This window comes from Aetokthonos hydrillicola CCALA 1050, assembly GCF_017591665.1.
In the GTDB taxonomy this organism is placed as follows: domain Bacteria; phylum Cyanobacteriota; class Cyanobacteriia; order Cyanobacteriales; family Nostocaceae; genus Aetokthonos; species Aetokthonos hydrillicola.
In genome coordinates this window covers 1-57,671 of sequence record NZ_JAAKGC010000048.1, presented here as the reverse complement: position 1 = coordinate 57,671, position 57,671 = coordinate 1, and the positions used below count along the sequence as shown (strand labels likewise).

The 57,671-nt window shown below is 40.9% G+C and carries 53 protein-coding genes (1 of these 53 running past the window's edge); 20 read left to right on the top strand and 33 right to left on the bottom strand.

Annotated features, from left to right (window positions below; genetic code table 11):
* Nucleotides 1–58, bottom strand: partial view of a type II toxin-antitoxin system VapC family toxin gene (locus tag G4P69_RS22190; RefSeq protein WP_208344652.1) — the 5' end (the start) only. It extends 347 nt beyond the left edge of the window; 58 of the gene's 405 nt are visible here — the first part of the coding sequence; the start codon lies at nt 56–58; the stop codon falls past the left edge of the window.
* Nucleotides 59–60: 2 nt separating this feature from the next.
* Nucleotides 61–276, bottom strand: coding sequence for a hypothetical protein (locus G4P69_RS22185; RefSeq protein ID WP_208344645.1), 216 nt, complete (start codon nt 274–276; stop codon nt 61–63).
* Between the two features lie 398 nt (nt 277–674).
* On the opposite strand from G4P69_RS22185, the gene G4P69_RS22180 reads away from it, so the two are divergent.
* The gene (locus G4P69_RS22180; RefSeq protein ID WP_208344646.1) at nt 675–1,838 is read left to right on the top strand and encodes an LLM class flavin-dependent oxidoreductase; all 1,164 of its coding nucleotides are present in this window, start codon (nt 675–677) and stop codon (nt 1,836–1,838) included.
* On the opposite strand, the gene G4P69_RS22175 is transcribed toward G4P69_RS22180, so the two are convergent.
* Together G4P69_RS22175 and G4P69_RS22170 are read right to left on the bottom strand one after the other, a co-directional pair.
* Entirely contained in the window at nt 1,807–2,292 is a 486-nt protein-coding gene (locus tag G4P69_RS22175) for a hypothetical protein (protein ID WP_208344647.1), read from the bottom strand. The two genes, G4P69_RS22180 and G4P69_RS22175, sit on opposite strands and share 32 nt — an antisense overlap.
* Nucleotides 2,293–2,700: 408 nt before the next feature.
* Nucleotides 2,701–2,910, bottom strand: a complete 210-nt coding sequence (locus G4P69_RS22170; protein WP_208344648.1) for a TOBE domain-containing protein — start codon at nt 2,908–2,910, stop codon at nt 2,701–2,703.
* A 234-nt stretch (nt 2,911–3,144) separates the two neighbouring features.
* On the opposite strand from G4P69_RS22170, the gene G4P69_RS22165 reads away from it, so the two are divergent.
* Complete coding sequence (locus G4P69_RS22165; protein ID WP_208344649.1) at nt 3,145–3,783, top strand: class I SAM-dependent methyltransferase; 639 nt, start codon at nt 3,145–3,147, stop codon at nt 3,781–3,783.
* 23 nt (nt 3,784–3,806) lie between these two features.
* On the opposite strand, the gene G4P69_RS22160 is transcribed toward G4P69_RS22165, so the two are convergent.
* Nucleotides 3,807–4,469 (bottom strand): DUF4142 domain-containing protein, encoded by a 663-nt coding sequence (locus G4P69_RS22160; RefSeq protein WP_243902621.1) that lies wholly within the window; start codon nt 4,467–4,469, stop codon nt 3,807–3,809.
* A 1,082-nt stretch (nt 4,470–5,551) separates the two neighbouring features.
* Here G4P69_RS22160 and G4P69_RS22155 point away from each other — a divergent pair.
* Nucleotides 5,552–5,923, top strand: a complete 372-nt coding sequence (locus tag G4P69_RS22155; RefSeq protein ID WP_208344650.1) for a hypothetical protein — start codon at nt 5,552–5,554, stop codon at nt 5,921–5,923.
* 69 nt (nt 5,924–5,992) lie between these two features.
* On the opposite strand, the gene G4P69_RS22150 is transcribed toward G4P69_RS22155, so the two are convergent.
* The 3 genes from G4P69_RS22150 to G4P69_RS22140 form a co-directional block, all read right to left on the bottom strand.
* Complete coding sequence (locus G4P69_RS22150) at nt 5,993–7,063, bottom strand: WD40 repeat domain-containing protein (RefSeq protein ID WP_243902622.1); 1,071 nt, start codon at nt 7,061–7,063, stop codon at nt 5,993–5,995.
* Between the two features lie 116 nt (nt 7,064–7,179).
* Nucleotides 7,180–7,476: a hypothetical protein gene (locus G4P69_RS22145; RefSeq protein WP_208344651.1), complete on the bottom strand. Its 297-nt coding sequence runs from the start codon at nt 7,474–7,476 to the stop codon at nt 7,180–7,182.
* 156 nt (nt 7,477–7,632) lie between these two features.
* Nucleotides 7,633–9,129, bottom strand: a complete 1,497-nt coding sequence (locus tag G4P69_RS22140) for a glycosyl hydrolase family 57 (protein WP_208351251.1) — start codon at nt 9,127–9,129, stop codon at nt 7,633–7,635.
* A 320-nt stretch (nt 9,130–9,449) separates the two neighbouring features.
* Here G4P69_RS22140 and G4P69_RS22135 point away from each other — a divergent pair, with 320 nt between their 5' ends.
* Both G4P69_RS22135 and G4P69_RS22130 read left to right on the top strand, forming a co-directional pair.
* Entirely contained in the window at nt 9,450–10,595 is a 1,146-nt protein-coding gene (locus G4P69_RS22135; RefSeq protein WP_243903015.1) for an alanine--glyoxylate aminotransferase family protein, read from the top strand.
* 24 nt (nt 10,596–10,619) lie between these two features.
* Nucleotides 10,620–10,982, top strand: a complete 363-nt coding sequence (locus G4P69_RS22130) for a Spx/MgsR family RNA polymerase-binding regulatory protein (RefSeq protein ID WP_208351248.1) — start codon at nt 10,620–10,622, stop codon at nt 10,980–10,982.
* On the opposite strand, the gene G4P69_RS22125 is transcribed toward G4P69_RS22130, so the two are convergent.
* Nucleotides 10,948–11,301 (bottom strand): phenylpyruvate tautomerase MIF-related protein, encoded by a 354-nt coding sequence (locus G4P69_RS22125; RefSeq protein WP_208351242.1) that lies wholly within the window; start codon nt 11,299–11,301, stop codon nt 10,948–10,950. The two genes, G4P69_RS22130 and G4P69_RS22125, sit on opposite strands and share 35 nt — an antisense overlap.
* A gap of 60 nt (nt 11,302–11,361) precedes the next feature.
* Here G4P69_RS22125 and G4P69_RS22120 point away from each other — a divergent pair, with 60 nt between their 5' ends.
* Complete coding sequence (locus G4P69_RS22120) at nt 11,362–12,597, top strand: MFS transporter (protein WP_208345853.1); 1,236 nt, start codon at nt 11,362–11,364, stop codon at nt 12,595–12,597.
* A gap of 572 nt (nt 12,598–13,169) precedes the next feature.
* The gene (locus G4P69_RS22115; protein WP_310834451.1) at nt 13,170–14,630 is read left to right on the top strand and encodes an RNA-guided endonuclease InsQ/TnpB family protein; all 1,461 of its coding nucleotides are present in this window, start codon (nt 13,170–13,172) and stop codon (nt 14,628–14,630) included.
* Here G4P69_RS22115 and G4P69_RS22110 read toward each other — a convergent pair.
* On the bottom strand, nt 14,556–14,930 hold the full coding sequence (locus tag G4P69_RS22110) for a hypothetical protein (RefSeq protein WP_208346538.1): 375 nt from the start codon (nt 14,928–14,930) through the stop codon (nt 14,556–14,558). The two genes, G4P69_RS22115 and G4P69_RS22110, sit on opposite strands and share 75 nt — an antisense overlap.
* Before the next feature lie 76 nt (nt 14,931–15,006).
* Between G4P69_RS22110 and G4P69_RS22105 the strand changes: the two genes are divergently transcribed.
* The gene (locus G4P69_RS22105; protein WP_208351239.1) at nt 15,007–15,735 is read left to right on the top strand and encodes a Uma2 family endonuclease; all 729 of its coding nucleotides are present in this window, start codon (nt 15,007–15,009) and stop codon (nt 15,733–15,735) included.
* Between the two features lie 98 nt (nt 15,736–15,833).
* Here the strand turns inward: G4P69_RS22105 and G4P69_RS22100 are convergent, their stop codons facing one another.
* From G4P69_RS22100 to G4P69_RS22090, 3 genes are all read right to left on the bottom strand, one after another.
* Complete coding sequence (locus tag G4P69_RS22100; RefSeq protein WP_208351236.1) at nt 15,834–17,045, bottom strand: type II secretion system F family protein; 1,212 nt, start codon at nt 17,043–17,045, stop codon at nt 15,834–15,836.
* A 147-nt stretch (nt 17,046–17,192) separates the two neighbouring features.
* On the bottom strand, nt 17,193–18,320 hold the full coding sequence (locus tag G4P69_RS22095; RefSeq protein WP_208351233.1) for a type IV pilus twitching motility protein PilT: 1,128 nt from the start codon (nt 18,318–18,320) through the stop codon (nt 17,193–17,195).
* 45 nt (nt 18,321–18,365) lie between these two features.
* Nucleotides 18,366–20,378 (bottom strand): GspE/PulE family protein, encoded by a 2,013-nt coding sequence (locus tag G4P69_RS22090; protein ID WP_208351230.1) that lies wholly within the window; start codon nt 20,376–20,378, stop codon nt 18,366–18,368.
* Nucleotides 20,379–21,011: 633 nt separating this feature from the next.
* Between G4P69_RS22090 and grpE the strand changes: the two genes are divergently transcribed.
* The 5 genes from grpE to rsgA all read left to right on the top strand — a co-directional run bounded on the left by grpE (nt 21,012) and on the right by rsgA (nt 27,018).
* The gene (gene grpE / locus G4P69_RS22085; protein ID WP_208351211.1) at nt 21,012–21,761 is read left to right on the top strand and encodes a nucleotide exchange factor GrpE; all 750 of its coding nucleotides are present in this window, start codon (nt 21,012–21,014) and stop codon (nt 21,759–21,761) included.
* A 386-nt stretch (nt 21,762–22,147) separates the two neighbouring features.
* Complete coding sequence (dnaK, locus tag G4P69_RS22080; RefSeq protein ID WP_208351208.1) at nt 22,148–24,109, top strand: molecular chaperone DnaK; 1,962 nt, start codon at nt 22,148–22,150, stop codon at nt 24,107–24,109.
* Between the two features lie 463 nt (nt 24,110–24,572).
* The gene (dnaJ, locus tag G4P69_RS22075) at nt 24,573–25,703 is read left to right on the top strand and encodes a molecular chaperone DnaJ (RefSeq protein ID WP_208351203.1); all 1,131 of its coding nucleotides are present in this window, start codon (nt 24,573–24,575) and stop codon (nt 25,701–25,703) included.
* The gene (locus tag G4P69_RS22070; protein ID WP_208351192.1) at nt 25,700–25,951 is read left to right on the top strand and encodes a sulfurtransferase TusA family protein; all 252 of its coding nucleotides are present in this window, start codon (nt 25,700–25,702) and stop codon (nt 25,949–25,951) included. The genes dnaJ and G4P69_RS22070 overlap by 4 nt, the downstream gene beginning before the upstream one ends.
* A complete protein-coding gene (rsgA, locus tag G4P69_RS22065; protein WP_208351190.1) occupies nt 25,951–27,018 on the top strand; it encodes a small ribosomal subunit biogenesis GTPase RsgA in 1,068 nt (355 codons plus the stop codon). The genes G4P69_RS22070 and rsgA overlap by 1 nt, the downstream gene beginning before the upstream one ends.
* Nucleotides 27,019–27,157: 139 nt before the next feature.
* Here the strand turns inward: rsgA and G4P69_RS22060 are convergent, their stop codons facing one another.
* From G4P69_RS22060 to G4P69_RS22015, 10 genes are all read right to left on the bottom strand, one after another.
* Nucleotides 27,158–27,538, bottom strand: a complete 381-nt coding sequence (locus tag G4P69_RS22060) for an aspartyl protease (protein WP_208351188.1) — start codon at nt 27,536–27,538, stop codon at nt 27,158–27,160.
* A complete protein-coding gene (locus G4P69_RS22055) occupies nt 27,529–27,987 on the bottom strand; it encodes a hypothetical protein (RefSeq protein WP_243903014.1) in 459 nt (152 codons plus the stop codon). Before G4P69_RS22055 ends, G4P69_RS22060 begins: the two co-directional genes overlap by 10 nt.
* Before the next feature lie 580 nt (nt 27,988–28,567).
* A complete protein-coding gene (locus G4P69_RS22050) occupies nt 28,568–29,170 on the bottom strand; it encodes a hypothetical protein (RefSeq protein ID WP_208351187.1) in 603 nt (200 codons plus the stop codon).
* A gap of 599 nt (nt 29,171–29,769) precedes the next feature.
* On the bottom strand, nt 29,770–30,105 hold the full coding sequence (locus tag G4P69_RS22045; protein WP_208346392.1) for a XisI protein: 336 nt from the start codon (nt 30,103–30,105) through the stop codon (nt 29,770–29,772).
* 230 nt (nt 30,106–30,335) lie between these two features.
* Nucleotides 30,336–30,749, bottom strand: a complete 414-nt coding sequence (locus G4P69_RS22040; RefSeq protein ID WP_243903013.1) for a type II toxin-antitoxin system VapC family toxin — start codon at nt 30,747–30,749, stop codon at nt 30,336–30,338.
* Nucleotides 30,749–31,054 (bottom strand): type II toxin-antitoxin system HicB family antitoxin, encoded by a 306-nt coding sequence (locus tag G4P69_RS22035; RefSeq protein WP_208345978.1) that lies wholly within the window; start codon nt 31,052–31,054, stop codon nt 30,749–30,751. The genes G4P69_RS22040 and G4P69_RS22035 overlap by 1 nt, the downstream gene beginning before the upstream one ends.
* 143 nt (nt 31,055–31,197) lie before the next feature.
* Nucleotides 31,198–31,563 carry a WD40 repeat domain-containing protein gene (locus G4P69_RS22030; RefSeq protein WP_243902761.1) on the bottom strand — a complete coding sequence of 122 codons (366 nt, stop codon included), beginning with the start codon at nt 31,561–31,563 and terminating at the stop codon, nt 31,198–31,200.
* A 253-nt stretch (nt 31,564–31,816) separates the two neighbouring features.
* Nucleotides 31,817–35,299: an nSTAND1 domain-containing NTPase gene (locus G4P69_RS22025; RefSeq protein WP_208351173.1), complete on the bottom strand. Its 3,483-nt coding sequence runs from the start codon at nt 35,297–35,299 to the stop codon at nt 31,817–31,819.
* A 118-nt stretch (nt 35,300–35,417) separates the two neighbouring features.
* Nucleotides 35,418–36,353, bottom strand: coding sequence for a DUF1822 family protein (locus tag G4P69_RS22020; RefSeq protein WP_208351172.1), 936 nt, complete (start codon nt 36,351–36,353; stop codon nt 35,418–35,420).
* Nucleotides 36,354–36,399: 46 nt separating this feature from the next.
* Nucleotides 36,400–37,086, bottom strand: a complete 687-nt coding sequence (locus G4P69_RS22015; protein WP_208351170.1) for a sigma-70 family RNA polymerase sigma factor — start codon at nt 37,084–37,086, stop codon at nt 36,400–36,402.
* A gap of 1,020 nt (nt 37,087–38,106) precedes the next feature.
* Here G4P69_RS22015 and ileS point away from each other — a divergent pair.
* Nucleotides 38,107–40,962 carry an isoleucine--tRNA ligase gene (gene ileS, locus G4P69_RS22010; protein WP_208351169.1) on the top strand — a complete coding sequence of 952 codons (2,856 nt, stop codon included), beginning with the start codon at nt 38,107–38,109 and terminating at the stop codon, nt 40,960–40,962.
* 185 nt (nt 40,963–41,147) lie between these two features.
* Here ileS and G4P69_RS22005 read toward each other — a convergent pair whose 3' ends face one another.
* A complete protein-coding gene (locus G4P69_RS22005) occupies nt 41,148–42,032 on the bottom strand; it encodes a ParA family protein (protein WP_208345564.1) in 885 nt (294 codons plus the stop codon).
* 301 nt (nt 42,033–42,333) lie between these two features.
* Between G4P69_RS22005 and G4P69_RS22000 the strand changes: the two genes are divergently transcribed.
* Nucleotides 42,334–43,014, top strand: a complete 681-nt coding sequence (locus tag G4P69_RS22000) for a peptidoglycan-binding protein (protein WP_208345563.1) — start codon at nt 42,334–42,336, stop codon at nt 43,012–43,014.
* Between the two features lie 356 nt (nt 43,015–43,370).
* Here the strand turns inward: G4P69_RS22000 and G4P69_RS21995 are convergent, their stop codons facing one another.
* Both G4P69_RS21995 and G4P69_RS21990 read right to left on the bottom strand, forming a co-directional pair.
* Nucleotides 43,371–43,652, bottom strand: coding sequence for a hypothetical protein (locus G4P69_RS21995; protein ID WP_208345556.1), 282 nt, complete (start codon nt 43,650–43,652; stop codon nt 43,371–43,373).
* A 193-nt stretch (nt 43,653–43,845) separates the two neighbouring features.
* Entirely contained in the window at nt 43,846–44,364 is a 519-nt protein-coding gene (locus G4P69_RS21990; protein WP_208351162.1) for an SET domain-containing protein, read from the bottom strand.
* Between the two features lie 2,231 nt (nt 44,365–46,595).
* Here G4P69_RS21990 and G4P69_RS21985 point away from each other — a divergent pair.
* Entirely contained in the window at nt 46,596–47,357 is a 762-nt protein-coding gene (locus G4P69_RS21985; RefSeq protein WP_208346349.1) for a hypothetical protein, read from the top strand.
* A gap of 33 nt (nt 47,358–47,390) precedes the next feature.
* Complete coding sequence (locus G4P69_RS21980) at nt 47,391–48,761, top strand: hypothetical protein (protein WP_243903012.1); 1,371 nt, start codon at nt 47,391–47,393, stop codon at nt 48,759–48,761.
* A 157-nt stretch (nt 48,762–48,918) separates the two neighbouring features.
* On the opposite strand, the gene G4P69_RS21975 is transcribed toward G4P69_RS21980, so the two are convergent.
* Nucleotides 48,919–49,428 carry a hypothetical protein gene (locus G4P69_RS21975; protein ID WP_208351160.1) on the bottom strand — a complete coding sequence of 170 codons (510 nt, stop codon included), beginning with the start codon at nt 49,426–49,428 and terminating at the stop codon, nt 48,919–48,921.
* Nucleotides 49,429–49,834: 406 nt separating this feature from the next.
* On the opposite strand from G4P69_RS21975, the gene G4P69_RS21970 reads away from it, so the two are divergent.
* Nucleotides 49,835–50,233: a hypothetical protein gene (locus tag G4P69_RS21970; RefSeq protein ID WP_310834455.1), complete on the top strand. Its 399-nt coding sequence runs from the start codon at nt 49,835–49,837 to the stop codon at nt 50,231–50,233.
* Between the two features lie 137 nt (nt 50,234–50,370).
* Here G4P69_RS21970 and kdpC read toward each other — a convergent pair whose 3' ends face one another.
* The 4 genes from kdpC to G4P69_RS21950 form a co-directional block, all read right to left on the bottom strand.
* A complete protein-coding gene (gene kdpC / locus G4P69_RS21965) occupies nt 50,371–50,976 on the bottom strand; it encodes a K(+)-transporting ATPase subunit C (RefSeq protein ID WP_208351154.1) in 606 nt (201 codons plus the stop codon).
* A 7-nt stretch (nt 50,977–50,983) separates the two neighbouring features.
* Nucleotides 50,984–53,086: a potassium-transporting ATPase subunit KdpB gene (gene kdpB, locus G4P69_RS21960; protein WP_208351145.1), complete on the bottom strand. Its 2,103-nt coding sequence runs from the start codon at nt 53,084–53,086 to the stop codon at nt 50,984–50,986.
* 200 nt (nt 53,087–53,286) lie between these two features.
* A complete protein-coding gene (kdpA, locus tag G4P69_RS21955) occupies nt 53,287–54,990 on the bottom strand; it encodes a potassium-transporting ATPase subunit KdpA (protein ID WP_208351136.1) in 1,704 nt (567 codons plus the stop codon).
* 161 nt (nt 54,991–55,151) lie between these two features.
* Nucleotides 55,152–55,301 (bottom strand): hypothetical protein, encoded by a 150-nt coding sequence (locus G4P69_RS21950; protein WP_208351133.1) that lies wholly within the window; start codon nt 55,299–55,301, stop codon nt 55,152–55,154.
* Nucleotides 55,302–55,355: 54 nt separating this feature from the next.
* Here G4P69_RS21950 and G4P69_RS21945 point away from each other — a divergent pair, with 54 nt between their 5' ends.
* Together G4P69_RS21945 and G4P69_RS21940 are read left to right on the top strand one after the other, a co-directional pair.
* Nucleotides 55,356–55,913, top strand: a complete 558-nt coding sequence (locus tag G4P69_RS21945) for a hypothetical protein (protein WP_208351131.1) — start codon at nt 55,356–55,358, stop codon at nt 55,911–55,913.
* A gap of 119 nt (nt 55,914–56,032) precedes the next feature.
* The gene (locus G4P69_RS21940) at nt 56,033–56,230 is read left to right on the top strand and encodes a hypothetical protein (protein ID WP_243903011.1); all 198 of its coding nucleotides are present in this window, start codon (nt 56,033–56,035) and stop codon (nt 56,228–56,230) included.
* Between the two features lie 167 nt (nt 56,231–56,397).
* On the opposite strand, the gene G4P69_RS21935 is transcribed toward G4P69_RS21940, so the two are convergent.
* Together G4P69_RS21935 and G4P69_RS21930 are read right to left on the bottom strand one after the other, a co-directional pair.
* Complete coding sequence (locus G4P69_RS21935) at nt 56,398–57,021, bottom strand: cytochrome c oxidase subunit 3 (RefSeq protein WP_208351128.1); 624 nt, start codon at nt 57,019–57,021, stop codon at nt 56,398–56,400.
* 118 nt (nt 57,022–57,139) lie between these two features.
* A partial coding sequence (locus G4P69_RS21930) for a cbb3-type cytochrome c oxidase subunit I (RefSeq protein WP_208351125.1) occupies nt 57,140–57,671 on the bottom strand: 532 nt, incomplete at its 5' end.

Sequence of the window (57,671 nt, the reverse complement as noted above, 5' to 3'; positions counted from 1 at the left end):
TGTTTTCTTCTCCTTTAACAAAATCACTAATCACGCAAGTATCGAGTAAATAACCCATCATTAAAACTCGACTTCTTTCGGTGGGAGGAGTTCATCCCGGTAAGATTCAAAAATTATACTTTCTGCTATACCTTGATGTTGCATAATAATTTCCGACCAAGTGGCTGGTTTGGTTTCTAAGAAAGTTACAAAAACTCGGCTTTCAATAATGTCAATTGGTGTTTCGGCAAGTTCAATTTTGCCGTTTTTATAAATTCCTTCAATTGTTCTTAGCATTTTTGTTCTCTGGCGGATGTAACGCGCTTTTAAGAGGTACAAAAACTATTATGGCAGACTCAGCTGATAATGATACCCAAACCGATCTCAAATTCCTTGAGATTTTTGCGAATACTTATTCTTATTTTTTACATTCACCTACTTCTCGCGCCTAACTACAGAATTGCACAAGTTCATGACGAAATAAAAATTAAGTCTTTTGTTCGTAGCAACGCACCACCACAAATTTAAGCTGCGTTACCGCTTTGCTTTGTCTATTAGAAAAAGTAGTAGACCGTCACACCCTAGGTCAAAGTAGATAGTTACGTGCTTTGTAACGATTGTATAGAAGCTGAGCCCAAGTCCAACATAGCAAGTACAATACTATGCTACCTCACTTAAACTCAGCTCATTAATCAATGCTTACCGAACCGATAAAATCTGTTGTAACACGAACGCCTGAACGCTTAGTTGAAATAGGTTGGTTTGACGACCTCTGCGGAGGAGATACACAATATCTAGGTGTATTGGATCACTCTCGCCGCAGCAACTACGATCACTGTCGCAATATTATGCTAACTGCTGAGCAAAAGGGGTTTGGTAATATATTGCTACCAACCTCATACCTTGTGGGACAAGAAGTCATTCCCTTTGCCGCAGCTATGGCACCACAAACCACAAGCATCAACATGCTAACCGCTGTGCGAACAGGCGAAATCTTTCCGATCATGCTAGCACGTCATATTGCTACACTCGACCATATTCTCAAAGGGCGGTTAACTATTAACATTATTAATTCCGCTTTACCGGGTATGGACGAAAGCCCTGAATTACGCTACAAACGATGCTCGGAAACAATAGAAATCCTCAAACAAGCCTGGATGCACGAAAGCATCGATTTTGAAGGCGAAATTTATCAAGTAAAACTTACTAGCACTGATCCAGTCAAGCCATACCAGCAAAATGGTGGACCATTGCTATACTTTGGTGGGATTTCTTCTGGTTCAAAACAAGTGTGTGCTAAATACTGTGATGTGTTCTTAATGTGGCCAGAACCGGAAGAAAGTATCTACGCAACCATGCAGGATATGAGCGATCGCGCAGCCGAATATAACCGCCAGATTGATTTTGGTTTACGTGTTCATGTGATTGTTCGGGAAACTGAAGACGAAGCCCGTACTTATGCTCAGAAAATTATGTCCAAATTTGATCCAGAACGCTTCAACCTCAAACAGCGCACACAAGATCACCAATCTCTGGGTGTCTTGCGGCAAGATGAGTTCCGAGCCAAATCCACGGATGATTATTTGGAGCCATTTCTGTGGGGTGGTATTGGTCGAGCGCGCTCAGGTTGTGGAGCAGCATTAGTAGGTACACCAGACCAAATTTTGTGGAAGATGAATCGTTACATGGACATGGGCATTCGGGCATTTATCTTATCAGGTTATCCTCTGATTGAAGAGTGTGAGTTATTTGGTAAGTACGTTTTACCACATCTGCCAACGGTTAAATTATCAGTGCTACAGGGACGTACACCCCAAGATTTGCCAACTACGCCGCTAACGACAGCAGTGCTGCGCTAGGACGTTGTCGCGCGCTTTTTTCTAAAATATTAGCTAGTTGATGTAGATTGATTTCACGCAGCGATACACATAAGCGATCAAGCTCTCGTGGAGATTTCCATGATTTGGGAACTTCGATGCCTTCCATTTGAGCAGCAGTGATTTGCTTTTGTTGATATTCAGCAGTAAAATGACTCCAGTCATTAACGGGGTAAGCGGTTTCCATAATGTCTTGTGGGTCTAGCTTAGACGCACGACAGTAGAGGATAAAAAGAGCTATTACACAAGTGTTTGTCGTTCCATCACAGACTTGCCCTAACTGAAAAGGTCTAGGTGATGGTGTTTTTTGGAGCAGCTGTCCTGCCAAAAACATCTTTTGAAGAATACCGTATTCGGTTTTCCATGTTTCGATCCGCATTGAGGCGTTGTTAGCGTATTCGTTAAATTCTTCAAGACTAAGTAATTTATACTCCATAAAAACTCCTCTTATAAATCTCAGATTTTTTATCCCAATTGCTCCAGAAGTTGAAGAGGTATAATTTCATGAATCTCTTTCAGTTCTGGGATATTTCCTTCACTGAGATTAATGTAGGCTATTTCTTAAAAAATTACAGTCCATAAAAGGTCAGACAAAGACACCTTTTTTTATAAAAAATAGTTTGTTGGGTCGTATTTAGTCAGTCAGAAAAAGTAAGATTATTTTGTCCTCATTCATGACTTGCCGAAAAAGTGTGCTGGGTGTGGTGTGTAGGGTGTGGGGTGTAGGACATTCATTTCATGGAACCCGTTCGTAGGGTAGTTCTATTCCGGTTCAATTCGGATTTCCCCTACACCCTACCCCCTACACCCTGTGACTATGGAGCTATAGCCTGTGGGCTTGGGTTCAATCAACCGCGACCATTACATCTGTTGCTTTAACAACAGCGTAAGCTTGTTTCCCTTCTTTCAGTCCTAGCTTTTCAGCAGATGATTTTGTGATAATTGCAACGACTTCTACTCCAGGCGCTATTTCTAACACTACCTCTGTATTAACTGCTCCTTCTACAATATGTTTTACCGTACCCTTCAAGGAATTACGAGCGCTAACTTCCATTTTCTATTTACCCTGTTTTATTTGATGAACAGTACATGTGTTAATAAAATGACCTGTTCATCCTAGCTCAACTGTAGTCTTTTGTTGACTTTTTAATATTTTTTTATACTTTTTTCTAAATAGTATTTCTATCACGTAAAAACTATATAGCAGCGGCATTTTAATATATGATTACTATACTCCTTAATGCAAATATTTATTACACACAGTTAGAAGTAAAAACTTACTTATTTTATGCCCGAGTCAGAAAATCCAGTTTTCAAGCGTGACTTTTGTGCTTACTATGATGCTGTTACTGGTCGCCCACCACGCGACACCCTACTTGCTGCTTTAGCTAGTGTTGATTCTGAACCTTCTACTAACGAAATACGCTTTGCGGTAGATCTTGGGTGTGGAGAAGGACGAGATACCGTAGAATTGTTGCATCGGGGTTGGCGGGTTTTAGCTATTGATAGTAACCCAGAGGCGATTCATCGCTTGCTCAGTCGTCCAGATATTAACCTGCAGCTTTTAGACACTCAAATTATTCGCTTTGAGGAAGTTATATTACCAGAATCAGTAAATTTAATAAATTCTAGCTTCGCTTTACCATTTTGTCCACCGGAGCATTTCCCAAGTTTATGGGAAAAGGTTGTTATATCTCTTCGTGTTGGTGGTCGTTTTTGTGGTCAATTATTTGGCGATCGCGACTCTTGGGCAATTCAAACTTCTATGAATCACCATAGTCGCACACAAATTGAAATGTTACTTCAACCTTTTGAAATTGAAATGTTGAATGAAGAAGAGCATCCCGGAAAAACAGCACTAGGCGACGAGAAATACTGGCATATTTTTCACATTGTTGCTCGAAAAAAACCCTACACTTTAGTGTAGGGTATAGTGGTATCTCTACTACCTTATTGAAGTTGCGCTACGTTTTTCTGAGCCATCTGTAGGTGTTCAGCCACAATTGGCGAGATCTTGTTTGCAAAGGCTTGTAAATCTGGATCTTGTCCTTGTTTAATATATTTTTGGTACTCAGCTTCAGTCTTAGTATGAGCTTGGATCTGTCCTTGCATGTATGCTCTATTGAACTGACTACCAGAAGTATTCTTCAAACCAGTCACTAAAGCTTGGTTATCTGCACCAACGCCTTTCGGTAAAGTGAATCCTTTCCGCTCTGCTATTTGCTTTAACTGGTTCGACGAATTTGTATGATCGCGAATCATTTCCTGAGCAAAGTTCCTCACAGTCTTATCTTGAGACTTTTGAAGCGCGAGTTTACTTATCTGAATCTCGGTATTGTCACTTTGTGCTGCTTTTGTCATGAATTCTTTGTCTAAAGCACTCAGTGAAGAAGAACCAGAATTGGTAGTGTTAGGAGCGGAGGTAGTACCAGAAGAGGGTTCACTCATTGTTCCTGGTGTATTCTGAGCAAGAATAGACTGTGTCGAACTGTCAGAGAAACTCGATCTGAAGTCTGCTTGCGCCAGTTTGGGAAAACCAATTAAAGCGCTGATACTAGCAACTCCCAGAAAGCTACCAGCAAGTTTTTTGATCAACCTTTTTTGATAGAGCATATTTCTTAATCCCTAACTTGATTTCAGTCTTTGTAAAGATGGAGATGGTTTGAATTGCCGTGGACTCATATAGGTGAATGTGCTTGTTGGAGTGAGCATACACAAGGGCTGAAGGAGATTTGGCGTAAGGAACGTTTTAAAAATCGAGCAGGTTGTATGGACGCTTTTGTTATTAGTACGTGATAGCGTCAATTCTTCGACGGCATCAACATTTGATCGGGCGATCTTACTAGTTACTTCTACCAATTCTCAATAATCAGACTGTGCGCTTCTAGTCTGTCATCGTCTGTAGACAATTTTCTTTGAAATTGTATCAATTAAGGCAGAACTGACCTTTGAACTCCCTTATACAAAGATAAGCGTCACAGTTTGCTCAAACTTCTACCCTAGGAATAACCTCTGTTACACCTCGAGAGAGACTTTGTTTTGAACTAGAGGCTAATCCTGTAGTAGGTGCTGTGCAGCTAAATAATATTTTTGCGGAGAAAAATTGCTAATGGAATCTATTAGCAAGAAACTGCAAATAATTGTCAATTAATAATATTTTGTGCAGGATAATTTTCTTCCCTAAAAGTATAATTGAAGTCATTTTTTTATTAAGTTATGTTTATTATGGGTTTATCTGGAAATCTAGAGATTAAAGTGTGAGGTATTGTTTTTCAGAGAGTGGATATCATGTTGGTGCAATTGTCTCTTCAGTTTATGTTCAGCAAGACAAATACAGCTAATTTTTGAGTTTGATAAACTTGCTTTGAATGCAGATTCGGGATTTGCCAACAGGGAGTTTGTCTATAATAATGCAATTTGTGCAGAGTTTTAGACAAAGCAATTCATAGATTTAAGGCTGAAAAGTACTTTGCTTGTTATGATGAAACACCGGATTTTTTTTGGAAATAACGAAAAATCCACTTTCATAATTAAGTGAGTCGCCGCGTTAAAACAAATGTATGTTCAGTTTTACAGATACCTTATAACGATTCATATATAAGGTTTTTAGAACTTACATTTCATGACATAGGGTCGTTTTTGGAACGCTAGTTTACTTATGGCAATTAAAATTTCCTAGGAGAAATAAAGAGAAAATGAGAAGCTATTTTGTACGTGATAACGATGATGTGCGTCCACTCCAACCTACATCAGCAGATATTGTTCTGCGTCAGAGATTAGAGTCTTCTATTAGTAAATTGTTTTATGAGCGTAGCGATCGCCGCATTCAAAATTTGTTGTCAAGCTGTAGATGGTATGTAAGAACTCATGCGACTGCTTTAACATTGGTCATAGAATGTCCAGATCAAGCGACTAATTGGCGTGTCTTACAACAAATCGTGCCAATGGCGTCGTTGCTCAACTCAATCATCACTAGTGCCAAAATTCGGGTTTGCCCTCCCAACAATCAGGGATTCCCATTTGAAATGAGAGTAGATGAATTATCAGTGTATCAAGAGCGAGCGTAGATCAGTGAACAGTAAACAGTTATCAGTTATCAAGGCGTTTGGTGCGGTAATGACTGATAACTGAACCATCTATTGGTTGAACCAAATATTAATTCTTTGGTCAAAACCCCCAGTGGCTAGTATTTGTCCATTAGGACTAAAGGCTACAGTTCTCACCCAATCAGAATGTCCGTAAAGCGATTTGACTAACTCGCCTGTAGTCAGATTCCATAGTTTAACACCATCTTTACCACCACTAGCAAGGGTCAAACCATTGGGGTTAACAGCTATAGAGTTTACCCAATTATTGTGTCCCACCAAAGTGCGAACTAATTCCCCAGTATAGACATTCCACAGTTTAATAGTATGATCGTGGCTAGCACTCACTAATGTTTGCCCATCTGGAGTAAAAGCTATGCTGGTTACAGTAGTAGAATGTGCTGGAATTGTGGTGATTAATTTTCCTGCTTTTAAATCCCATAGCTTAACAACGCCGCTATCGTCACCACTTGCCAGAGTCTGACCATCAGGACTAATAGCTACTGTATTAATGAAGTTATCGTAACGTACTAGATTAGCAAGTGGCCGCTGTTGTATCAAATCCCAAAGACGAATTCCGTCTAAAGCACCACTAACAAGCACTTTGCTATCTGGAGTTATAGCTATTGATAGTACATTGCTTGTATGTGCTACAAACGAGCGGGTAAATCTATTGGTTCTGAGATTCCAAAGATTTATTGTATCGTCGTCACTACAGCTAACTAAGGTTTGACCATCTGGCGAAATTGCCAAAGATTCTACGGCTGTTTTTTGCGCTCTATTAATAATCCCAGATCTCTTGCCAGTTGCCATATTCCACAGGCGAATGACACCATCATTCTCTGAGCCGCCACTAACAAGTACTCTGCTATCTGGACTAAAGGCTAAGGATTTAATAGTGCCTATATGATCTTGCAAGATGTAAACCAGTTGTGGGTTGAAAAAACCCTTGATAGGAGATGGAGCGATTGGTATTGTAAATTTCTTGGTATCGGCAGGATTGGCAGAAGGTGTTTGTAGCACGGTCGCGATCGCAACTGCTCCTGTTAAGCTCAAGAGCATCAACAGATTTTTTGCAATAGAGATTTTCGAGTTATGTAATTTCTTTGGAAATTTCGTCATACATTTTTAGATTTACGCTGTCGAACCATTGCTGGTTAACGACATTTAGTATTTCACGCGAACTGTCTCCGTGCCAAACACTTAAATTTAACAACTTCTAATTTTCAGTCCATTCATTATGAGAGTGGTTTTTTCTTAGAAACCGAGAGCATTGGTAAATTAGGACTTGACGAGCGAGGGGGTAAGTAATGTTGCACTACAGGCTCGTCTGGGATAATAGGACGATGCTGTTGTATACGCCACCACCGATAAACAAGTGTTACCCCTGCTGTTCCCAAACCAAAAGCAAACAATGACCAGCTGTCATCCAGTCCACCTATCAGTGCATCTACAAAGCCCATTGTAATCAACAGACTGATCACTGGCTCTTTTCGGTAAAATGATTTCAAAAAACGAGGCAGTACAAAATTCATAGCTTGGGTATTTTATTTCACCTACTTTTTGTCGCATTTTATACCACTTGCGAACAAAGTGGATTTTCAGTTTTCTCTAATATAGATTGAGAGTACTTGACTCGCAATCGGTGCTTTTAATTCTATTATAAATTTATTCGCTTCTATTGTTAAAGCTTAGCGAAGCAGAGCTTTACCACGCTGATAGAGTTCACGAGCATAGTCTGTCCAAGTTCCTTGTCCCCAATAGCGGAAGCAACTTGTTTGCAGCAATAGATTATATAGTAGGGCTTGTTGGTATTCAGGCTGCTTAGTCACAGAAGGATCTTGTTGTATGAGTGGATCGTACTTTGCGTGGAACAACACACTAAGTTGATTCATTGGTTCTAGGACATCTTCGTAACCTTGAACCCAACTTAAATGATTTGTCCAAGAAGCACCATCCATGTGGAATTGATGGTCAGTTTGTTTTAAGGACGCGATCGCATCTTCCACTTTCGCTGGTGTTGCGTTTTCTGGATCGACTCGCTGCCAAATTTTGTGTTGCTGCACAGCTTGACAAGCTGGATAATCTTCAGGATTAACACCAAGAGCTTCAATCAATTCTAGATATTCAGTACCATTAAGTCCGACTACACCAGATTTCCCCCCACCTTCGTTACGGATTTCATGCCAAACTCTAAATAAATCGCGGGGATATTCATTCATCATCACACCACCATTTTCCCCATCAGCGATTTGAGTCACCAGTGAAGGAATTAAATTCTCTCCAACTTGCTGCTTACCGCGTCCTTTTGCCTCAAAATAAGGCTGCATCTGGGCTACTAATTTTGTATCTGAGCCTTGGGTTTTAATTAATGCTGTGATGCTCATCGTTTCGCCTTGAGAATTGCGAGCAACCAAACGATTCGGGATATATTTATCCTCATGACGTAATCCTGAACCGTCGAGACGTTCTACCGAATGCTCCTGCACCATTAGCCAGCGATACCCGCATTCTTTCAACGCTTTAATATACTCAAACAGAGTATCTGGGTGATTAGGCAAGTGCATTTCTGGAGGAGAAAATCCCTTGACTCGCTTTAACGCGTCGTAGCCAAAAATAGCAGCAAAGTGATGCTGCCATGCTTGAATATGTAATTTAATATCGGGAATGGGCGTAGAAGGAACAACTGCATGACTCCACATTGTTCCTAGCCATTCAACATAAGGCTGATATTGGGGTTCACAAGTGATACGCTTGAGATTGTTGAGGATGTCGTCACGTCCCATTTGCTGCAATCCCCACAACAAATTACCTGAATAATCAAGCATAATTCGAGGATTACAACCCTCACTCACAAGTTGAGGGATAAAATCTCCCATACGGCGATAGCACCAAGCAAACGGTTCAGCGTTGTGATTATCCCCTTGATGAGGATGTTCAAACATATACTGAAGATTGCTAATGAGTGCTTTATTGGCACCTGCAGGAATAGTGGGTTGATGCATATGAAGCGCGCAAGCAAATCCTGCTTTGATGTCTTCTAGGTGTAGATTAGTATTTGGTAGAAAAATAGACTCATGGAGGTTCACGACGGAACGAATTTCTGCCTCCCAGCCGCAAATGTTCGGTAATCCTAACCTTATTTGTTCTAAAACAGGTAAGTTGGATGATGAGGCTTGTGCAGTCATGGGGTTTCCTTTGAGCGTGCTTTCAATATGCCCAATTCGAATAATACCGCAAGTTAGGATACACCTTTAATAAAAAGGAGTCAGGAGTCAGAATTCAGAAGTCAGAATGCACCACCCATAAAGGGATGGTGTTTTAAGAAAAGTTTCAACCTCTATCTCATCCACAAGGAACGAGGTTTTAAGCAACAACTTCATTCTGAACGCCAGGTGCTTTATGCCGGGAAACCCGTCCATCGCACTGGCTCCTCCTGGCTCCTGACTCCTGTATTCTTCATTTATAAACACTCATCGGTCTGTAACACCGTTTTACTCAAGTCATCATGGAAACACTAAAAATCAACAACAGCCAAAAATTACAGCTTAAACCCCTAGAAGTGCCTAACCGTCTACTATTGGGACCAGGACCATCTAATGCTCATCCTGCAGTTCTGGGAGCGATGAATAAGCCTCCAGTTGGACATCTTGATCCAGCTTTTTTGGAACTGATGGATGAAATTCAGTCACTTTTAAGGTACGTGTGGCAAACAGAAAACCCACTAACTATTGCGGTAAGTGGTACAGGTACGGCTGCAATGGAAGCAACAATTGCCAATTCTGTAGAACCGGGTGATGTGGTTCTTGTAGGGGTGGCGGGATATTTTGGTAATCGCCTAGTAGATATGGCTGGACGCTATGGTGGAGATGTGCGCACTATTACTAAACCTTGGGGACAGGTTTTTACATTACAGGAACTGCAAGCGGCTTTAGAAGTTCATCGTCCAGCAATTTTGGCTTTAGTACATGCGGAAACTTCTACAGGTGCGCGTCAGCCGTTGGAAGGCGTGAGTGAGTTGTGTCGCGAATTTGGTTGTTTGCTCTTAGTTGATACAGTGACGAGTTTAGGGGGTGTACCAATCTTTATAGATCAGTGGGGTGTTGACTTAGCTTATAGCTGTAGCCAGAAAGGACTAGGTTGTCCACCAGGAGCTTCACCTTTTACAATGAGCCAGCGAGCAATCGAGAAGTTGCAGCAGCGAAGCACAAAGGTGGAAAACTGGTATCTTGATATGCTGTTGTTGGGTAAGTATTGGGGAAGCGATCGCGTCTATCACCATACAGCCCCGATCAATCTCTACTATGCCTTACGAGAAGCCTTACGGCTAGTGGCAGAAGAGGGTATAGAAAATAGCTGGCAACGACACCAGGAGAATGTAGAATATCTTTGGGAAAGTTTAGAGAGTATAGGACTTTCTTTACACGTTGAGCGAGAGTTTAGATTACCACCCCTTACAACAGTTCGTATCCCCGCCAGCGTTGATGGTAAAGCATTCTCACGCAAGTTGCTGGATGAATATAATATTGAAATCGGCAATGGCTTGGGTGAACTAGCTGGTAAAGTTTGGCGAATTGGTCTAATGGGTTACAACAGCCGCAAAGAAAGTGTAGACCAACTCGTGGCAGCTATGCGAGAAATTCTGCCTCATTAAATATATTATAAAGCTTGTGAATTTATGTCTGTGAAAGTTTACGGAATACCAAACTGTGGAACCTGCAAAAAAGCTTTTCAATGGCTTAAAAACAACAATATTGACTACGAATTTATTAATACTAAAGAAAATCCGCCCACCTATGAAACAATTCAAAATTGGGTAGAATCTTTGGGTTCTCAAGCAATGCGCAATACTTCCGGTCAATCGTACCGTGCACTAGGTGAAGAGAAAAAGACGTGGACGGATGAGCAATGGGTTCAAGCATTTGCCAGCGATGCAATGTTGCTTAAGCGCCCACTATTTGTTAAGGATGAAAAGGCAGTGCTGGTGGGTTTTAAGCAGCAGGAAATTAACCAAAAGTTGTGCTATTCCAACCCCACATAGCTCCCTTAGCATCAGCAAATTCTATATAAATGCGATTTGTCGGGACTCCCAGCGTTTGGTTAATCTGCTGGCAAAATTCCTGACTCATCGCTTTGGTTTGCTCTGGCTTCATAGTGCCGATGCTTTTAATTTCAATATAGCAAACCGGGTCTGTAGTGCCAGCAAATGTCATGGGAACTTCTGGCTCAAAAGCTGTCATGACATAAGATTCTGGTTTTCCTAAATGTTGTGCCAACTTAGCTGATAAACTCAAAAGCATTGCTTCTACTTCAGCTTTTTGAGGAGCAGATACAGAAGATTGCACTTTAATTAAAGGCATAATAATTCCCAACTAATTCGACGCTATTTAGTTTATCGGATTCTCGAAACAGAACCTCATATGCAAACTGCTACAGACTCGGTTCCAAGAACACGCTGGCGTATTCCAGTTATTCTGGCAGTGACGGTATTCGTCAACTACCTAGATCGCAATAATATTGCACTAGCTATGCCACGTATTGCTCAAGATTTTGGCTGGACTACTCGTGAGATCGGGTCAAATGGTGAACTGCTGTTAGCTGCATTCTTTTTGCCTTATGCGTTATCGAACATGCTGCTTAGCCCTTTTGCTGAAAGGTTTAGCCCTAAGCGTAGTACGATCGCAGCAATTACGGCTTTCTCTATGTTTACTATTTTAATGGCAATATTAGGAAAGTCTCTTAAGCTATTGATTCTACTCCGTCTGCTTCTTGGTATTGGGGAGGGTGTCCACATTCCAATGCTAAGTGCGCTTACCAGTCGTTGGTTTTTACCAGGTGAGCGATCGCGAGCAAATGCAATTTGGGGTGTTGGTATTTTAGTTGCTAGCGCGATCGCACCACTAATTATTGTTTCGTTGAGCAACGCTATGGGTTGGCGTACAACATTCGCCGTACTTGGTATAGCTGGTTTGTTGCTCTCAATTCCGCTCGTTTATTTTTTTGTACAGGATGAGCCTCCCCGCAATAGTCTCATTAAAGACTCCTTTCGTGCCGAGGGTCAAGTCATGAAAACACCCAGCAGAAGCTACATTCGTGATCGGCGTTTTTGGCTAGCTGTGTTCGGTGGTATTCTCAACGCCTTTTGTGCTTTTGGTATGCTCAGCTGGTTACCAATCTACTTCAATCGTGCCAAAGGAATTGATTTTACCAGCTTAGGGTGGCCACTTGCACTGGTTTTTGCTGCTGGTATAGTAGGTATTGTTGTCATGGCTTACTTAGGAGATCGCTTCCAATGTCGAACGTTGCTCGCAAGTGGTGGTTTTCTGATAGCTAGTGTAATGGTATACCTTGCCTCAACTACTAATACATTGGGACTATTGGTGTTATTTTTTGCCATCGCTGTATTCTGTCAAAGTGCTTACGGTGCTCAAGAATATGCGATCGTTCAACGTCTGTTACCTGCTGAACGGGTTGGTGCTGGCACCGGATTGTACAATGGTCTTTCAGTACTATTTGGTGGTGTTGGAGGATCACTAATCCCTGGCTCGATCATCGCTATGACTGGCAATTTTGATGCTGCAATGTTAAGCATTGTTGCGGGTGCCTTAATCGCATCTTTTATCTTATTCGTATTAGCGCGGTTGATCAGGTATTGATTTTTCTAATCAGTTCCACCCCAAGTCCATGTCGGATTACCATTCTTGATACCTTTTTTAAGAACAACGAGAGGATAGTCGTTAGCTAATACCAAAAGAAGCCCCACATCTGAATCCGGTACTCCAGATCAGTGTGGGATGAATTTTGGGGCAATGACGAAACCGCCTCCGACCATAGTTGACCCTTCGGGTGACGCTCGTTCCTCGCTAACGCTTCGCTAGCGCTACCGCTTCGAAGATCGCAGTCGCCTACGGAGGGAAACCCGGAGTGCAGCGCTGTCTCACTGCAACTCAACTAGGGAGCGAGGTGGTTGAGGAATTACCCTTCGGGTTCGCAGTCGCCTACAGAGGGAAACCCGGAGTGCAGCGCTGTCTCACCATTCTCAAGTTTAAGGGAATCTATAAAATCCTCGATTATTGCTGTCATTGTTTTATCTTTCTGCGCAGCATATAACCTAAACTTATTTAATCTTCGCTCACTAATCCGGATTTGTAAATATTTGCTTTTCATATTGTTGTGTCAATGTCACTACAATAATGTTATACTAATTCTAGTAAGAAAAACAAAGGAGGTGATTACTACGCTGCTAAATTACCAATACAGAGCTTACCCAGACACCAATCAAAAACTAGAACTTAACGAATGGTTGAGAATTTGCCGCTATTGGTACAATTGGCAGCTTGGCGATAGATTTAATTGGTGGGAATTAAACAGGAATTATGTAATTCTTCCTCAAGGAGAATTCTGCTTAATCTCTTGCACTGTCACTCCTCCAGATCTGAGAGACAATCCAGATTTTTATAGCCAAAAAAAGCTATTACCAGAATTCAAAAAAGACTTAATCAAAGTTCGTCATTCTGGTGAGTTACTAGACTTTAAATCTGTACCATCTCAAACACTGCAAGATGTTTCAGATAGAGTTAAAAAAGCGTTTGATAGCTTCATCGTTGGTGACAACAACGGCAAGAAAAGCGGAAAGCCAAGATTTAAAAATACCGCTAACTTCCGCACGATGAAGATTGAGGGGCAAGCCGTAACCATTGAACGAGTAGAAAAAGACTGGTTATTCCTGTCAATTTCAAAGCTTAAAGGATGGTTGAAAGTGAGGCTGCACCGACCACTACCCGATGGTTTTATCCTTAAAAACATTCTTTTAACCCGTAAAGCGGACGGTTGGTATACCACTATCTGTCTCGAAGATCCAACAGTGCCAGTATTTAATCCTGACGATGTTACCCCTACTTGGGATAACTCTTTGGGTATGGACGCGGTGTTGCATGAGGATGATTACCTTGCAACGTCAGAAGGTGAAAAGCTACCCTCCCTTAAATCGTTCCGTAAGTCTCAAGCACGGCTCGCCAAAGTTTCTAAACGTAAGGCTACTAAGAAAAAGGGGAGTACTAACCGTCGTAAACTGGCCAAACGGGAAGCGCGAGAACATCAACGTATTGCGCGGTCACGTAAAGATCACGCTTATAAAACTGCTCATAAGCTGGTGCGTACTGGCAAAAAAGTTTTCTTTCATGAAGACTTGAATTTACGCGGTCTTACCAAGCGCAATAAAGCTAAAAAGGTGCAGCAGGGAAAGTTTCTTTCAAATGGACAAAGCGCCAAGTCAGGTTTAAATAAATCTTGGTTGGATGCTGGTTTCGGTCAATTCTTTACAAGTCTGGACTACATAGCCTCAAAAGCTGGAGCAGCTGTAGTAAAGGTAAATCCTGCGTACACATCACAGTTGTTGTCATATCGTGATGAACTTGTATTCATCAACTGTGATATCAGGAGTTACTTTGACCCTCAAGAATTGCTTTATGTTGACCGCGATGTGAATGCATCCATTAACATAAAGCGAGTTGGGCTGGGACTGTTCCCAACTATAAAAAGCCGGAAAGGGAAAGTAGTTATTTCTACTGCGAAAGCTAGTACCTCGAAGGAAGTTCTGCAAGTTCTGCGTAAGCTAGCCACTGTGTCTAAAAACAGTGTTGATGGGACGGCAGAAGGCCACTGTGACCGCTTGCGGCACTGTGGGTAGTTCACCGTAGATTGGTTTTAGAGTTCCAACCCACGTAACACTAAAATTATTGCTGTTAGTGATCGATAAATTAGTGGCGATCGCACTTAAGTTAGCACTTCCATCAGTAGCAAAACTACCTTCACGATAAGGTTGAGAAACTTCGGTAGCTACAACTTTACTTGGACAGCTTTGCTTGTTTTCGTTTTCACTATAAACTTTTAGCTCAATATTTTGTGCTTGGGCGCTTAAGGTAGGGAATAAGGACAGCGAACCGATTGCTATTCCTAATATTAGGTGTTTAGAGGAAAGGATAATCATTTCTAGAATTCAGTAGAATGGTATAACCTGTATTGCGCACGCTCAAGGTGCTTCAAGCACGACACTTGGTAAAACTATGCCGTCAGAAAACCTTAAAGTCAATACGCTACCAAGCACCGAAGAATTGACTTGTTCTGACGATATACCTGTGGATAACGAAGACCAGAATTTTCTCCCCAATATCTTACTGTTTTTACTAACCTCAATCTGGGCAAACCGCACCGACTGGTTTTTCGGCGTAGACATGGCAATTTATCACACAACAGGGGCTAATGTGAGAGTCCCGGTAGTCCCAGATGGGTTCCTGAGTTTGGGAGTTGCTCGTAAAAAAGGCGGGAAATCTCGGAGGAGTTACGCTGTTTGGGAAGAAAATGATGTCGTGCCAATACTATCATTGGAGATTGTCTCCCACACTCCAGGCGGTGAATACGACGAAAAATTAGAAATTTATCAGAAACTTGGTGTACTTTATTACATCATATATAATCCCGAATATTGGCAACGAGATCGCCAACAACCATTTGAGCTTTATAAATTGGTAGATAAAAATTATCAATTACAAATTGGCGAACCTTATTGGATGCCAGAAGTAGGATTAGGAATCGGACGATATAAAGGCGTTATTGGTGGAATTCAACAAGAATTTTTATCTTGGTATGGAGAACACGGTGATCGCTATTTAATGGCAGAAGAAATAGCACAACAACAAACCGAAAAGTTACAAGCAGAGCAGGAACGGGCTGAGCAATTAGCACAATATTTGCGTTCTCTTGGTATCGATCCTGATAATTTACCTAGCAATTAGAGACAAAAAATCAAATACTCAGCCCCTTTGTTAGTCTTCGTTTAAGGAACAGTGCGAGTCGTGCCAAGGTCTAACAGAGATAAAGTTAATTGTTTGAGCTAACCCATCTTTTCAAATACCTTAAACATAGGAAGATACATTGCCAGCAAAATTGTACCAACCATTCCTCCCAAGACCACGATCATCAACGGTTCCAAAACACTGGTTAGAGCTTTAACTGCTTGCTCAACTTCGTCTTCATAGAAGTCAGCAACCTTCATTAACATACCATCTAATTCCCCAGTTTCTTCACCAATACTAATCATTTGAATTGCCATAGCCGGAAAAACACTTTCTTTCTGCAATGCAATGCTGATCATACCTCCTTGTTGAATGTCTATACGGGCTCCATCTATGGCATTAGCAACCACCTGATTACCTGATGTATCTCGTACAATTTCCAAACAAGTAAGAATTGGAACACCTGAACGTGTCAAAGCCCCAAATGTACGGCTAAAGCGTGCAACAGAAGATTTTTGAATTAAGTCACCAAATAAAGGCATTTTTAAAGATAAACGGTCTATAGTTTGGCGTCCAACTGGAGTCGCATAGTATCGTTTATATGCAATATTTCCTGCTACAAAAATAGCGATGATAACCAGAACTCGCCAACTGCGTAATATTTCACTACACGTCATCAAAAATTGTGTAAGTGGTGGTAATTCTGTTCCTAATTCTTGAAATATCTTGGCAAAAATTGGGATGAGAAAAACGGTCATGCCCACAAAAATAGTAGTTGCCAAAAAACCAACAACCATAGGATACGCCAACGCTGATTTAATTTGGTTCTGTAATCGGGCAACATCCTCTAATAACTTGGCTAGGCGATTGAGTACTTCATCTAATACACCACCAACCTCACCTGCCTGAACCATACTGACATATAAACCATCAAAACAATCAGGATGTTTACGCATCGAGTCCGAAAGGTTAACCCCGCTTTGAACATCAAAGCTAATATCTCTTAAGGCTTTTTTCAGTTTAGGGTTAGAACACTGTTCAGATAGAACCCCTAAACTTCTAACAATTGCAACACCTGCATTCACCAAAGCAGCAAATTGACGTGAAAAGACAGCTTTATCTTTAACAGAAACTTTAACAAATGAGTCTTGAATTTTTTTAAAGTCAAAGCCTAAAGATTGTTTTATATCTTCGACGACGAAACCTTGCTGTCTGAGAGTTGTACGTGCCTGCACTATTGATTCTGCATTAATTGTTTCTTTTTTAGCTTGTCCTTGTGAATCCCGGATACGGGCAACAAAAGTAGGCATGGTAATTTTAAATTGTTAGATGTCAATTTTGGAAGAATTCAGGAGGAGCAACAGCTATCAGTTATCAGTTATTAGTTATTACCTCGTCATACGCCTTGATAACTGATAACTGGTTACTGTTCACTGTTTTAAGGCTCCTTTTTATAATTATCTCTTAATACCAACTGCGGCTTTTGGGGCTGGCGGTGGCGGTGGTGGTGGTGCAGAACCAATGAGCCGCTGAACTTCGTCTGGTTTAGAGGTTTTAGACATCGCTGCTTCAAAGGAAATAGTTCCCGCTTTGTATAAATCAGCTAGAACTTTTTCCAAAGTTTGCATTCCCAATTTACCACCAGTTTGGATAGCCGAATAAATTTGAGATGTTTTACCTTCACGAATTAAGTTAGAAATAGCAGGCGTCACAATCATAATTTCCTGCGCCATGACACGACCGAATTCCCCTGGTTTAGGATTCTTTTTAGAAACTAAAGTTTGACTAAATACTGCTACCAAAGAGTTGGACAATTGTACACGCACTTGAGTTTGTTTTTCATGGGGAAAAACGTCGATGATCCGGTCAACGGTTTGAGCGGCTGAACTCGTGTGCAAAGTACCAAATACTAAGTGTCCTGTTTCAGCAGCAGAAATAGCCAATGAAATTGTTTCTAAATCCCGCATTTCTCCCACTAGGATAATATCTGGATCCTCCCGTAAAGCTGCTTTTAACGCATTAGCAAAGCTCTTGGTATCTTCACCCAATTGTCTTTGATGAACTAAACTTTTAATTGATTCGTAAACAAATTCAATCGGGTCTTCTACTGTTAATATATGCTCTGCTTTAGTACGGTTAATTAGATCGATAATGGCGGCTAACGTAGTAGTTTTACCAGAACCTGTTGGTCCTGTTACTAGAATTAATCCTCTGGGTTTGTCTGCCATTTCGCGGACAACTTCTGGCAAACCTAATTTATCGAAATTGGGAATCTTTGAACTTAATGCTCGTAAGCAGGCAGCGTAAGAACCACGATCTTTATAAACGTTAACCCGAAAACGTGCTAATCCCTTAACTCCGTAGGAACAATCTAGCTCCCAGTTCTGCTCTAATGTTTTACGTTGGGAGTTGTTGAGCATACTAAAAATTAGTCTTTGGCACTGATCTGCTGTTAAGGGATCTTCTCCAATTGGGGTGAGTTTACCACTGATGCGAAAGTAAGGAGGTAAGCCAGCAGATAAATGCATATCTGAGCCGCCCATTTCGATCATCTGCTCCATTAAATCTTCAATCATCATTTCCATAGTTCTTCTTGGGGTTAGGGGGTTTTACTAACGGTTAACGACTAACTAATCTTTAAACCTAGGTGTCAGGCAGTAAGGACAATCGAGCCATTCTGGTTTCAATTCGGCATGACAAGTTTGGCAGGTTAAACTGGTTTTGCGTTTAGCTTTTAACTCTGCTTCTAAACCTGTGTCGGTGAAAGTCACCCGTTCTACTTCTTCTAGGGTGGTTGCACCTTGACGCACTAAATCTAGGCTGTAAGCTAGTAAGGTTTTCATACCTTCTTCTACAGCGACTTCTTTAATGCGTTCCGTTGGTGCTTCTTCAGTAATTAGTGTTTGTAGGCGCTCGGTAATTCGCATAACTTCGTACACACCACAGCGCCCTTTATAACCAACTCCATTACACTGTGAACAAAGCTGATTTTGACTTTTAGCTTGTTGGATTTGCTCGGGTGTTAGGGAGTTAGCTTTGTACAAGGTAATATCTGCTTCTTGAGAAGCTGATAACCCGTAGCGAGCTAGTTCAGCTGGAGTCGGAGTATAAGGAATGCGACACGTAGAACAAACGCGCCGAACCAACCGTTGTGCTAAAACACCAATTAGGGAACTAGAAATCATAAAAGACTCAATCCCCATTTCCCCCAAACGAGCGATCGCACCTGGAGCGTCATTAGTGTGCAAAGTTGTTAATACTAAGTGACCAGTGAGCGCTGCTTCGATGGCGGTTTTTGCTGTTTCCTTATCCCGTGTTTCACCAACCAGAATCACATCTGGATCTTGGCGTAAGAAAGCTCGTAAAGCGGTGGCAAAATCCAACCCTTTTTCACGAATCACCTGTACTTGAGTGATCCCTGGCAAACTGTATTCAATTGGGTCTTCCACAGTACTGATATTAATTCCTGGAGAGTTCTTTTCAGCCAAAGCCGAATACAGCGATGTTGTTTTACCAGAACCAGTTGGTCCAGTCACTAAAATCAGACCAAAGGGGCGAGATACCATTTCCTGGACAATTTGTAAAGTCTCTGGATCTGTAATTAGCTTATCCAACCCCAATTGAGTTGCTGAATTATCCAAAATCCGCAGTACGATCTTTTCTCCGTAGCGACTAGGCAAAGTATTAACCCGAAAGTCTACTTTACGTCCTTCAAATAATCGTCTGATGCGTCCGTCTTGGGGTGAGCGCCGTTCAGCAATATCTAGGTTGGAGATAATTTTAAATCGCGCCGTCACAGCAGGGATAATTTTCTTCGGCAAGGGATCAAAAGCTTCACGTAAAACCCCATCCTTACGAAAGCGAATGCGTAAATGTTCTTCTTGGGGTTCAATATGAATATCAGAAACCTTGTCAAATAATGCTTTAGCCAAAATCCTGTTGACTAGATTAATGACCGGAGCATCCTCCGCACCCTTCATTGCTGCGCCCAAATCAGTCTCTGCTTCTTCGGATGCATCCTCTACATTCAGATTTTCGAGATTTTCTAAATCTTGATTAATGTCTATAGACTTTTCTTGCTCAAGGTGCTTTTGCCGAATAGCCTGATCATCCAAATACTTGTTGATGATCTGCTGGTAATCCTCCTCGGTAATCACCATGCGCTGCAATGACAAGTTTTGGGGGCGCAAGATGCGGTTTAGATCATCGCAAGCCTCTAAGTTATCTGGATCCACCATTGCCACTAAGACATAGGGTGGATTTTGATCTTCATTTTTTGCTAGTGGTACTATGCGATGACGACGACAAACATCCACTGGGATCAGAGTATCAATCAGTTGACATACCATTGTATTGCCAACCTGACTGACATCGAGATCTAAGCATTCAACGCCATAAAGTATTTTAAGTTCAAATAATTGCTGTTTCTTATATTGTCTGAGCAAATCTGGTGTTAGTTGTTGCCCAGTAATAGATTCCAGCACTTCTATCAGTGGTCTGCCAGACTTACGGCTTTCAAGCAGAGCCAGCCTCATTTGTTCGCTATTGACGTAGCCAGATTGTACTAGCTTAGTTCCGAAGGGCGAAAACTCTGTTCTTGTTGTTAGAGCCGTACTACGCCTTTGTAATGAGGAGTAAGTCATATATAAGTAATGAATAGGGAAAACCTCTAAGTAAGAGTATTCCCATCTTCTAAAGGAAAATTACTATGGGGCAATGGGCAATGGGCAATGGGCATGGGGCATAGGGCAATGGGCATGGGGCATGGGGCATGGGGTATGGGGCACCAGTTATAAGGTTTTAGTGTGTCACGAGGTTTCTTTTAATGCTCCGTACGTTTTCATCAAGTAACGTATATTTCTATACATATAAGTACTTACAGGCTTGCTCTGGTTGGTAAAAAAGCAGTAAACTTCCAGAGCGAGAGAGATAAGGCGCTGTTGGTAAGCTTTTCTACATTTGAACAGCATTTTGCTGTTTTTTTGGGAAAAGCTTCAAACCTCCAATGCCCCATGCCCCATGCCCCATCCCCCACTCTTCGGTAATCTCCCTTTCAGGCATCTACACCAATAGGCTCAGCATTTGTCACAATAGAGGACGGTGAAACCAGTTCCAGTGAAAATGGCGGCAAAAAAATCCGCCACTTTTGTTAGCAGTGAATGGCAATAGCGCAACAGGAGATCTAACCCAGTCTGTTGCTTTTTGCCTCCTAAATTCAACGGCTGCAAAATGTGGCAATTGACTGTTGTGTTGAATATCTGGGAAGAGTACACATAATGATCGAAGAGAATAAACAAGTTAACAATACAAGTGAGCAATCTGATGAAGCAGTAGAGGTAAAGCAAGCAATGAACAGCGACTCTCCAGCCCAAATAAACTCTAATGAATCTGGTAACGAGGTGACAGAGCAAGTGCAAGATCAAACAAACACAGCTGAAGATCCAGCTACTCTTAATCAAGAAAATAATGCAGTGGGGGCTGATCAAACAGCAATTGACACTGCGGTTATAGCGGAAATGACCCAACAAATAGAGTCTTTAAAAACACAGCTAGAAGATCGCAATACCCAGTATATGCGGATCGCAGCGGATTTTGAGAATTACCGCAAACGAACTCAAAAAGAGAAAGAAGAGGTAGAACAGCAAGTCAAGCGAAACACGATTATTGATTTACTCCCAGTAGTTGATAATTTTGAACGGGCGCGAGCACAGCTTAAACCGCAAACAGATGGGGAAATGACCATCCACAAAAGCTACCAAGGTGTTTACAAACAGTTAGTAGATAGCTTGAAGCGCTTAGGTGTATCCCCCATGCGTCCAGAAGGTCAACCATTTGATCCCAATCTCCACGAAGCAGTAATGCGGGAACCTACGGATGAATATTCTGAAGGAACAGTGTTAGAAGAGTTAGTGCGCGGATATTACCTGGGAGAGCGCGTGCTGCGTCATGCTATGGTCAAAGTTGCGGCTTTGAAGGAAGATACTCCACCTTCTGAAGAAAATCAGTCGAATTCAGCAAACACTTGAACAAGTATCAGCTTGCTGTCATTTGTTGGTTGTTATTGTTGGTGAGCGACTTGTTGGAGAGCCAGCGAGATTTAAAGAAGGGTTTTTAACACCCTTCTCTTAGCCAAGACCGTACGCGCGAGGCGTTAAAGTAGTTCCTCGCTGGCGAGGTGGTTATACCCGCAGGGCTTTACAAGTTCCCTAGTTACCTTTTTAGGTGACTTCCTGTAGAGTTGTTTGTTCTTAACAGCCAGTCACAATTAACCACAAATGACCCAAAAGTCTTGGTAAACTTGGAACAGCATTGCACATCCCAATAAATAGTCCGCGAAACATCAACCTTAAGTTTTGAGCGAAGGTTTGCTTAAACAGCAAGGTAGAAGCAATCAGTAAAAATACCGATTTTTATGGGAAAAGTTATTGGGATCGACTTAGGAACTACTAATAGTTGTGTAGCTGTTCTCGAAGGTGGTCAGCCAATTGTTATTGCCAATTCAGAAGGTGGACGAACCACTCCTAGTATTGTGGGATTTGGCAAAGGCGGCGATCGCTTAGTGGGACAATTGGCAAAGCGTCAAGCTGTAACTAATGCCGAAAGCACAATTCATAGTATTAAAAGATTCATTGGTCGTCGCTGGGATGACACCACTGGAGAACGTGAGCATGTACCCTACACCTGTGTTAAGGGTCGAGACGATACGGTTGATGTCCAAATTCGCGGACAAAATTATACACCCCAAGAAATCTCCGCCATGATCCTGCAAAAACTAAAACAGGATGCGGAATACTTCTTAGGCGAATCTGTTCAACAGGCAGTGATTACCGTACCTGCCTATTTTACAGATGCGCAAAGACAAGCAACTAAAGATGCTGGGACTATTGCTGGACTAGAAGTACTAAGGATTATCAACGAACCAACAGCTGCTGCTTTAGCCTTTGGTTTAGATAAACTCGACAATGAACAGTTAATTTTAGTCTTTGACTTAGGTGGTGGTACATTCGATGTCTCCATTTTGCAGCTCGGGGATGGAGTATTTGAAGTTAAGGCAACTTGCGGTAACAACCACTTAGGCGGAGATGACTTTGATAACTGTATTGTCCGGTGGATGATGGAAAGCTTTCAGAAAGCCGAGAACATCGATCTTTCAACTGATAAAATGGCTTTGCAACGCCTGCGTGAAGCAGCAGAAAAAGCAAAAATTGAGCTCTCTAGTATGGTGAATACCTCAATTAATTTGCCATTTATTACTGCTGATGACACTGGTCCCAAGCACCTAGAAATGGAACTTAGCCGTGCCACATTTGAGGAATTAACTAAACATTTAATTGAAGGCACTATCGCTCCGATGATCCAAGCGTTGAAAGATGCAGATCTTAAACCGCAAGATATTCAACGGATTATTTTAGTGGGTGGTTCCACTCGCATTCCCGCAGTTCAAAATGCTCTGAAGGAATTTTTCCAAGGAAAAGCACCAGATCGCTCCGTTAACCCTGACGAAGCAGTCGCACTTGGCGCTGCTATCCAAGCTGGAGCACTTGGTGGTGAACTGGATAATTTCCTACTTTTAGATGTTACACCTCTATCGCTAGGAATTGAAACTTTAGGAGAAGTATTTACTAAAATAATTGAGCGCAACACCACAATTCCTACCAGTAAATCCCAGGTTTTTTCCACAGCCGTTGATGGACAAACTTCTGTAGAAATTCACATTCTTCAGGGTGAACGGGCAATGGCACGGGATAACAAGAGCCTTGGTAAATTTTTACTAGCAGGAATTCCTCCAGCCCCCCGTGGTGTGCCACAAATTGAAGTTTCTTTTGAGATCGATGTCAACGGTATCTTAAAAGTTTCCGCCCAAGATAAAGGCACAGGTAGAGAACAAAGCATTCGTATTACGAATACTGGTGGTTTGAGTGCGCAAGAAGTAGAAGCGATGCGGCAAAAAGCTGAAATGTTTGCTGAACAAGACTCTAAACGAAGAGAGTTGGTTGAACTCAAAAACCAAGCTAATAATTTGTTGTACAGTTACAACTCAACTCTAAAAGATAATGGTGACTTAATCGCCGAGCAAATGAAAGATTTGATGACTGAAAAAGTCTCACAGATCCAAGCAGCAATAGCTAATGAGCAAATCTCGATACCAGAATTCAAACAACGCTTGAATGATTTTCAACAAACTATATTCTCAATAAGTGCCGAATTATACAATAAATCTGACAGCCAACCAGATAAAGTTCCTGAAAGTTCCCCAACTACGTCGACTTCAACAGTTAACAATTCAAGTGATGATGAAACTCCAACACCAGAATTGAATTTTGATTGTCAAGACGAAAGTACCTTACAGGTTGATTATGAGGCGATAGAATAATAGGGCAATGGGCATGGGGCATGGGGCATGGGGCATTGGCTAGAAGAGAAGAATTAAATCAGTAAGTCTTTAGCGAGCAAGAATTAACACTGTTCGGATACACCTTTTTTCCTCCCCTGCTCCCCCTGCTTCCCCTGCTTCCCCTGCCTCCCCTGCTCCCCCTGCTCCCTGCTCCCTGCCCCCTGCTCCCTCCTGTGGGGTTTTCCACACCTTGAGGTGCGGCTAGCCCGTCTATAAAATCAGCGTAGTTTTTCGCTGGTAAGTAGCACAATTGTAAAAGAGACAGCCACAAGCACTAATTTTTTTCCTCTTCCAAGAGAAAGAATCGGGCGCTCGTGGTTTGTTGGTGATTTTTGTAAAAGGTAAAAGGTAAAATATATTATTAATAAAACTTAACTCTTGCCTTCTGCCTTCTGCATAGCTAGATAGCTGCTTTCTACCTTTTAACCTTCACCTTTGCTATATGGCCCGCGATTATTATGAAATTCTAGGTGTCTCTCGTGACGCCGACAAAGAAGAAATTAAACACGCCTATCGCCGCTTAGCCCGGAAATATCACCCAGACGTGAATAAAGAACCGGGAGCGGAAGAACGCTTTAAGGAAATTAACCGTGCTTATGAAGTGCTTTCCGAACCAGAAATGCGAGAGCGTTATAACCGCTTCGGTGAAGCTGGTGTGTCAGGTGCTGGCGTAGGCTTCCAAGATGTTGGTGATATGGGCGGTTTTGCCGATATCTTTGAAAGCATCTTCAGTGGCTTTGCTGGCGGGATGGGGGGTCAAACGCAAAGACGGCGCAATGGTCCGGTACGAGGCGATGATTTGCGGCTAGACCTAAAGTTAGATTTTCGTGAAGCAGTATTTGGCGGTGAAAAAGAAATTCGCATTTCTCATTTAGAAACTTGTGAAGTTTGTACCGGAACAGGGGCTAAACCAGGAACCCGCCCTCGCACTTGCTCCACTTGTAGCGGAACAGGTCAAGTGCGTCGTGTTACTAGAACCCCTTTTGGAAGTTTTACCCAAGTTTCAACTTGTCCTACCTGTAATGGGACAGCAGCAGTTATTGAAGATAAATGCGAAGCTTGTGATGGTAAGGGTGCAAAACAAGTCACGAAAAAACTAAAAATTTCCATTCCGGCTGGGGTGGATAACGGTACACGTTTGCGAATATCCCAAGAAGGGGATGCAGGTCAACGTAGTGGTCCTCCTGGGGATTTGTACGTTTACTTATTTGTTAATGAGGATGAAGAATTCCAACGGGATGGGATCAATGTCTTATCAGAAATTAAAATTAGCTACTTGCAGGCAATTTTAGGTTGTCGCTTGGAGATAAATACGGTAGACGGACCAGTAGAACTGCTCATACCACCGGGAACGCAGCCCGATACAGTTATGAAGCTCGAAAATCGGGGTGTGCCGCGTTTAGGTAACCCTGTGAGTCGAGGGGATCATATGATTACAGTGTTAATTGATATCCCAACTAAAATCACACCAGAGGAAAGGGAATTGCTGGAAAAACTAGCTAAAATTAAAGGAGATCGTACTGGTAAAGGCGGTCTAGAAGGCTTTCTGGGAAGTTTCTTCCACCAACGATGAGTCCATCCTCTCAACTAATTCCTGATGCTCAACTTGACTTGCGCGGAACCCCTTGTCCAATTAATTTCGTGCGCACAAAATTGCGTTTGCAGCAAATGAACCCCGGAAGCTTACTGGAGGTTTGGCTAGACCCAGGTGAGCCAATAGAGCAAGTTCCTGATAGTCTAACGATGGCAGGTTTTATCGTGGAACAAATTACAGACTGCAGCGGGTATTTTTCCATACTAGTGCGCCGTCCTCTTACTTAATGGAAAGGGAAGCAAAGGTCGCCACGGGAGATTTGCTTGGCACGGTTGTGGCTGTGCAAGCAAATTTTTACCAAGTACAGCTAGATGTTGTAGAGGCGGTAAGTGTTACGTCTCTGCTCTGTACCCGTAGAACGCGTTTAAAAAAAATTGGACAACAAGTGATAGTTGGCGATCGCGTAGTTGTAGAAGAACCAGATTGGGCTGGTGGACGGGGAGCGATCGCCGATGTTCTACCCCGTCAAAGTCAGTTAGACCGCCCAGCAATTGCTAACGTTAACCAAATTTTGTTGGTTTTTGCTGCTGCTGATCCACCTCTGGAGCCTTACCAACTGAGCCATTTTCTAGTAAAGGCTGAATCCACACATTTAAATCTCGTTCTATGCCTAAATAAAAGTGATTTGATTTCCACTGAGCAAGAGATGGAAATCCATACTCGTATAAAAAATTGGGGTTATGAACCAAATTTTATCAGTGTAAATAAAGGTATAGATGTTGACAAACTATCCAGCCTACTAAAAGATAGAATAACTGTTGTCGCTGGACCTTCAGGCGTTGGTAAATCTAGTTTAATTAATTCACTAATTCCTAGTGTTCGCTTAAGAGTGGGGGAAATTTCTGGCAAGTTAGCCAAAGGTCGCCACACCACCCGTCATGTAGAATTATTTGAATTACCTAGTGGTGGTTTACTAGCTGATACTCCTGGTTTTAATCAACCTGACCTAGATTGTACCCCTGAAGAATTAGCCTATTATTTCCCAGAAGCAAGAACACGCTTAGAAGCTGGTAGTTGTCGCTTTAGTAATTGCTTACACCGTGATGAGCCTGAGTGTGTAGTTCGCGGAGACTGGGAGCGTTATCCCCATTACTTGAACTTTTTGGAAGAGGCGATCGCACGTCAAACAAAACTCAACCAACAAGCAGATCCCGAATCTACCGTAAAGCGCAAAACCAAAAGCGAAGGACAGAGCAAGTACGAACCAAAGTTGGAAAGTAAAAAGTATCGCCGTGTTTCTCGAAAAACTCAACAGCAGTCCCTCCAGGAGTTGTATCAGGAAAGCGAAGAATAAAATTTTACAAGCAACCCCGAATTATACTAAAAACGGCTGAGAGCTTTACTTTTCAATAATCGCCAAAAGCTTATTTGCTTGCTCCAAGCTTATAGCCATTGTTCAAAAAGTCTCGTTATTACCTGTTCGCACTATAGTATCATTGTTCTATCATCTTAAGCGTCAATATTCCTTTTGGTTTATTGACCACTAATTCCATAATATCCAACCACAGCGAACCCATGATGGTATCGGGAATATCGTCGCCAACGTGTACAGGTATGATTACTTCAATGCCATCGATAATTACTTTACCTTCATAGATGTTAAACCGTGCGTTCCCTCGTGCTGTGGTCATTTCAACCTGTGCGGTAAGCAATGACCATTCCAAAGCTTCCAGGTCTTGGGTATTAATGGCTAACCATCCGTCGGTAAATCCGGTATCAAACAGAGCGTCCACCGAAAACTCCTCACCCGAGACAGCCACAAGCTGAATTTCAAAGTATAGCTCACCGTTGTCTCCAAACGAACCTACACCCATAATCTGCCGCAGGTTCCCGTGTCGTTGAGCCTGAAGATTGTTAGTTTTACCTCGCCAGTGTTGCCATAGACCTCGCGGATTTTTTGCGTTATCCCTAAAAGTGTTGGGTCAAGGAGATACTGTTCCGTATCGGGATCAATGGCAATATGCCAGTTGTAATGTGTCTCTCGGAGCTGGGGATGCAAGCGCAGGAAAATGGGACGACACCGCGTGGCTAGCGCATCGCGTTGCTCTTGGTGATGATTTTTTTCCGATGGCGATATAGGAGATGGTGGCAGAATGCGGGTACGTCGTGGGTGGGATACTTGTGTCATGTAATCAATATATAAGTAGTGGCTGTGAATATTTTTATTATTGCTGGATGGGATGGACTTTACCATCCCATCCAGCAATATTCTCACCCAAGCGATCGCGGATCTCGTTTGCGGGTGTAGCTGATAAACGTCCATTCCCCCGATTGACTACGCCGAAACAGATCCACGGACTTATACCAATTCTCTAAAATATGACTACACATCAAAGTAGTAGGTTGGGTTGAGGAACGAAACCCAACATTTTTAGGATTTTGTTGGGTAACACGAGCGTTCAACTCAACCTACAATTATCCTTAACCGAACCGTATTGCGCCGTACCCTATCCTTGCGGGCTCGCTGCGCTAACACCGAACCCCTAAAGGTGAACGCCCCTACTTTAGGTATCTGTAGCGTAATTCAAGAGAAATGATATTAGTCTCACATCCCACTCTAGCTAAATTGGCATTTTGGCATATCGACAACTAGGAAAGTTGTTATCTTTACAGCACTCCTCTTTGCTATAGCTAAATATCGACTTCTTGCAGAAGCCCTCGGTTGCTTACCGAGGGTTTTTATTTTAAAGGGGACTGGGGAAAAGTTCTTTCCCAATCGCCAATACCCAATACCCTCAGATTTTGTAAAGATTACGCTGCTAACGCGATCGCTGATGGTAGCTAACCAGCATTGGTCTTAAATGCATGAAAAAAATTTGCTACCATCACCAACGGCAATATTTTTAGCGTACACGTTCTGGATAAACTCCGAAAGAATCAAAGAAATTAACAGCTTCTGTGGTTAATTCTCCTCGTGTTACAGCTGCCATAAAATACATCCGTCCTTTGACTATAAATCCTCGATATTCTCCGGTTGTGCCATCAGTATGTTGCACCAACAACTCTAAACCGGGGTATTTATTAATTTCCAAATTAGTGCTTCTCACGATTTTACCTGTACTAGTCATTTCTTCTCGCATTGAAGTTTGTAATACTTCGCGAATTTGTCCAGCAGATAAATAAGGTGCTTCGACTGGCAAATCTCTGTGGATAATCACGTATGCGGTTTGGGTTGTGTCACTCCACGATGTTAATTTCCTAAGTTTATTATCTTGTATGGAACCTGGCATCTGAATTGAAAAATCCCGGTTTAGTCCCCAGTAGGTGTCATTGAGTGCAACTAGGGTAGGTTGTTTTGTTGTTAGCTGGTTGTCATTAGGCGATACTAAAAATGTTGATTCAGATTGATTGACTTCGGTTTTTGATAAGCTAATAGCTTGTGCTTTGGGAAGGCAGACTGAAGTTCCTAACACCAGGATTGCCAATGTCAATTTCCATGCTTTCATGACTATTTATCTCCTACCAATAATATCGAGGTATTATTTTTGATGTGAGTTCGATTGTTTGAACCCCTTCATTAGGAGATACGAATTTATTGAGGTGCAATTACGCAGTTGGTAAAAGATTTTTTTGATTTTGTGGAGGAATAATGTAATGCTTTTGTAGGGTGTGTGAGGGCTACAATAAATCATTAAGTGCGGCGAAATAAATCGAGACTGCTGTCACGCACCAATAGATAAGAATAGTACCCAAGACTGCACGGGTTTTGGAAAATCGTAGGTTGGGTAGAGCGCAGGGCAAACGCATTAAAACTCAAAGCGAGGCAGGCAGGGGAAGCAGGGGAGGCAGGGGAATAATCGGAGAATATGTGCTTGATATCGAGTTTGGTTAATGACTTATAATAGGTTAAAAATAAGGGGTTGCGGAAAGATAAGGATAAAGTACAAGCGATCCCTACGCTAAGCATGTCGCACTCTCTGCTCATCCCACAGACATGCGATCGCCAGCCTACCGCATTATTAGTTACTAATTGTGGTGCGATCGCATTCCGTATTTAATCCACTGAAATTTTTAGCAAGAGGAGGTGATCGGCTGTAGTTGAAAATCACGCCACCGCAAATTCTGTATATTGTCTAACATCCTCTGGATGAAAAGCCAAAACAATTTTATCTTTAGGAATTCCTGCGGCTACAAGTTCATTGGCTATGCCATATTCAGTCCCATCACGCTGAATCCAGATTTTACCATTAATAATTTCAATATGAATAATACAACCATGAACCCGTTCTTCTCCTTGCCATCCCAAAGTCATTACTATGTAATTAGTTGCTGTGCGGTCAATGATGAGTTTTGTTTTTAATTGACCATAGGCATAGGGAATTTTAACATATTCAGTCAAAATGTCTTCGATAATTTTTTGATATTTTTCTAAGGTATCCATTGCACAATTACCTCTTGTTTTTGGTCAAATATTAGTAGACGCAGACGATTCTTTTTCAATAAAATCTTGCCTATGGGTTCGGTTAAAATTTCAGTGTTAAGTTCGCTGGGAAATGTTTACTGGGTTTGGAAATTGAGCAATATTATAGATTAATATTAGGGTTATTTGGGAGATAATATAGTATTTATAAATGATTGGTGATTACAATAGCACAATTCCAAAATTCAAAGCTAAGTTGACCAATCTTGGATTGTAAGTCCTGGAACTTTCTCAAAATCTCGCAGATTTCTCGTTAAGAGGATTCCTTTATTTGCAATAACTATTGAAGCGATACGTAAATCTTGAGTTCCAATACGAATACGTTGCGCTCTGAAATTTTGATAAATTTCTTGAGATTTTTCGTCATACGTAAGGACATTAAATTCAGATAGTAGCATGACTGTTTCAACTAATCGCTGATAAGCATTTGATTGGACAAATCCCTCTCTTGCTTCAGCAACTTGAGCCAAACGACCTCTTAATTGTTCTTCAACATTAATCGCAGTTGTTGTTAGTTGTATTTTCGCTGCTAATAGTTTTGGGATTAGGATAGGATGATTTCGCCCATAAAGACTCAAGTGGTCTGTATCTAAAATATAAATCATCACTCATCTACTATTGTATTTGATTCTTTGCGGATAGCAGCTAGTTTCTCCATGAAATCATCAAATGTTGGGTCGTTAGCAAATATTCCTGCATATTTCATCTGAGTTATTTCTTGGTGAGGTAGTTCTTTAGGATTAACTTCAATAGTCACAAACTTACCTGTTGCTAATTGCGTTTCTAACGCCGTTTTAACCTTTGATATAGCTTCTTCTTCTGTATTAGCCTCAACTATTACAGTTGGCATACCAATCACTGATGCCACAAAGTTATCTTTTTGATTTTGGACAAAAATTTGGTATTGCATAATTGTTGATTTTTAGGTTTAGAAATAAGAACTATCTATAATAATATAGCAATCCTATATGAGTTATGAAAATTGAAAGTCTTAGATCCCCAACTTCTTAAAGAAGTCGGGGATCTGGCACATGGTGGGGGAGGTGAATCACCTCAACGCTTGATATCGTCACACAAACGTTGATCTTCTGCGCTGACATCGGGGTTATTTTGCAGGTAGTTTCGTATCAAGCCACAACCTCGCACCAACAAATTATCTAAATCAAAATTCCATAGAATTATCGTACCGTATGATGCGGAAGCAAGGGTTTTGCCATCTGGGCTAAAGCTGACACTATTAATCTTTTCTTTATGCCCTTGAAAGGTTTGAATTGCCTTACCACTGTCTATATCCCATAGTTTCACGGTTTTATCACCAGATACTGAAGTAAGGGTTTTGCTATCTGGGCTAAAGCTGATGACATCTCGGCTAAAGGGGATACTTTTAAAATCCTGCCACTGCCCTTTAAGGGTTTTCATTTTCTGACCAGCGTTAATATCCCAAAGTTTCACCGTTTGGTCTGATCCGAAAGCAAGGGTTTTACCATCCAGGCTAAAGCTGATGCTACTAATACGCCCTGTATTAAGGGTTGCAATTGCTATAGCAGTCCTAAATCATTTGTGAAAAAAACAAGCACACCTGTGTACACGTATATATCCGTCTTTCCTGTTCCCCGTTCCCTGTTCCCTGTTCCCTCCCTAAGCCGAGAAGTTTACAACTCATTTAGGATTGCTATATATTAGTGTTTATGTCCCCATATAGTTCCCAAAGTGAACCCCATAATTTCACATCTGTATTCCAGAATTTCACAGTTCCGTCCGAAGATGCGGAAGCAAGGGTTTTACCATCTGGACTAAAGCTGACACTATCAACACTGTCTGTATGTCCTTTAAGGGTTTTAATTTCTCTACCACTGTCTATATCCCACAATTTCACCGTTTGGTCATCTGATGCAGAAGCAAGGATTTTACCATCGGGGCTAAAGCTAATGCTCTCAAGATGGTCTGTATGTCCTTTAAGGGTTTTAATTTCCCTACCACTGTCTATATCCCACAATTTCACCGTTTTGTCCCAAGATGCAGAAGCAATAATTTTGCCCTTGGGGCTAAAGCTCACGCTTCTGAGAGGAGCTGTATGTCCTTTAAGGGTTTTAATTTCCCTACCACTGTCTATATCCCACAATTTCACCGTTTTGTCACCAGATGCAGAAGCAAGGATTTTGCCATCGGGACTAAAGCTGATGCTCTTAACATACTCTGTATGCCCTTCAAGGGTTTTAAATTCTCTACCACTGTTGATATCCCACAGTTGTACCGTTTTCTCACCAGATGCAGAAGCAAGGATTTTGCCATTGGGACTAAAGCCGAGGCTAAGAACCTGGTTTGTATATTTTTCAAGAGTTTTAGTTTCCTTACCACTGTCTATATCCCATAGTTTCACCGTACCATCAGATGATGTGGAAGCAAGGGTTTTGCCATCAGGGCTAAAGCTGACGCTACTAACATAGTCTGTATGCCCTTTAAGGGTTTTAATTTGAAACTTGTATACCACCTCCTGCAGTGTGGATGTAGCTTGCATCTGAGTTTCCCCTGCAACCCAAGGTTTCCAAATACTTTTTAGGAGTTTTCCTGCTTTAATTGCTTCTGTTAATGCTGCTTCCTGGTCATTTACTCCAAAATACTTTTCTGCACTGCTACTTAATCTACCAATTTCCGCATCAGTTCTGCGAATTTCACTCACCGCAGCAAATCCCGAAATCATGAGCAAAGCACAAAGCAACCCAGCAATAATACTCCTTCGTAACCTCTGTTTCTGCTTCCTCTCTCTCTCCCGCAACACCACACTTTTCTCAATAAACCATCGCTGCGCCTCACGAACTTCCCCACCCCGTTGCCGCAACCAATCTTCCGCCACCGCCAAAGGCGCACCCCGCAACAAAGCCCCATCATCTTTTTTACTATCCACCCATTGCTGCAACGCTACCTTCAACCCTTCCTGCCAAACACGAAACTTACGGTTCTCCTGCATCCATCCCCGCAACCGTCCCCAATGGCGAATCAACGCCTCATGAACGACTTCCACTGTTTCTTCATTTGTCAACTCGTTGCGGTTCGTCACTACCAAACGCTCATCCGCTAAGTGTGTTACCAAATCCCAGTTATCCCCCACCTCATCACGAGTCGCCAACTTCCGGGTATCTTCTGTTCCTTCTCCTGGATGTACCAACTGAATAAACACCTGTTGTGCTTTTTCTCGTTGTTCTTCACTCAACGAAGCATAAACCGCCTCGGCGTAATTAGCCAGTGCTTTCTCAACTCCTCCTATCTGCTGATACGCATGATGGCTTAACCTCCCTGAATGCTGTTGCTTCCACAACTGAGTGAGGGTAAACTCTAGCAAAGGTAAACGTCCATCTCCGTCTTGGATATCATTAATTATTGTGTTGCTTAAACCGAATTCTAGCTGAAAGCCCAACTTAGTAGCAGGGAGTACGATCGCTTGTTCCAACTCCTCCCGACTCATCCGCACAAGTAATTCCGGTTGATAATTCTGCAAAGCTTTGCCAAAAGGTTCGTAATCGTCAAGCGCCTTGCTAAAAAAGTCCGCCCGCAAGGTAAGCACGAGAGTAAAAAACGGTGCATTTTTCACCGCTTGCAGCAATCCATCTAAGAAAATTTTGCGTTCCGATCCATCCGCGCAAAGGGTATAAATTTCTTCAAATTGATCGCCAATAAGCAAGAGTCGGCGCTGGGAGTTTGGGGGTAGGGTTTGGATGCGTTCGATAGTTGTTTGCAGAGTGGATGTATCTTTTCGCAGTTGGAGCTCTAGTTTACCTTCAAGTAAGTGGCGATCTTCATCCTCTAGGTTAAACGCCGCAGCCAACGCCATAGCTAACGACTCAAAAGGATTTTTCAAAGGACGAAACGAGAGAATCAGCCAATTATTAACAGTATCCCGACGCAGCTGGGGAATTAAACCAGCAAACACTAAAGATGACTTTCCGCTTCCAGAAGCACCAACCACAGCAACTAAAGGTTTGTTGTTAACTGCCAATACAAGCTGGGAAGTCGCCTTCTCTCTACCAAAAAAATACTCAGCGTTCGCTTCCCCAAAAGCCGCTAATCCTTGGTAGGGACAAAAAGAAATTATCCCCAAACTTTGCCAAGTTGGTGGTGTTTCTGTCTGATTTTGGATAATAACAGGTAACCAACTTGCACAAGGATGTGTTTGCTCAAGTGAGCGTAATTGTTCTCGCGCATTCCTAACAGAAATATATAGAGACTTGCCACCCGTAAACTCTTGGAGAAAATACTTCAAAAACTCCTGCGCTACCTTATCTGGTACGGGGAGGCGCATCACAATTACTTGAGGAATATTCAGTTGTTCTAATTCATAGGCAATACCCAAACCATCGCAAGAATTGAAAAATGCTACCTGCAATCGTCGCTGAATGGCTATTTGTAAAGCATCTCTCAATTCCGCCATTGTCAAACTATCATGACTGTTGAGACGAATTTGTCCTTGTGTACCTTGAGTTTGAGAATGCCCAGAGAAAAACAGAATATCCCAACCAATATTATCTTGCAGATGTTGATTTAATTCCTCTCTTGATGGTTCTTTAAGTAAGACAATTTCCGCCTCACCGCAATGTGTTTCCAGTTGTTGTTTATCAGCTTCTACATTAATTCCCGTGCTGTCACCCAGAATAATTAAAATTCTAATCTTTTCTCTGTAAGGGCGGTTACCGCGTTCAGCATGTGGCGAACTTAAAGCAATTTCCGCGCCTTGATAATTACTTAATACATCCCACAAATGCCAAGGAAGTTTACGCAGTTCTTGACACTCAGTGCAAATAATCACCCGAATTTCATCTTCAGGCTTTAATTGTTCTAGACAACTTATGATAGGACTAAAAGATTTTGATTGTAACCAGGTGTTAAAACTTTTAAGTAATTGTTGTGACTGATGCTGACAAGCTTCGTTAAGAGATTCGATATTTACGTTTCTACGATTAATCTGTTTAATTCTAAATTGACTATACCGACTGCGATAGGTATCGTGCCATTTATTCAATAACGAGGCAATAGTATTATTTCCTGGTAACTTACCTGTGATTGTTCGATAAGGTCTTTCTCCGTCATTAGCAATTTCTAAATTTACATGAATTTCTGAATTAATATTACCATCAAACTTGAGGATAACTAATTTTTTCATAAGCAATGTAAATTAATTTTTTGTTCGTAGGGACGAACGGCTATAAGAAAGCAGGAACCCTATAGGCGATAGCAAAGCGCTGCTGCTTTCAGCAGATCGCCCCTACACAATAGACTTATCATACAACGAAATCTTGTGTTATTTTTGACTCTCCTAAAATCACATCAACACTAAATTTCTCCCCAAATTGGGCGCTAAATTCGACTTCAATCCAATTATCATTCTGCCGAGAAGTAGTATATAAAACTTCTTCTCCCTTATCGTCAATCACAGCCACCTTTAATTTTTCAGGTATGTACACTTTTGCCCCTGGTATATACTCATCTTTAGTGAGAGACACTTGTATCAAAATGTTAATTTCGTCTTGATTTTTAATTGCTGACTTATTTTCGGCTGCGAGCGTCACAATTAAAGCAACAGATTCGCCATTTAACTCCAAGCCCAAATCAATTTTTTTACCGCGTGTGATACTGAAACTTCTACACCCCATCCATTCGATTTGTTGAGGATGTAAAAGTTCATCAATTGTCTGCCACCCTTCTGTTATGGTTTTTCCTATCCATTGTTGAAGATTAACTATTGCAGCTTGTTCTTTCTCCGTCAAATAATCGAGTAATTTATCTACAGGTTGCAATTGACTAAAATGAACTTTTGCTGCTGGTTGAGTCGTAAAACCTAAAATTGTTGCTGACTTTAAGGATTGGCTAAACTGTACGGCAACGTAACCTATTCTATTGACGATCGCTTCAGTGGGAATTTCTAGATATTCCGCATTTGGTAACACGGGACGACACTCTATTGTCCCAATATTTTTCACCTCTAAATCAGCCAAATCTATTAAACTTAGCATCCAAGGATTGCTGCGATCGGCATCTGACCAATTAGTTTCAAAGCCCATACAATCAAGATAATAATTCACTGCATAAACAGCTAAAGTATTGAGATATATTTTTTTTGCATTTTCAGTATTTGAAATTCCTTGTCTTCGTTTTTCAGCTTGGTCGTGTGCTTCAAAACTTAGGGGAACTTTAAAAGATATTTGCTCGGCGTTCATGATGAATTATCCTTAATATTACTGTGCATGAGTGAATGATTGTGACTTACTGTAAATATCTACGAAAATAATCGATAATTTTATGCTTTTGTAGGCTGCGCTGATAAAGTTCCGAAAGTCTTGGTATGGAATGACCTAATTTTTTAGAAATATCTGACCATTTCTCTTCATTAAGTCTCATCAATAATACTTTTTGTAAATTGGCATTTTTATCTTCTCCAATACAAGTATTTTGTAAAATTCCTTCAGGGTCATTTTTGACAAATTCTCTTAACAATTCATCTTCAGTTTTTTGATGATTTTCAAAACCATCTTTTTCTAGTATTTCTCTCTGAACTCTAGAAGATTCTTTACTCGCATGGCTATCTGCATCATTATTAATACTATTTAATTCATCTAGAGAGAACGTTCGCGGTCTATTTCTGATTGGTCTTAAAAGATCAAGAAAACGCCATTCTAATATTTGATTTACCCAAGCCATTACTTTATGATCCGAATCGTATTTGTAAATCTTTTTGCAAATTTCCGTAAAAGTTTTTGCTTGTGCTTCGTGATAAATATCTTCAAACTCAGGAAGATTCTGCCATTTCACAAAACGGTTTAATTTCCCTGATACCTGAATTTTTGTAATTAACCTATTCAACGCCCTCCGTTGTTGAGTACTATTTGGCGGATGTTGTTGTGCTTCGCTGACTAGCTGACGCAGTTGATAATCTAAAACATCATCATCCATCAAAATCTCCTGCTTAGTCCCGGATTTTTGGCAATTTGTTGTAACCATAAATACATAAAGTACACTGACGCGCTGTGAGTAACATCGATACAAATCTATAAAATGTCTTATGGAGCTTTTCAATGCATCATGCTTTCTCCTCTACCTCCTCAAACCCTTATACGAAGGAGGTAGGGAGTTTTTACGCAGGTTTTACGAAAATCTCTGACGATTCGTTATGTATGATCAGATTACATAGTTACAAGCGATATGGCAAAGCCCTTACACCTCCGACGTATCGCACATCTTTAGGCATTACTACCAGACTAACCCTTAAGTTAAAATAGGAATTGAACTATAAAACATTCGTTTCCATTCCTCTTATAGAGGAATTTAGCTCTTAGACAGGGATTTATAATCCCTGGCTGATTTAAATGCACTCACACAATCAGTATCGTCGCAGTAGCATTTATATTTACCATTTTATTGGTGCAAGATATCTGTTTAGCTTAAGTTGACACCAATGATGGCATTCGCCCTTACAATGGACGGGAACACCTAATTACGTGGAAAAAATTTTCGTTGACGGTCTATTAATTCCTAGATCCATATCAGATGATTTTTGTCAATGCGTAAGCCATAGTACAGCGCGGCGTAAATAACCATACCATTCAAAATCTCTGAAAAGCCTACGCTGTATTCCTAACAGAATTTTGAATTTTGAATTTTGAATTTTAAATTCCGCCTTGCGGTACTAGTACGGTTTTCAGTAGTTCCTGTTCACGTTGTCGTTGTTGTGGGGTAAGACTTGCTAGCTTGCACGTAAGTGCTGATCTAGCCGATATTAAACTCTTGTGTTTGAGCAGGTAGAAAACTTCGGTATTGAAAAAGTGTTTCCAGAATGTAGTGTAATTATGCTACAATAATAATCAAATGCTTTTTTCAGAGATTGTTATAATGCATCTTAATTAAAGTACAGAGAGTTCAATCTCACCGATAATAGTGAGAACAAAACCCTATTCTTTCTAAATATTTAGTACTGTGACAGAAACTGGAAGCTACAAAGATACTGTAAACCTACCTAAGACTAACTTTGATATGCGGGCGAACGCGGTGAAGCGCGAACCCGAAATCCAGAAATTTTGGCAAGAAAATAAAATTTATGAACGCCTGTCGGAAAATAATCCAGGCGACTTATTTATACTACATGATGGCCCACCATATGCGAACGGCTCCTTGCATCTTGGCCATGCTTTAAATAGAATTCTTAAAGACATTATTAACCGCTACCAACTTTTGCAAGGGCGTAAGGCTCGCTATGTTCCTGGTTGGGATTGTCACGGCTTACCAATTGAACTCAAAGTTCTGCAAAATATGAAATCCGCAGAACGGCAAAGCTTGACCCCTTTACAACTGCGCCAAAAAGCTAAAGAATTTGCTCTCAAAACAGTAGACGAACAACGCGAAAGTTCCAAACTCTACGGGATTTGGGGTGATTGGGATCATCCGTACCTGACTTTACAGCCGGAATATGAAGCCGCTCAGATTGGTGTTTTCGGTCAGATGGTACTAAAAGGCTATATCTATCGTGGTTTAAAACCAGTACACTGGAGTCCTAGTTCTAGAACCGCTTTGGCAGAAGCAGAGTTGGAATATCCTGAGGGTCATACTTCTCGGAGTATCTACGTTGCTTTCCCAATCACTGGTTTATCAGACGCAGTTAAAGCCCAAGCTGGTGAGTTTTTGCCGAATTTAGCTATAGCTATCTGGACTACAACCCCTTGGACAATTCCTGCAAATTTAGCCGTTGCTGTTAATCCAGAACTGTCCTATGCAGTTGTAGAAGTGGAAACATCTGGCAAATATATCATTGTTGCAACGGATTTAGTGGAAAGTTTATCCACTACACTAGGCAGTCAGTTAACCGTAAAAACAACCTTCAAAGGGAAAGATTTAGAACATTCTACTTACCGTCATCCTTTGTTTGACCGTGAAAGCCCAGTCGTCATTGGCGGTGATTACGTTACGACTGAGTCTGGTACCGGATTGGTACACACTGCTCCTGGTCATGGTCAAGAAGACTACATGGTTGGTCAACGCTACGGGGTACCAATTCTTTCACCTGTGGATGATAATGGCAACTTTACTGAAGAAGCAGGACAATTTTCTGGGTTAAATGTCCTGGGTGATGGGAATCAGGCGGTGATTGATGCACTGTTATCTGCGGGTTCTTTGTTGAAGGAAGAACCTTATGTTCACAAGTACCCCTACGACTGGCGGACAAAGAAACCAACTATTTTCCGTGCAACTGAACAGTGGTTTGCTTCTGTGGAAGGGTTTAGGGATGAAGCTCTAAAAGCGATCGCCTCTGTAAAATGGATCCCACCTCAAGGAGAAAATCGGATCACGCCAATGGTTGCTGAACGTTCTGATTGGTGTATTTCCCGTCAGCGTATTTGGGGTGTACCGATCCCTGTTTTCTACGACGAAGAAACTGGGGAACCTTTGTTAAACGAGGAAACTATTGCTCACGTTCAGACAATTATTGCATCCAAGGGTTCTGATGCTTGGTGGGAACTCTCAGTAGAGGATTTGTTACCAGAAAAATACCGCAATAATCATCGGTCTTACCGTAAAGGTACTGATACGATGGATGTGTGGTTCGACTCTGGCTCATCTTGGGCGGCTGTTCTCCAGCAGCGTCCAGAATTGCGGTATCCTGCTGATATATACTTGGAAGGCTCAGATCAACATCGCGGCTGGTTCCAGTCAAGTTTGCTGACTAGTGTAGCGGTTAACAACCGCGCACCTTATAAAACTGTTTTGACTCACGGTTTTACTTTGGATGAACAAGGACGTAAACAAAGTAAGTCTTTGGGAAATGTTGTTGATCCCAAAATCGTGATTGATGGTGGAAAAAATCAAAAAGAAGAACCGCCTTATGGTTCAGATGTACTGAGATTGTGGGTGTCGTCAGTTGATTACACCTCAGATGTTCCTTTAGGGAAAAATATTCTCAAGCAACTTGCCGATGTAAGAAATAAAATTCGCAACACAGCGCGATTCTTGTTGGGGAATTTGCATGATTTTGACCCCCAAAAGGATGCTGTACCTTTCGAGGAATTACCAGAACTAGATCGGTATATGCTCCACAGAATGACGGAGGTTTTCAACGAAATTACAAAAGCGTTTGAAAGTTTCCAATTCTTCCGCTTTTTCCAAGTGGTGCAGAACTTCTGTGTGGTGGATTTATCGAACTTTTATCTAGATATTGCCAAGGATAGGCTATATATCAGTGCGCCAAATTCTTTCCGTCGCCGTAGTTGTCAGACAGTGCTGGCGATCGCATTGGAAAATTTAGCACGAGCGATCGCACCAGTGTTGTGTCACATGGCAGAAGATATCTGGCAATACCTTCCCTACAAAACACCCTATAAATCGGTGTTTGAATCTGGTTGGATACAGTTAGACAAACAGTGGTTCGATCCCGAAATCGCAGTCTTATGGCAACAGCTGCGCCAAATTCGCACTGAAGTGAACAAGGTGCTAGAACAAGCAAGGGTAGAAAAAATGATCGGTTCTTCCCTAGAAGCTAAAGTCTTGCTGTTTGTCACAGATGAGAAGTTACGTAATTCAATAAAATCTCTCAACACAAGCAATGGTATAGACGAACTGCGCTACCTGTTTATTACATCCCAAGCAGAGTTGTTAGATTCCCCTGAAGCGCTGGAAGGCTTGAAGCACAACCTACAGTCCGATACATGGGGAATTGGGGTGGTAAAAGCAGAAGGAGAAAAGTGCGATCGCTGCTGGAACTACTCAACTCATGTAGGCGAATTCGCTCAACACCCTCTGCTTTGTGAACGATGTGTCCCAGCCTTGGCGGGAGAATTTTAAAGAAGGAGTCACAGAAGTCAGAATTCAGAATTCAGAATTCAGGAGGAGCCAGTACTTGACTAAGGTGTCCGCATGCACACTGGCTCCTGTCTACAGGGTGAGTATTTAAAACCCTTTATTTCATCTACCAGTCATACGAATATATTCTGACTCCTGACTCCTGACTCCTGAATTCTTAATAACCCTCACAACTTTTGCAACAACTCTTTAGTCAACTGAAAGAATGCTTTAGATCCTGCTGATTGGGGAGCATTAAGAACAACAGGTAGAAAACTATCAACAGCTTTAGCAACATTCACATCAACAGGTATTTGTGTCTGACAAATTTTTGCCGTTCCAAAATCCTGCTGAACGCGCTGTATCACCTGCTTGTAATATCGTCCAGTTAAAATGTTATTATTGGACATTGTAAATACAATCCCCAGCATTTGTATATCCATCTTTGCTTCATTTTCGTGGCTTTCTTTTAATTTAGTAATTCGTCTTTCTAATAACTGAATACCGATGACAGACAAGGGTTCTGGTTTTGCTGGAAGTATGTAAAAATTACTAGTCGCCAAAGCACTACGAGTCAAAAGATTATAACCTGGAGCGCAATCAAGCAGGATATAATCGTATTTCTGCCGAATTGGTTCTAAGATTTTAGTTAATAAAACTCTTTCAAAACGATTCCAAATTGTTTCAAAATCTAGTGCGCCTAGAGCGACTGCTTGGTTATGGAGCATTTCTGAAATAACAAATTCATCATAAAGGTCAATGTCACCTGGTAATAAATCTAGTCCTTCCAGATTGCAGACCTTATACTGAATGATATCCTCAATCGTTAATTTTTCGCTTTGTTCGGGGTTGATAATTTCATCTATCATGTACCTCAAAGTCCGTCTTTGTTTGCGATGTTTTGCAAAATCCAAAGGCGACATGAGACTAAGTGTGGCACTAATTTGGCTATCCAAGTCAAGAACAAGCACTCGCTTGCCATGTTCCTTAGCTAAGCAGGTAGCGATATTAACAGTAAGAGTGGTTTTGCCCACACCACCTTTCATATTTGCAGTTGCAACTACATATCCCATTGATTAAGTCCCATCTTAGAAGCTTACACGTCTGGTTTCGCTTAAAGCAGTCAGATTATAGCAGCAAGGGGCTTGTTTTTTTCCGTAAAGAAGTAAATTTACTTTTCTTCCTGTAATCAACACATTATATTAACGGAGAAAGATGACCTTTGTGCGAAGAATTTTTACAGTCTTCGTAATTCAACTCGTGTTAAAAATCTTTGATTATATCTGTGTATTTTAAGACACACTTAGATAAAATATGGTAAAAAAGGAAGATAATTCCCCAAATTGTCTAAAATTTTGGGTCAAGGAGTGTACTATGGAATATCTTGCTTATTCACACTTGGTTCTTGCCAATACAGAGGCAAATCCAGATACTGAATATAGTCTCCCCGAGATTAAATTTAATATTTCTTGGAAAAAACATTTCAAATCCGCTTGGTTAACTTTTGCTAGTATCGGGTTATTAGCTGCAATTCTATCTCATACCCAAGTAGCTTCAGCAGCATATTATGACTCTGATCGATACTTTGTAAGTACACAAGGTGGTTCTCTAAATATCAGGGATTATCCTAGCTCTAATGCAAAAATTGTTGGTAAATATTACAACGGCGCACAACTTCCACGAATCATAGGATTCAGAAACGGTTTTGCACATTTATCTACAGGATATTGGGTTTCTGCAAATTGGATTAGCAGTTCCTCGGATTATAGAGACACCTATCGCGATAGAGATGGTTATCGTGATAGAGATCGTGACAGAAACGGGTATCGTAATAAAGACCGCTATACTAATGCTCCTAGTGTCGGCGGTCAAATCCATCTCTCCTACGGCTCTCAAGGTCCCCTTGTTTGGAAACTGCAAAGAAGATTAGGTATTCGCGGTACTGGGTTCTACGATTACACAACTGTTGACGCAGTGAGAAGATATCAGAGAAGTGTAGGTTTATATCCAGATGGAGTAGTGGGACCAACAACTGCTAGCTCACTTTTTGAATAAATACCTTCTAACTTGAAAGAGGGAGCAGGGAGTAGGGAGTAGGGAATATTCCTCTTTCATGCTTGTCGGTGAAAATTTTTTCATCGGGACTGCCCTCTACCCTCTGCCTTTCTTCGATAACTGAAACATCTTGCACTTAAGAGATGTTCTCTGAAGAAGATAGAGAAACAAAACCAACAAAATGCCATTTTGGCATCTTTCAACTTGAAAGAAAGGTATTGTTAAGTCAACTAAGTGCAAGTAGATACAAATTGCAAAATCCCTCGGCTAATCACCGAGGGTCTTTCTTTCTAAGAGATTTTTTTTGCAATTTGAGCTTCGTAGGCACTTTTTAGCACACAACGATCCCATGGTAATTACTGCTGATTTTGGAAACGACACAAAAGCAAGCGATCGCGCTTTAATACAAAGCAATTACTAGCAAGATTATTAGCATCAGTCAAATTTTTCCCGTGATTGTCTTGGGCGCTATGAACTAATATTTGAATTAGTAGAGGTGTCCAAACAAGAACACAAGCTAAACTCAGAACTCTTGTTAAAGTGCTAGGCCGAAGATTTTTTTGATTTAAATTTTTTGTTGATTGAGCGCAGACTCTCTTTGAAGGCCAGAAATGCTTGTCGAAGTCGTAGTAACTCACTTATTAACTTTCTCCGAAACTAAGAAATACCCAAGGGTACTCTTCTATTAGTCGGAGAAGTTGCCAAATCGCCAAACGAAATAAAAAAAAAGGATAAGTTTTTTTCTATTATCAAAGCATTTCAGTAGAGCCAAAACTTTCTATCTTGGCTCTATTAACAATTGAACTAAGTAAATAGAATTTCTAAAAATCACTAACTTTTGATTGGCAGTTTTTCCAAATTCAAAGTTAATTTTTTAACAGGAAAACGATGAATGGGTGAATCTTTCAGATAATCAGCAATAAACTCACCGTACTTTTCTTTTATATCAGCAGGCAGAAACTTAAACCCACGGGTTTTTAATCGGCAGTTAGACGCACCACAACTACATTCTGGAACAGCAATAGAAATATACTCTGTTGTTTCATAGTCCCATGTGATCTCTGTTCCTTCAGGAATATCAACTAATGCTATGAAATCATAAGCTCCGAACTCATTATTTCTAATCCCTGTATTTGGCTCACAAGAATGATTGATCAATCGTCCTGGTTCATCTAATTCTATATGCAAGTCAAAGTCTATCTGAAAAGAATGATTAGTTCTTTCTGGTAGAAGCATCTCTCTACGTCCGCTCACCACTGTTTCACCTTTAGAGAAACTCCGGTTAGCAAAGACGCCTCTTCCTTTATGCGTCAGCTTCACTGTAACGTCGGTTAAAATTTCTAAGTTCATATTCTAGTTTTGATGAGCAATACTTGGTTGTATTATCGATGTGGGTTCTAACTTAAGCTGTGCCGTTTGCAAATACTCAGCAGCATAGTGCGAGATACACATACAAATTAAGTTGATTGCTTTCAATTTCGCATTAAAATCAACTTTCAGTCTTCGTGGAAATCTACATTGCAAATCTAAAGTTTATATTAAGAGAGACGGTATATGTATACTTTTGCCTATTGTGTATCTATGTATAAACACAAATATTCTAAAAAAATGTGCAATAGATTTACATTATTTTTATTATCGTTATTGATCAACTAAGTATTTTGACTTGAATACTGTGTGATTAAATTACATAGACTTGTCTTAGTATTAGAAGACTCCTATAGACAGAGGTAAATACAAACCAGTCAGTCTAAATGAGAATAGCTTTATTGAGTTGTTTCTTGAGTGTTGATATTCTACCACGTCAGAATCGTTATGAAAAGCCCGTTTCGTCAATCGAGTAAGGTGTTCAGGCTTGGACTTTAGATGTTTAAAATATACCATCCCTCAGACAGGCGTATCCTTGTCTTTTTTTTGTCAAGATTTTGGTAGCTATGCGACTTACTCCTCAAGGTTTTTCTGCGCTTAGGAAGTTGTACATATCTACTAATTGGTCCCTTCGGGCAAAATTAAGGATCATGAGCTTTTGAAAATCTCTGTAAATTCCCCACCATATTATAGTTATTAGTGCTACAATAAAAATGTATAGTTTAACGTAATTATGCTAGGATCCTTACTTAGGAATAATCCGTTAGAAGGATATCTTATCACCTAATTAGCTAAGACTGTACGGAGCAATCTGCTAGAAATATAGTTGGCTGTTTTTTACCTACTGCTGGGTTTTAGTTTTACCTATGGACTAGGTAAAGTGATAACACGTAGACTTTTTTTAAAGGTGATCTTTTCAAAGCTCAGGAGCCTTCATTCTTAAGATACTCTACGTGTGCAGATAAAACAACTCAAAAAATTTTACCAAGAACATGATCTGTTTATTTTTATACCTTATGTAAGGAGAGTGTAAACGAAAATAAAAATTGAAAAAGTAATGAAATTTGATAATTTGAGTTTTGATTCTGGCATACTAGGATCTGAGCAGTTTTTTCTAGTTCTAAGACCAAGCACTAAACTCATGTAGTCAATGTATAGAGTTCTCCTTTCTCTTAAAAAGGAATAGAATTTCCAAAAATATTCTCCTAATGACTCTTAAATAGCGGTTTAGTACATCATGCGCCGAAACAACTGCAATCAAAAATTTCATAATTATCAGGGAAACAAAATGGATAGATTTAAATCACAGAATATTTTTTCATTACTTCAAGTAGAGCATCGCCAACTTCAGCAGCTTTTTTTAGTAGCTGCCAAGGTTGACAGTAGTAACACGTACAACGGCTGCAATCTGATATATGAATTGTTGAGTTTACATACTAGAGATGAAGATCGAATCTTCTACTCAGCAACGCAAGAATGTGAAACAACAAAAAATATATTGAAGACACAACAAACAAGGGAAAGAAACGAAAACTCTATTAGAGTGGCATATTAAACTTGCAATGGCAGAATAATAGCTGCTCTATTGACAATCAAGCTTGTTTTTTTCTAAACACAGCAACCAACTTTGTTTTGGAAATGTAGTTTTTACCTATTTTTGATAGTAGCTTGATTTACTATAACTTATGTGTATAGTATTTTACACTTAAATATACAAACTTCCTTCTCTAAAGCTGAACTTTTATACAAAGACATGAAAACTTTATACAACAGCCTTGATCTACGTATTTTTAATGATTCAGACTGCACTAGCACTTAAGTTTTAAGTAAGATAGTGTAATAAGAGCTTTCAGTATCTATGAATTTTCGAGCAAATAAGATAAAGTTTCCTTGAAAACCATACATTAAGACCCCAATTTCTACTATTTAGTATAGATAACGGAGTTTCCAAGCTGATGTCACTCATATATGTTGAAATAAAAGGAACAATGACTTGTATTTATTCGTCACGATTTGACTGGAAATACATAAGTGTTTTTACTATGAATTACTGATTGTGTAAGATAAATTTTTTAAAAATTTGACCAAAACTTGATTAAAAATTTAACAAATAACTACCGTAAATTTTACGAAATTACTAGAATCACAATTGAATGAATCGGTAATTTCCTACACTATATAAATTATCAATAAGCAAGGATAAAGCAAAAAATATGATGACTCGTTTAGTAAGCGCGATCGCTCCTCCTCTAATCTCACTGACTGCTATGTCTTCCATTGCAGTAGCACAGCCAGTTCCAAAAACTCCGCAACAAGGAACACAACCAGTTCTAACAACCCCTCAACAAGGAACACAGCCAGTTCCAAAAACCCCTCAGCAAGGAATACAGCCAATACCAAAAACCCCTCAACAAAGAACACAACCAAGTCCGACAACTTCTGATCAGGACGTAACGCAGAAGGTTTGCTCTTTTGATGCTGTGGAGAATTCATTGCCTTCACCTGAAGGTAAACCAAGTAATTCTCCGCTGTCTTACCTAAAAGAACAAGGTTTTGTACAAAATCCCGATGGCTCTTGGGTGTGTTATGTGAACGATTCTCAGAAAGACAGACGTTACTATACTCTGTTCAAAGTTCAACAGATCAATGGAAAGCTTGTAGCGAGTACTTTCCTAGATAGTGGAAATCTAATTGCCAACCAAGATAAAGAGAGCGTGGACTTGTTCATGAAGCTGATCTCAACCCATACGAAGATAACCCCCCAGAACCGACAAAGTATACAGAGGTATTTAGAAACTTTCATAACCCTTGTAAAGCAAGGTAAGATACAACCGTCCCATCGTGCGTATCTCTTTGATCAACCAAACCGTGGTTTTGTTATATACAACGCTCTCACAGGAGGAAAACTTAAAGGCACAGCAATCACCATAAATATTGACTTACCTCAAAATTTGGGTTCTACCCCTGTTAATTAGAGGTACATGTTTATCATTTTTAGGAGGTTTATTTTGGTCAAATCAATTGTTCAAACAAGCACGATTAGTAACACACATAGCACGCAGTCTTGTCAAGGTAACTCTGAGAAAAAAAATCAGGTTATAGCAAAAGGTTGGCAACCTGCACCACAACTTCTGGGCATCGTATTATCGTCGTTTGCAGCAGTATTGACTGTGAGCCAGTCTGCTTTCGCTCAACTCAACGTTGGACGCTATGGTGTTCAACCAGGACTGGAGTCAGAGTATCTTCAATACCAAATGTCTGGACGAGATCTCAGTCAAATGCGAGGTATTGGTGGATGTACTGTCGGATTTGGTCTTGCGTGTAACAAGACAGGATCTATACTTCATCAATTACTAGAGTCGAACAACAAAGCAACCTACCAACAGTTGTTGATTCGAGCCGCCGGAGGACTCGACAACTTCCAAAATTTTGCAAGCTTCTACGGTAACAACCCTAATGTTTCTTTGATACCTTACGCATCATTTTGGCAGAACGATTCTCCCTCGATTATGGATGGATATCGGTACGTTCTTGGTTCTCCGGTCGGTCAGTCTCCTGTGGATGGTTTGGGACTTGTAACCAAAAACTTTTACTGGTCTCCGATATCGGAAGGTGGTAGTGCACTCAGCCCTCGTAGTGGATTACTAGATTTAAAATATTCGTTCGGACGGCTTCTGCTAGAAGAGGTTGCAAAAATTCCCAATATTGAGCAGCAGATTCAAGCTTTAAATTTGCCGCCACAGATGACTAATTATTATTTGTCAACCCTTTCTACAGGGTTACGTGCGCTCGATAGTGGCAATAGCCAGCAAATCCAGCAAAGTATTCTCCATGTACTCTCTGCTCCTTACTCTCCGAGTGGTGGAGAGTTTCACCGCCCAACTATTGGTGTGCCAAGAGAGTTTGATCAGCTTTATGGACAAGGTCTTCCAGGAGATGAGATTGTAGGAGCAGCTCCAGTACTATTGGATCCAGAAGTAGCAATTCTAGATTTTCCCACCACTATAGGAGAAACTTTTTCTACCCCAGATGTTACCGGCGGTAGATTTCCCGGTTGGTTATTCGGACTTGGCGGTGCAGGTCTTTTAGCACTTCTTCTACTAGCAGGTGGCGGTGGAGATAAGTCTTCATCTTCAAGTGGTGGATCTAGTCCTGTAAACGATTTTTCTGTTACACCATCACTACCACCAGGTGTTGTGACTGGTGGACCTAATGGTGGAGGCAATACTACAACCTCTCAAGGAGGTCCCAATGGTGGTGGCGGAACTGTAATAACCCAGAAAGTACCAGAACCAGATGCGTTCAAAGCTCTTGTGATAATGATTATCGTACTGTGGATAGTTGGTTACAAGCAGTGGCGTACGCAAACGAGGAATTAAGTGTTTGCTTTTTATCCCAATCAGAAAAATGCCTTGAAAGGCTTGTAGTTGCGCGCTAGGTGCTTTAGCTTGGGAACCGGTCCAACGCCTTGGCTTGCGTTAGCACATGGGAGCGTAACTACAAACGATGATTGGAATTTGTTTTTTCTTCGCGTTGTCACTTAAACACATAATTCCTATTACGACTGAACAACCCAGCCGTTGTTGGAGAATTCTTTGCCAAAGAGTCCGACAAGGCTTTTTGTACTATTTGATCTGGGAAAACTTGATCTTCCTGTGCCGGGTTTTGACAAACAGCATTAAGTAACAGCTTATCAGGCGTTACGGAGTTGTTAACTTTATTATTAGCTATAATCTTTCCTTGCCAATTAGCTTGTTGTTCCCATAAAGCTTGAAATACACCGCTAGAACAATCACCTACAGTATATATACGAGAGATAGCAACATTGCCAATAGGCGAGATTGTTTGAGTCCAAAAACCAGTAAAATTTCCTAATCTTGTTATAGTTCCTTTGTCAACTGACAGTATATTGTTGCCAGAATCATGCAAGACTACTTGCCATTGTTCAGTAGGTAAAGGGATTTGCTCAGCAGAGGCTGGCTTATTGTAAGCGATCGCCGATACAACCAAACAAATGGCTGAAACGAACTTGATAAGTTTTTTCATAAATCTTAGGATCACTTCTTATCCTCTAGTTTCGCCATTTGGAGTTAAAAATTTCCTCAGAGAGAATAACGAATTTTTAGCCACATCTGATGAAGAGATTGTGAGCCTCTTAAAATATTTAAGTATATTAATGTTAAAAATATAACTTTTACAATCTACCTTAATACGCTTGCATTTTCTGGTTAAGTTGTAAATTTATACGGATTTAGCAGGAGGAATACAGAAGTTAATAGAAAAAACCAGCTACAACAAAGTTATGAATAAAAGCAATTTATACGTTCTCAGCTTAATTATTATATTAATAGTGAGTAGCCTAAGCAGTTGCACTTATAATCTTCAATCCACTACAGCCCCTCAGAGCGAAATATCTGCATCTACTAACGCTAAATTATCACCAACACCAAGCATGGCACAACTAAGGGCCAAAAAATCTACAACTTCTAGTCCTGCTACCAGTAAAACTGTTAAAGTGACACTATATATAAGTGATACCGAATGTCAAGCACTGATTCCAAAACAAGTTTCAGTATCAGCTGTTGAACCTTTGATAAGTACAGTCGGTAAAATCATAGAGCAACAAGACAGCGGTGATTTTAGCTTATCTGGTTACCGCGTCAGTATCAATAACGGCGTCGCGACAGTGGATTTGCGAGTCTCTCCTCATTCTCAGCGACAATTAACTTCTCTGTCGAGTTGTGAGCAATTTGCTTTGTTTAGCAGTCTTCGTAAAACCTTAACGAGCCATCCTGAATGGAAAATTAAGGAAGTTCGCTTCACTGAATTAGGCAAGGAAATTACTAGTTGACACTTAAATTGCTAGGAACTGCATAAGTTGATAACAGCTAAACCTATATAAGAATACCGCTCAGCGGCTTATTTCTCTCGTTTTTCATGCCCAACCTTCAGCCTCTAGATTATTCTAGATGATTTCTGGAGGCTTTTTTATTGGTCCTGTTTACGATTAAACTCGTCTAGATCTAGTGCGTAGTTCAATTTTAGAACATTGACTCCTGGCTCACCAAAGATCTTTAGAAATCTGTCCTCTGTATACTTATAAATTAAGGGAAGGATCTCATCTGGTCTAACATTGCGAGCCTTCGCCACTCTAGACAATTGTGCCTGTGCTGCTTTTACTGAAATATGGGGATCTAGTCCCGAGCCAGAGGTGTAAAGTAGATCGGCGACAGGTTGAATGCTTGCATCTGTGAGTTGGGTTACAGTTTCTTCGATTCGCTTAAGCAACTTTGGGTTACTAGGAGCCAGATTACTTGCTCCAGATAAGCCAGTGGATTTAGCTTCTTTCCCTTGACTATATTTAACGGTACTGGGACGACTGTGGAAATAACGCTTAGATCTAAACTGTTGACCAATTAAAGTAGAACCAATTGGTTGTCCCTGGATATTATGCATTATGCTACCGTTAGCCTTATCTTTAAGAATGGGAGCTTGACCCACTATAAGTATCAATAAAGGATAGATAATCGCAGTTATTACCCAGAGAATCAAAGTTATACGAACTGCTCTAGTTGCTTCTTTAAAAATCAGCATAAGTAACTTAAGCCAATCCTACTGCTGTAACTAAGATATCAATAAACTTAATTGCAATAAACGGTGCAATCACACCACCCAATCCATAAATCAAAATATTTCGTTTTAAAAGCTGATTAGCTGACAACGGTCTAAATTTAACACCTCTCAAAGCTAAAGGAATCAAAGCAGGAATAATCAAAGCATTATAAATCAGTGCTGAGAGTACAGCAGAATTTGTACTAGTTAACCTCATAATATTTAAACTTTGTAAGTTAGCTGAGGTAAACAATACAGGAAGAATTGCAAAGTACTTGGCAATATCATTAGCAATAGAAAATGTAGTTAAAGCACCTCGGGTAATCAAGAGTTGTTTACCAATGGCAACAATATCAATTAGCTTGGTTGGATCTGAGTCTAAATCCACCATATTAGCTGCTTCTTTTGCTGCTTGAGTACCAGTATTCATCGCTACTCCAACGTTCGCCTGAGCTAACGCCGGTGCATCGTTAGTACCATCACCAGTCATTGCCACTAGCTTACCTTCTCTCTGTTCCCGTTGAATCACCTCAATCTTGTCTTCAGGAGTTGCTTCAGCAATAAAGTTATCAACACCAGCTTCTTGCGCTATAACTGAGGCAGTGATTCGGTTATCCCCAGTTAACATAATGGTTTGCACTCCCATTCGTCGCAACTGTTCAAAGCGTTCCCGAATACCAGGTTTAATAATGTCTTTAAGATAAATAACACCGTAGAGATCACCATCAAGAGCTACAGCTAAAGGTGTACCCCCAAGTTGCGAAACTCGTTCGTATGCGCTATTAAGTTCTGGAGTATCTTGTCCGTTGCGAGAACGTATAAATCCCTTAATAGCAGCAACTGCACCCTTTCGGGCTTGGCTTCCATTCGGTAAGTTTGTACCACTCATACGAGTTTTAGCAGAAAACTCTACTCCTTCAGCTTTATCTCGGTCAAAATTTACCTTTGCACCCAATTTTTCTGCTAGTCGCACAATTGATTTTCCTTCAGGGGTATCATCAAACACGCTAGCAGCTAAAGCAACATTGGCAACTTCTTCTAAAGAGTGTTTATTGATGGGAATAAATTCTTCTGCCAAGCGATTACCAAGAGTAATTGTACCTGTTTTATCAAGCACAAGGGTGTTAACATCACCACATGCTTCTACTGCTCTCCCTGAAGTAGCAATAACGTTAAATTGGGCAACTCTATCCATACCAGCTATCCCTATAGAACTCAGCAATCCCCCAATTGTTGTGGGAATCAAAGCTACTAATAAGGCAATTAATACTGGTACACTGACTGGAGTATTGACATAAGCTGCGATCGCGGGCAATGTAGCAGTAACAAATAAAAATACTAAGCTCAGAACTGCTAGTAAAACTGTTAAAGCAATTTCGTTCGGTGTTTTTGTCCGTTCTGCACCTTCCACCAAAGCGATCATCCGGTCAATAAACCCTTTACCTGGATCGGCTGTAACACGGATAATGAGTTCATCGGATATGATGCGCGTTCCCCCAGTAACAGAACTCGCTACATCTGAACCCGTTTCCTTAAGTACTGGTGCTGACTCTCCGGTAATGGCTGATTCATCAACCGAAGCAACACCCATGATCACTTCTCCATCAGCAGGGATAATATCACCAGCCGCCACGTAGACAACATCACCTTGACGTAGGCTTGTGGAAGAGATTTCTGATAATGTGCCTTCAGAGGATAGTTTTTTGGCGATCGTCTCAGATTTAGTTGACTTTAAAGCATCAGCTTGCGCCTTACCTCGTCCTTCGGCGACTGCTTCAGCAAAGTTAGCAAATAAAACAGTCAGAAACAAAATGACTGTGATCAATCCGTTGAACACTCGTGGGTTTTTGCCAGGAACAGAACCAAATAAATAAGGATCTATAGTGACTAATAAGGTGATGAGCGTCCCAACCCAGACTAAAAACATCACCGGATTTTTAATAGCGTACTTAGGATTTAGCTTAAAAAAGGCGTCTTTGATGGCTCTTTGGTAAAGTCCTTTGGTATTTACCTGAGACTTTTTGCGTCGATTGCGGCGATCGCGTGGATGAAACCGAGGAAATCTCGACTTGGAAGAATTTGCGGAATTCATCGAACTTTTGCATTGTGGGTTGAATTGTCTGCTAACTTATTTAACAGAATTCAGGAGTCAGGAGGAGCCAGTGCGTTGGGCGGCAATGCCCTCCTTGAAGCACCTGGCGTTCAGAATTCAGCATGAATTCTCCAAGACTGTGGACAGTTGGAATCCCCCACCAAATTATTCTGACTCCTGAATTCTGGCTCCTGAATTCTTCAATTAACACCATTTGCTAGTTGAAAACCTTCAGCAATTGATCCTAACGCTAGAACAGGGAAGAATGTCAACACCCCCAAAATCAAAATCACCCCAGCAGTGACAGCAGTAAATAGTGCTGTATCAGTTCTAAGGGTACCTGGTGTTTCTGGGACTGGTTGTTTATGAGCCATACTCTCTGCTAAAAGCACAATAGCAATAATTGGGACATAACGTCCTGCTAATAAACTAGGAAGAGTACTCAAATTCCACCATAACGCCGTAGCTGCAGGATGTGAATTACCCAAGCCAGCTAAACCAGAACCGTTGTTAGCAGCAGCAGAGGTGTATTCATAAACCACTTGAGAAACACCATGAAATCCTGGGTTACTAATTCCAGCAAGCTGATCAGGAAACGTTAAGGCGATCGCACTAGGAATTAAAACTGTGATCGGGTGAATCAGCAATACTATGCTGGCAAGAACAATTTCCTTTTTTTCAATTTTACGTCCTAAAAACTCTGGAGTCCGTCCTACCATCAACCCTGTCAGGAACACCGTTAGAATCAGAAATATAATTAAGTAGGCTATTCCAGTTCCCTGACCACCCCAGACGATCTGAAGAAACATATTTAACATCGTAGAGAATAACCCAGGAGGCATTAAAGAATCATGCATTGCATTGACAGCACCACACATTGTGCTAGTGGTTAAAACTGTCCATAATGCTGTTTGCGCCCAACCAAACCTAAGTTCCTTACCTTCTAAGTTCGGTTGTTCCTTTCCTAATAGAGGATTAATCAAAGGATTACCGTGATACTCTCCAGCTGACGTTATCCAAATCAAAACCACGGTTATCCCAAACACCATCCAAAAAAGTTGCCAAGCTTGCTTAGTGTTGTTAGCAAAAATACCATAGGTGTGAATTAACGCTGCTGGTATAGAAATCATCGCAACGATTTCTAATAAATTAGAAGCACGACCAGGATTTTCAAACGGATGTGCAGAGTTAGTCCCAAAAAAACCTCCTCCATTCTCTCCAAGCTGTTTAATGATCTCAAAAGAAGCAACTGGTCCCCTAGCAATATACTGTGTTGCTCCCTCCAATGTGGTTACAACCTCTGGTTTTTCAAGAGTTTGCGGTACACCTGAGATTATGAGTGCGATCGCACCAACTATAGAGATTGGTAGCAGTATCCGTGTAATCGAGCGAGTGAGATCAACATAAAAATTCCCCAATTGTCTACCTGTCAAACCGCGAAGAAAAGTGATCCCCACCGCCAACCCTGTTGCTGCTGAAGTAAACATCAAGAAGGTTAAAGCTGCTGTTTGACTAAAATAACTTAACGTTGTTTCACCAAAGTAGTGTTGTTGATCTGTATTCGTCAAAAACGAAATAGCCGTGTGCAGTACTGTATCCCAAGATGGCGTTGGTAACCCTGTCGGATTCAACGGTAAAAATTGCTGATTTATCAAGAGCAAAAATACTATAATGCCCATGATTAAATTACTGTATAACACAGCCCTAATATACTGCCCACCCGTCATATTCTCTTGACTGCGGACACCAGCTAGTACATAGATCATTCGCTCTATAGTATTCATTACTGGGTCAAGCAGTGTTTTTTCTCCAAGAAAGACACTGGCTATGTATCTTCCTAATATTGGAGCGATGGCTATGACTATACAGAGCGTTACCCCGATTTGAAAAAATCCTTGTCCCAATTCTAGATATTCCTCAAAGTCGCATGTCTGACCTTATCTTACTAGCAGGGTTCCCTTGAACGCCAAAGGGGTGCAAGGGAAATCAATTACCAAGATAGATAATACGGGAGACTGAAAGCCCCTAGCCTTTAGGCAGGGGACGGTTGGCTCCGCGAGGGGATTTATCCCCCGTGAGTACTCTTTTTAGCTAAATCCTTGATGTAATCCCTGAGAATTTCACCCATTGGAACACTTTTTTTATCTGCAATACTTTTTAAAAAATTGTACTCATCATCTGTCAACCAAAGTTGAAATTTCTTTTGTCTAGCCATTGATCTAACCTTGTTTTTGTCTTATATTAGGAGTATATCGCAACTGCATATCAAATGGACATAGGAACCCAAAAAGACTTAACTAAACCGGATGCCATCACAGAACAAATACTTATAATTCTGGGCATAGCGTCAAACAGCCTGTACAACACAGGAGTTTACCTGAGTCGTCAAAGGTATTTCAAGGACAAGAAAGCCGTTAGCTATGCCAAGCTATGCAGCGAGCTAAAGACTGATGAAAACTATAAAATCATGCATTCTCAAGCTGGACAGCAAACATTGAGGAGTGTGCAAGAGGCTTTTTCATCTTTTCGGGAACTGGAGAGGATGTCAAAAAGTGGGGAACTAAAACAGAAACCGAGACTACCCCACTACCGAACCAAAGGCGGGTTGTACCAAATAACCTACCCAGGTCAAGCCATCAAAGTAATAGAGGGTGATGGGTGTAAGTGGTTAGAAATTCCTTTAGGCAGAGCAGGTAAAGCTTTTTTTGAGGGAATCAAATACATAACTTTGCCCTACCCTAAGAGGATGTTTGAAAAGGGTCAGCTTGAGACTCAAACGCAACTTAGAGGAGCGAGGGCAAAAACCAGAACCCTTATTCTTTCGTAGCACCTTCTCGGTGACTAGGGTATTTAAACACACTCTAAAAGACTTTTCAAACATCCTCTAAAAGGTTATGGGATAAGAAGATCCGGGAGTTGCGGTTTATCCCATCTCACGGTACATTCATGAACTTTCATATTGAAATTTCGAGTGTGGCAGAGGCTGAAGCTGATAGTATCTTTCTGAGATTGTCCAAAGTTACTTCTCCTGCAAAGGCAAGTCAACGGTATTCAGGATTACTCAAAGCAATTGAATCATTATCTCAAATGCCAAAACGCTGTTCATTAGCACGATGGTTATTTCAGACTTGTAGGGGCGAATAGCATTCGCCGTTTCAATGGATGGGAACACCCTCTTTTGTCGACAAATCCTTCGTGAGGCGCCATTAATTCCTAAATCATATCTGATGATTTCTGTCAATGCGTAAATCCTAAGTTTGATTTTGATAAAAAAACCCCGTGATGGGGTCGATAAGCTATTGAGCTAATTGTTATAGCAAATACAGCAAGCCGAAAAGGATAATCCAAATCACATCAACAAAATGCCAGTAAATTTCGGCAGCTTCTATACCAAAGTGATGTTCGCTGCTGTAATGACCTTTAGTGCGCGATCGCCACAACACAGCAAGAATTGCGAGAACCCCTATAGTAACGTGCAGTCCGTGAAATCCAGTCAAGACGTAAAAAGCACTAGCAAATAAGTTAGTAGTCAGACCAAACTCTAAATGGGTATATTCATAAACCTGTCCTGCCAAGAAAATAATACCCATTAACGCAGTTAGCCCAAACCAGAACTGCGCCCCCCGTACATCGTTCTTTTTAATAGCGGTATCAGCCCTGTGGATAACGAAACTGCTAGAAATCAGATTGATGGTGTTAATTCCAGGAAGCAATAATTCTAGCTCAGGAGTTCCCTCTGGAGGCCAAGCAGGTAATGTAGCACGGAAGGCTATATAGGCTCCGAATAAACCCATAAAAATCATTCCTTCAGCAACCAGGAACATGATAAGCCCAAAGATACGATGATCTGGATGTGCTTCGTGATGACCTTCTACAGTCGCATCATGGTGATGATTAAGGGCAGTTTTAGCTGGGTCAATAGTTTGACTTTGCATGAATCTTTAATATTGATAGTTGTTAGTGGTTAATTGTTAATGGTTAGTAGTCTTTTTACTAACCACTAACCAGTACAACATGTTAACAGTTAACAGTTAACTGTTAACTGTTAACTGTTTACTCTTCTTTCTCTGCGACGATAGATGGATATGGTTCGTCAGGTTCAGCGCGTAGTACAGAGTTCGTACTACCAGACAAAACTGGATCAGGGTTATAGAGAGGTACTCCCTCTTGAGTCCTTTCCAAACCATAATCGTATGGTCCAGTAGCTAGCACTGGAAGTTTGTCAAAGTTCTCAATCGCAGGAGGTGAGGTAGTCATCCACTCTAACGTCAGTCCTTGCCAAGGATTATTACTTGCTTTTTGACCGTACAACCAACTCCAAATCGCATTAACAATGAAGGGTAGTGTTGAAACTGCCAGTATGTATGAACCGTAGGTACAGATTTCGTTCAACAACGTAAATTTTGGATCATATTGGGCAATACGACGATTCATACCCATCATGCCTAACTTGTGCATAGGCATAAAGGTCAAATTCAGACCAACAATTGTCAAAGCAAAGTGAACCTTACCCCAAAATTCGTTTAACATCCGCCCTGTCATTTTGGGGAACCAGTGGTATATCGCTGCATAAATGCCAAGAACA

What these genes read in the sequence shown, in the direction of transcription:
- G4P69_RS22100 (WP_208351236.1), bottom strand. Translation starts at nt 17,045, where the DNA reads ATGCCTACTTTTGTTGCCCGTATCCGGGATTCACAAGGACAAGCTAAA.
- G4P69_RS22185 (WP_208344645.1), bottom strand. Translation starts at nt 276, where the DNA reads ATGCTAAGAACAATTGAAGGAATTTATAAAAACGGCAAAATTGAACTT.
- dnaK (WP_208351208.1), top strand. Translation starts at nt 22,148, where the DNA reads ATGGGAAAAGTTATTGGGATCGACTTAGGAACTACTAATAGTTGTGTA.
- G4P69_RS22135 (WP_243903015.1), top strand. Translation starts at nt 9,450, where the DNA reads ATGGAAACACTAAAAATCAACAACAGCCAAAAATTACAGCTTAAACCC.
- G4P69_RS21985 (WP_208346349.1), top strand. Translation starts at nt 46,596, where the DNA reads ATGATGACTCGTTTAGTAAGCGCGATCGCTCCTCCTCTAATCTCACTG.
- G4P69_RS22050 (WP_208351187.1), bottom strand. Translation starts at nt 29,170, where the DNA reads ATGAAAGCATGGAAATTGACATTGGCAATCCTGGTGTTAGGAACTTCA.
- G4P69_RS22030 (WP_243902761.1), bottom strand. Translation starts at nt 31,563, where the DNA reads ATGAAAACCCTTAAAGGGCAGTGGCAGGATTTTAAAAGTATCCCCTTT.
- G4P69_RS22090 (WP_208351230.1), bottom strand. Translation starts at nt 20,378, where the DNA reads ATGACTTACTCCTCATTACAAAGGCGTAGTACGGCTCTAACAACAAGA.
- G4P69_RS22035 (WP_208345978.1), bottom strand. Translation starts at nt 31,054, where the DNA reads ATGCAATACCAAATTTTTGTCCAAAATCAAAAAGATAACTTTGTGGCA.
- G4P69_RS22175 (WP_208344647.1), bottom strand. Translation starts at nt 2,292, where the DNA reads ATGGAGTATAAATTACTTAGTCTTGAAGAATTTAACGAATACGCTAAC.
- G4P69_RS22180 (WP_208344646.1), top strand. Translation starts at nt 675, where the DNA reads ATGCTTACCGAACCGATAAAATCTGTTGTAACACGAACGCCTGAACGC.
- kdpB (WP_208351145.1), bottom strand. Translation starts at nt 53,086, where the DNA reads ATGAATTCCGCAAATTCTTCCAAGTCGAGATTTCCTCGGTTTCATCCA.
- G4P69_RS22060 (WP_208351188.1), bottom strand. Translation starts at nt 27,538, where the DNA reads ATGGGTGTAGGTTCGTTTGGAGACAACGGTGAGCTATACTTTGAAATT.
- G4P69_RS21950 (WP_208351133.1), bottom strand. Translation starts at nt 55,301, where the DNA reads ATGGCTAGACAAAAGAAATTTCAACTTTGGTTGACAGATGATGAGTAC.
- G4P69_RS22170 (WP_208344648.1), bottom strand. Translation starts at nt 2,910, where the DNA reads ATGGAAGTTAGCGCTCGTAATTCCTTGAAGGGTACGGTAAAACATATT.
- grpE (WP_208351211.1), top strand. Translation starts at nt 21,012, where the DNA reads ATGATCGAAGAGAATAAACAAGTTAACAATACAAGTGAGCAATCTGAT.
- G4P69_RS22155 (WP_208344650.1), top strand. Translation starts at nt 5,552, where the DNA reads ATGAGAAGCTATTTTGTACGTGATAACGATGATGTGCGTCCACTCCAA.
- G4P69_RS22120 (WP_208345853.1), top strand. Translation starts at nt 11,362, where the DNA reads ATGCAAACTGCTACAGACTCGGTTCCAAGAACACGCTGGCGTATTCCA.
- G4P69_RS21940 (WP_243903011.1), top strand. Translation starts at nt 56,033, where the DNA reads ATGAACTTTCATATTGAAATTTCGAGTGTGGCAGAGGCTGAAGCTGAT.
- G4P69_RS22125 (WP_208351242.1), bottom strand. Translation starts at nt 11,301, where the DNA reads ATGCCTTTAATTAAAGTGCAATCTTCTGTATCTGCTCCTCAAAAAGCT.
- G4P69_RS22005 (WP_208345564.1), bottom strand. Translation starts at nt 42,032, where the DNA reads ATGGGATATGTAGTTGCAACTGCAAATATGAAAGGTGGTGTGGGCAAA.
- rsgA (WP_208351190.1), top strand. Translation starts at nt 25,951, where the DNA reads ATGGAAAGGGAAGCAAAGGTCGCCACGGGAGATTTGCTTGGCACGGTT.
- G4P69_RS22025 (WP_208351173.1), bottom strand. Translation starts at nt 35,299, where the DNA reads ATGAAAAAATTAGTTATCCTCAAGTTTGATGGTAATATTAATTCAGAA.
- G4P69_RS22145 (WP_208344651.1), bottom strand. Translation starts at nt 7,476, where the DNA reads ATGAATTTTGTACTGCCTCGTTTTTTGAAATCATTTTACCGAAAAGAG.
- G4P69_RS22110 (WP_208346538.1), bottom strand. Translation starts at nt 14,930, where the DNA reads ATGATTATCCTTTCCTCTAAACACCTAATATTAGGAATAGCAATCGGT.
- kdpC (WP_208351154.1), bottom strand. Translation starts at nt 50,976, where the DNA reads ATGCTGATTTTTAAAGAAGCAACTAGAGCAGTTCGTATAACTTTGATT.
- G4P69_RS22015 (WP_208351170.1), bottom strand. Translation starts at nt 37,086, where the DNA reads ATGGATGATGATGTTTTAGATTATCAACTGCGTCAGCTAGTCAGCGAA.
- G4P69_RS21975 (WP_208351160.1), bottom strand. Translation starts at nt 49,428, where the DNA reads ATGAAAAAACTTATCAAGTTCGTTTCAGCCATTTGTTTGGTTGTATCG.
- G4P69_RS22165 (WP_208344649.1), top strand. Translation starts at nt 3,145, where the DNA reads ATGCCCGAGTCAGAAAATCCAGTTTTCAAGCGTGACTTTTGTGCTTAC.
- G4P69_RS22140 (WP_208351251.1), bottom strand. Translation starts at nt 9,129, where the DNA reads ATGACTGCACAAGCCTCATCATCCAACTTACCTGTTTTAGAACAAATA.
- G4P69_RS22105 (WP_208351239.1), top strand. Translation starts at nt 15,007, where the DNA reads ATGCCGTCAGAAAACCTTAAAGTCAATACGCTACCAAGCACCGAAGAA.
- G4P69_RS21945 (WP_208351131.1), top strand. Translation starts at nt 55,356, where the DNA reads ATGGACATAGGAACCCAAAAAGACTTAACTAAACCGGATGCCATCACA.
- G4P69_RS22160 (WP_243902621.1), bottom strand. Translation starts at nt 4,469, where the DNA reads ATGCTCTATCAAAAAAGGTTGATCAAAAAACTTGCTGGTAGCTTTCTG.
- G4P69_RS22070 (WP_208351192.1), top strand. Translation starts at nt 25,700, where the DNA reads ATGAGTCCATCCTCTCAACTAATTCCTGATGCTCAACTTGACTTGCGC.
- G4P69_RS22040 (WP_243903013.1), bottom strand. Translation starts at nt 30,749, where the DNA reads ATGATTTATATTTTAGATACAGACCACTTGAGTCTTTATGGGCGAAAT.
- G4P69_RS22095 (WP_208351233.1), bottom strand. Translation starts at nt 18,320, where the DNA reads ATGGAAATGATGATTGAAGATTTAATGGAGCAGATGATCGAAATGGGC.
- G4P69_RS22150 (WP_243902622.1), bottom strand. Translation starts at nt 7,063, where the DNA reads ATGACGAAATTTCCAAAGAAATTACATAACTCGAAAATCTCTATTGCA.
- G4P69_RS22045 (WP_208346392.1), bottom strand. Translation starts at nt 30,105, where the DNA reads ATGGATACCTTAGAAAAATATCAAAAAATTATCGAAGACATTTTGACT.
- G4P69_RS21990 (WP_208351162.1), bottom strand. Translation starts at nt 44,364, where the DNA reads ATGAACTTAGAAATTTTAACCGACGTTACAGTGAAGCTGACGCATAAA.
- G4P69_RS22055 (WP_243903014.1), bottom strand. Translation starts at nt 27,987, where the DNA reads ATGGACGTTTATCAGCTACACCCGCAAACGAGATCCGCGATCGCTTGG.
- dnaJ (WP_208351203.1), top strand. Translation starts at nt 24,573, where the DNA reads ATGGCCCGCGATTATTATGAAATTCTAGGTGTCTCTCGTGACGCCGAC.
- G4P69_RS22130 (WP_208351248.1), top strand. Translation starts at nt 10,620, where the DNA reads ATGTCTGTGAAAGTTTACGGAATACCAAACTGTGGAACCTGCAAAAAA.
- G4P69_RS22020 (WP_208351172.1), bottom strand. Translation starts at nt 36,353, where the DNA reads ATGAACGCCGAGCAAATATCTTTTAAAGTTCCCCTAAGTTTTGAAGCA.
- G4P69_RS21935 (WP_208351128.1), bottom strand. Translation starts at nt 57,021, where the DNA reads ATGCAAAGTCAAACTATTGACCCAGCTAAAACTGCCCTTAATCATCAC.
- G4P69_RS22000 (WP_208345563.1), top strand. Translation starts at nt 42,334, where the DNA reads ATGGAATATCTTGCTTATTCACACTTGGTTCTTGCCAATACAGAGGCA.
- G4P69_RS21970 (WP_310834455.1), top strand. Translation starts at nt 49,835, where the DNA reads ATGGCACAACTAAGGGCCAAAAAATCTACAACTTCTAGTCCTGCTACC.